This window comes from Kitasatospora sp. NPDC057904, assembly GCF_042887925.1.
Taxonomy (GTDB): domain Bacteria; phylum Actinomycetota; class Actinomycetes; order Streptomycetales; family Streptomycetaceae; genus Kitasatospora.
Map to the genome: position 1 here is coordinate 1 of NZ_JBHVOL010000032.1, position 57143 is coordinate 57143.

Below are 57143 nucleotides of genomic sequence, written 5' to 3' on the forward strand. Positions count from 1 at the left end.
CAATGAAGACCGCCCCTGATCGAGCAGCAGCCCGCTACACTCCACCGCGCAGCCCTCTGAACAGGCAAAACGTCGAAGTCCTGCTGGAGTACTAGTGGGCCGGGTTGGCGCCGCCGGTAGGACACGGTGTGCCGGGTTCGCGTGCCGCACCCGGCCGTGAGCGTCATCGACGGGAGGCCCTGGGTGGGCGGGCGCACCGGCGGTAGCCCGCCCACCCTGGTGGCTACTCGGCCGTGACGATCTCGTTCACGATCCACGCGCCGAGTTCTTCGGTCATGGTGGTGTGCCCTTCGTTGCGGCCGGCGCACGCGAAGGCGTCGAGGGCGCTGCCGTCCGGGGTGATCGGCTGGTAGAGGGCCTTCGGGTCGCTGATGTCCCCGGCGGCGACGGCGCTGATGGCCGGGATGAAGCAGGACGTGGTGATGACGTCCGGGTCCACGGTGTTGCCGAGAAGACCCATGAGCACGGCGGCCAGGCCGAAGCTGCCGGTGTCGCCCACCGGGGACGGCGCGGTGAACAGGCCCCCGGGGGCACCGTCGATGTCGGACAGCCCGCTGGTGCGGACCCGCACCGGCTCGCCGTCGGTCTTCTGCAGGCGGGCGACTTCCTGGTCACCCTGTGCCTGGGTCTTGAGCCACGTGTCGTGCAGCGTTTCACCGTCGCACTTCACCGCGGTCTCGTCGGCCTTGACGCCGTTGCCGTTGCCGGACTTGACACCGTTGGCGACACCGATCTTGCGGACGTTCCGCGGCCAGCCACCGACCGCGTCGAGCGCCCGGAGGAAGTCCACCCGCTCCTGTGCCTGCTCGGCGGTGCCGTCAGCCGTCCCGATGTGCCACCGCGCCATCTGCTTGGCGGCCGTGCTGTTGAGCAGCCCGGAGAACTGCCGCAGGACGGGTCCCAGAACGGGAGCGTCTCCCCAGTTGTCCGTCGCGAAGTGCGTGAACGCCTGGAGGGCGATGGGGAACCATGCGCCCTGGTGGGGGGTGTCGTAGGAGAGGTAGAGGGCCGTCTCGTGGTCGGGAAGGTCGGGGTCGTGCTCCATCTTCGCCAGCGCGTAGCGGGTGACCAGTCCGCCCATGCTGAATCCGCCCACGGTCAGCTTCGCCCTGCCGACCCGCTCGGCGACGGCCCGGCGGATGCACTCGATGGCGGTGTCGGCGTTGGCCGTGATCGACGCCGTACGGTCGTCGTAGCCGAGGATGATGACGTCGCGGCCGGTCGCGTGGAGCTCGGAGATGAAGCGGAAATCGCCGTTCTCCTCCAGGCCGTTCCAGAGCTGGTCGAGGTTGCTCGCCCCGTTCGAGAAGCCGTCGGAGAGGATGACGGGCCGGACGAGCTGCCTGCGGTTCAGCGGGCTGTAGTAGACCCACGCCGTTCCGCCGGCGAGGGCCCACTCTTCATGCGGTTCCGGAGCGGGAGGAAACGAGGATCGGGCCCCAGGGACATCCTGGCCCCAGACATCAACGACGGGTGCAGACATAGCAGTTGACTCCTTATGTACTTCCCGGGATCGCCGAACGGCCGACCTCAAACGGCACCCTAAGGAGGGAAGCAGCACTACCGAGGACAGTGGACACGTGGTTCGCCCGAAGGTGGCCGCCTTCGCCCCGAAAGGTGTGCGCGCCCGCGAGATGGGCATCGTGCGCCGACCACCCATCGCCCTCAGTCAAGCCAGGGAAGGCGAAGACACCGAGCGAAGCACCGACCGGCGATGCGCTCGACACCGCGCGGAGCGCCGACCGCCGGGCTCACCCCACCGCGAACGTGCGCCGGAGGTGCCCGACCAAACGCCCCGGGTCGCCGACTGGCAAGCACGCAGCCAGGTAGCCGTCCGGGCGGATCACGAAGGCCTCGCCGCCCGTCGCCGCGTACGCCTCCCGGAAGGCACCGCCCGCGTCCCGGAGGCCCAGGAGAAACGGCCCGGCCGACGGCTCGGCCCCGCGCGCGAAGACGACATACGCGTTCAGCAGCCCGTGCGCCGCCACCCCCGCCGCCTCGGCGAAGGCCTGCAGGCTCCGCCCGCTCCCGCCAACCCGCCGACCCGCCGACCCGCCGACCCGCCGACCCGCCAGCCTGCAGAAAGCTCACAGAACACTTGTTAGACATTTAGCCAAGATGCTAAATAGAAGGCATGACAGAAGCTCAGGACGAGGCGGGAGCCTTCCGCGCCCTCGCCGATCCGACGCGGCGCCAGATCCTCGAAGACCTGCGGGGCGGCGAGCTCGCGGCCGGCGAGATCGCCGCCAGGTTCGCGATCAGCGCACCGTCCATCTCACGCCACCTCGGCGTGCTCAAGGGCGCCGGACTCGTCACCGAGCGGCGGGAGGGCAACCGGATCATCTACGCCCTCGCCGAGGAACGCCTGGCCATGTGCGTCGGCCGGTTCCTCAGCGCCGTCTGCCCCGAACAGATCGTGCTCCGCCACACCAAGTGGCGGCCCAAGACGGAGAGCGAGGGATCATGAGGCAGCCGAAGCTGTCCAGCGTCGTCGAACGACGCCTCCTGGTGAACTACCGCGTCGACCCGGACGTCGCCGCACGACTGCTCCCCGGCCCGCTGCGCCCCCACCTGGCGAACGGCCACGCGGTCGCGGGCATCTGCCTGCTGCGCCTCGGCGAGGTCCGGCCCGCGTGGGCGCCCAGGGCGCTCGGGCTGCGGAGCGAGAACGCGGCGCACCGCATCGCCGTCGAGTGGGACGGCCCCGACGGCGTCGAGACCGGCGTCTACATCCCCCGGCGCGACACGGCCTCGCCGCTCAACGCCTGGGCCGGCGGCCGCCTCTTCCCCGGCGAACACGGCCGCGCGGACTTCGAGGTCCACGAGACCCCCGACCGGGTGCGCGTCGCACTGGCCACCCGGGACGGCGGCACGCGCGTGGACGTCACCGTCGACCTGGCGGACGACCTGCGGGACAGCAGACTCTTCGCCGACCTCGCCGAAGCCTCCCGCTTCTTCCGGCTCGGCGCGAAGGGCTTCTCCCCCACGAGGGCCGGCCACCACCTGGACGGTATGGAACTGGGCACCGACGCCTGGCACGTGGACGCCGGCCGGGTCCGCTCCGCCGCATCGTCCTTCTTCGACGACCCGGACCGCTTCCCCCCGGGCAGCGCGACGCTCGACTGCGCCCTCCTCATGCGCGACGTCCCCGTCAGGTGGCAACCGCTCCCGCCCATGGCATGCGAACAGGAGGCCCGGATCGCCGGCTGACGATCGACCGGCGGTGGAGCATCCTGACCGGGCCCGGCCGCCGCCCAGGCCCACTCGTCCGCCGCGGACCTGCTCTTGCTGACGAAATGTCAGCAACTGCCGCCCACCGCCTTGACGGTGCACTGCCACAGGCCTAGAACGTAGGCAGCCGCCCGGATCCCCACCCTCCGGGCGCAGCGAAAGTTCGTCTTCTCGATCCCCCTCACCGAGGAAGAGGCTTTCCCATGCGCCTTCGCCGCCACCTCGCCGCCACCGCCGCCGTCGCCGCGGTCGTCCTGGGCGCGGTTCCCGCGTCCGCAGCCCAGGAACCGGAGCAAATAACCGACGCCGCAGCCGTGTTGACCACCGACAGCGCCGGCACCACCGCCGTCGCCGTGGGCGACGCGCTCGTCGCGCCGCTCGTCGCCAACACCAGTGCCACCTTCTACTCGACCGCCACCAGCACCACCGGCGTCACCTGCGCCACGTCCCAGCTCTCGGCCACCGTCCTGACCAACCCCGCCGCGCCCGGCACGGCGACGGAGTCCTTCACCGGGCTCACCTTCGACTCGTGCACGGCCAACGTCACCGGCGTCACGAACGTCGAGAGCCTGACCGTCGGCAACCTGCCCTTCACCCTGTCCGTCGACGACGGCGCGGGCCTCCCGCTCACCCTCGCCGGCGGCGCGGCCGGGCCGATCCAGGCCAGCGCCGTGCTCGACACCTGGTTCGGCACGATCACCTGCACCTACCAGCTCAGCGGCGCGTTCACCGGCAACGCCGACAACGGCGCACACAGCCTCACCTTCACCAACGAGCACTTCGCCAAGAGCGACGGCTCCTCCCTCTGCCCGGGCGACGGCTACTTCTCCGCCACCTTCGGGCCCGTCACGGACACCACAGCCGCCGGAAGCCCGGCGGTCACCGTCAACTGACGCGAACCCCGCGTCCGCGGACGGTCCCGCCGTCCGCGGACCCGGCACGTCACGCGCCGCGATGGCGCTGGAACAACGCCAGGGCGGCGATGGACGCCGCGTCCTTGAAGGAACCCTCGGCGATGAGTTGCCACACCTCCGCCTCGGAGAACCAGCGGCTGACCAGCCCCGCCTCCGTCTCCTCCAGATTCGCCTCCCCGGCGGTGAGGTCCGTGGCCAGGAGGACGTGGAAGCCCTGGTCGCAGTACCCGTACGCCTCGTACAGGTACCCCAGCGGCGTCATGGTGCCGGCCCTCAAGCCCGTCTCCTCGGCGAGTTCACCACGGGCGAGAGCGAGCGGGTCCGCGTCCCGCTCGCCCTCCCAAGAGCCTTGCGGGAACTCCCAGTAGCGGCCCTTCACCGTGTACCGGTACTGCTCGACGAGGTGGAAACCGCCGTCGGCGTACGGGACGACGAGGGCGAAGTCCGGCTTCTCCACGACGCCGTAGAGGCCCTCGGCGCCATCATGGCGCAGGGTCCTGTCCTCGCGGACGGTCATCCAGCGGTTCCGGTAGACGACGGTACTGCTGGTGGCCACCAACTCGTGCTCGGGCAGCGCCTGGTGCGGGGTCTCCATGTCCATGGGCCGACGCTAACCGATCGCCTTCCGCCGGTCGGACCCCAAACGGTGCCCGAAGGGCCCGACGGCCACGCGTACCGGCCGGGCCGCACCGGGCCCAGCCGGTCGGCCGGTCAGCCGGTCAGCCGGTCGGCTCGCCAAACGCGACCTGGATGGTGAACGGCTCCGAGCTGTTCACGCTCGGGTCGTCGGGGCTCGAGACCGACACCCGCCCACCGGTCAGCGGCTCCGAGGCGTCATCCGGGATCCGCACCGGCACGAGCGCGGTCGCCGTCCGCTCCGACTCCAGGCCTGCCTCGAACGTGCAGGTCACCGTCCAGATCTTGTCGCTCCTGTGCCGCTTGCACGTCCTCGGGAAGAAGGGCCCCTCCGGCACTGCCCCGGGCGGCATCGTGATTTTGACGACGAGCGCCGGCGCGGTCTTCGCCGTCTCGTTGGCGACGATCCCGTGCACCGTCGTCGTGCCCCCCGGTGCCGCCGCGTCGGGGTCCTCCTGGATCACCACAATGGACCCCGGGGCGAACCTCGGCCGCTCCACCGGGCCCGCCGCACCGAGCATCCCGGCCACCGCACCGCACACCACCGCCGCAACTGCCAACCTACGCAGCATCAACCGCACCTCTCGCGCTCCATGGATCCCCCGGTCACCGGTCACGCTAGGGGCCGCCGCCCGCCCCTGAGTCCACGACGCGAGCCGAACGGCACCCGTCACCCTCACGGCTGAACCGGAGGGCAACGACTGGGGCCCCGGACGCCGTCCTCGCGCCCGGGGCCCCCACCGCACCGCCGTCAGTCCTGGGTCACGCCGATCGCCCGGGCCAGGGCCTCCAGGCCGTAGCGGGTGACGTGCTCCGAGTTGGCCAGGTCGATCGTCCGGACGCCCTCGGTGGCGAGGCGCTCGTTGATCTCCTCCAGGTGCTCCTGGACGACCTGCTTCTCGGCGTCGGTCGTGCGGCCCTTGTGCGGGCGGCCGGCGTTCTCCAGACTCGCGTAGTTGACCCGCTCCTTGAGCGCGGGCGACGCCGCGCCCTGGCTCGGGTTCGACCGGGCGGCGACCGGCTTGGCACCGCGCAGCACCTCGGCCATCGGCGCCGCCGAGGCCAGCCGGTCGAACGCCCCGGCCTCCATGACGACCGTCCGGGGCTCGTCCGAGCCCGGGAGGTGGAGCTCGATCGTCACCAGGTCGAGCGCCAGCTCCTCCACCGCCGCGAGCTCACCGGCGAGCGCCTCGATCTCGACCGGCCCGTCCGCCAGGTCCGGGTGCCGGTGGACCACGATGCGCACCAGGTCGTCGTCGTTCTCCACGTGCTCGCCGGTCAGGTCCGAGAACCGGATGATCTTCTGGCCCATGTCTGCCTCTCTTGCCTTGTCGTCCGCGAAGAGCCTACGCCCGGATGATCTTCGTCCGGTCCGGCCCCGGCCCGGCGTCAGGAGCGACGGCTGCCGGGGGCCTTCCACCAGAGGAGCCAGCCGGCAGTGGCGACGATCAGCGCGTTCAGCAGGAGCATGTCCAGGGCCCGGCTGTAGCCGAGCATGCCCCGGAACCCCTGGGATTCGATGTACGTGTTCCCGTAGAACAGCGCCACGTCGAGGACGAGGAAGAGGGCCCACACCAGCCCGGGGTGGAAGCGTGGCCGGGGCAGCGCGTGCACGAGCGAGAACACGGCCGTGGCCACGATCAAGGGCAGGTAGTAGGAGGGCGAGAACTGCCCCACGAAGTTCCAGGGCGCCGCCAGGCCGAGGATCCAGAGCACCGCCATGGTGCCGCCGAACTGCACCAGCCGGGCCACGACCGGATTGCCCCGGGGAGCAGCGAGGACCCCGTCGGCACCTGGCGAATGGGGCGCGGTCTGCTGGTGCGGCGCGAAGCCTCCGTCGGGCGTCGGCGTTTGGTGCGGGAACGTCCCGAGCACCGACCGCAGCGGCTCCCCGGACGGCGGCGGGTAGCCCAGGGCCGGCCCGAAGCCCGGCGACTGCGGCGGCGCGTCGACCTGGGTCGGCGGCGGAGCGACCGGGGCCGTCCCGCCCCGGACCACCGACTCCAGCGCCGCGATGGCTTGTTCGGCCGTCAGTCGCTGCGCCGGGTCCTTCGTGAGCAGCCCGGCGAGCACCGGCGCGAGGGCACCGGCCCGCTGGGTGGGGCGCGGCGGCTGGGTGACGACGGCGATGCAGAGCGCGCTGAACGTGTCGGCGTGGAACGGCGCTTGGCCCTCCACCGCCGCGTACAGCGTCGCGCCGAGCGACCACAGGTCGTTGGCGGGCGTCGGCGGCTTGCCCTCCAGCTGCTCGGGGGCCATGTAGGCGGGAGTGCCGATGACGGCGCCGGTCCGGGTGAGCGCGGTCGTCGCGTCGGCCATGTGCGCGATGCCGAAGTCGGTGAGGATGACGCGCTCGTCCATCAACAGGACGTTGTCCGGCTTGAGGTCGCGGTGGACGATCCCCGCCGCGTGCGCCTGCTGGAGCGCCTTGAGCATCGCGACGCCGATCTCGGCCACCCGCCGCGCCGGCAGCGCGCCGTCCCGGCCGAGCAGCGCGGCGAGCGAGGCGCCGGTCACGTACTCCATGACGATCACGGGCGCGCCCTCGTGCTCGACCACGTCGTGCACGGTGATGATGCCCGGGTGGTTGAGCCGCGCGGCGGCGAGCGCCTCGCGCAGCGTGCGCTGGAGGAGCTGCTCGCGGTGCTCGTCGTCGACGCCGGCCGGCAGGAGCACCTCCTTCACGGCGACGTCCCGCCCGAGGGTCTCGTCCCGCCCCCGCCACACGCGGCCCATGCCGCCCTGCCCGATGAGGTCGTGGAGCCGGTACCGGCCCCCGACGACTGCCCCGTTCGATGCTGTCACGGGCCCATACCTTAGTGGCGCACCCCTGTGCCCGGACACGCCGCGGTACAGACCGTCGGCACGGACCCGTCGGTCCGGGCCCGTCGGCACGGCCCGGTCCGAGGGAAGCCGCTTGGTCATAAATTGGGTATCGCGCACCAGTTCGGGACTGCTAGCGTCCTCGACGTGGCAAAGCTGAACCAGATCATCGCCGTCGAAAAAGGCGTCAAGTCCAAGTCCTTCCAGGAGCTGACCCAGGCCCACCAGGACCTGCAGAAGCCCGCGCTGCTGGCCGGGATCTCCCGCACCTACCAGCCCAAGGACGAGGAGGGCGAGCAGCTGCCGCCGGAGTCGACCCGGGTGCAGCTCAAGGCCGAGGACATCCTGCGGTCCACCTCGACGACCCTCACCCGGTTGTTCGACGTGACGGCCACCAAGGACTGGGCCAACCTCGGCGCCCGCGCCGACGTGGTGGTGGACGGCCAGGTGCTGCTCGCCCAGGTGCCCGTCCCGTACCTGCTCTTCCTGGAGAAGCAGCTCACCGACCTGTTCACCTTCGTGCGCAAGCTCCCGGTGCTGGACGCCTCCGAGTCATGGAACCTCGACCCGTCCACCGACTCCTGGAAGACCGAGCCGGTGCGCACCATCCGGACCAAGAAGGTGCCGCGCAACCACGTCAAGGCCGAGGCCACCGAGAAGCACCCGGCCCAGGTCGAGGTCTACTACGAGGACGTCCCGGTCGGCTACTGGACGACCGTCAAGTTCTCCGGCGCCCTGCCCGCCCGGCGCGTGAACGAGCTCGCCGAACGGGTGGAGAAGCTCCAGCAGGCGGTCAAGTTCGCCCGCGAGGAGGCCAACGCCGTGGAGGTCACCGACCAGCGCGTGGGCGACGCCGTCTTCGGCTACCTGTTCAGGTAGCCTCCTGATCACCCGTCCGGGGAGCCGGGCGGGTGCACCGAACGGCGCCGAGAACTCTCCGGGAGACCGGATGGGGGCGCTCGCGCGGTGCGAAAAAGCTGACACTGATGTTGAAGCTGACCCAGGGGTCACAGTGGAGGTTCGAATCCTCCCCCCGGCACCACCGGCCGGGGTAGCCCAAGCCAGGCAGAGGCGGGCCCCGTCAAACTCAGACTCTCGCTCCAGTCTCAGCATTCGCCGCCGAACACCGGATCGACCGGGTGCGGACGAACATCGACGAATGCAGGTTCAAGTCCTGCCTGTGCCGCTCCGTGGCACGGTAGTTCAACGGCAGAACGCGTCGGTTTCAATCTGATCCGCGGCCCTTAAACGTGCCGGTGTGAGCAATTGGGCGGCACACAGGGGCCCGGGAGCAGGCTACGCTCCCGGGTCCTCTCGCCTTCCCGGCCCCCCGCGTACGCCTCCCTTCGCGCGCGCCCCGACGCGCGCCCGGCGGCTCCCCCGCTGGTCGGGGCGGGGTCAAGCTCAGGTCAAGGGTTATGCCGGAGGGATGGCAAGGCCCTATCCTGTCAAGGATTCGAAAAGACACCTCGTTCGGTGAGGCGTCTTCACGGACACAGGCCACTGATCCCACCCGTCGAGAGACGCTCCGGATCAGGACAGGTCTCCCCGGCCCAAGGGGTGACCCCAAGTGGCTTCCCCGCCCGCACCGGCCGGGGACACGCCGTGGAGTGCCAAAGCTCTGACGAGTTGGGGTGCATCGGGCGGTGACGTCCGTCCGCCCTGCCATGCCGCCGCGGCACTGGATCGCGGCCGAGATCGGGAGGGGGCGTGATGGACGGAAGTCCTGGCCATAGTCGGCCCTTCACCGTTTCGTTCCCGCCGTCCTTCTTCCGCTGCTCCAGGCGGCTCCTCCTTCCCTGACCTGCCGGGTCCGCTCCGCTTCCCCCTCGCGTCCACGTGACGCGGGAGGCCCCTGCGCGCGCCCGGTGAGCCCTGCGGTCAAGGTTGGCAGTGCCATGCCACCGGGCGGCCCGATGTCCCGTCCTGCCGGGGCAAGGGGGGTTTCTCCATGGCCACCACCACGCTGTTCTCGTCCGCCACGGCGCGCCTTCGCGACCGCACGGTCGAAGCCGAGCGCCGCACCACCGTCACCAAGGCCGTCCGCTCGTCGCTCGTCTCGCTCGCCGGGCTGGTCGGCGGCCCGGTCACCAACCAGGCCGGCGAGGAGGTGGGCCGCGTCGTCGACGTCGTCGCCCGCCTCTACGGACCGGAGCCCTACCCGCCCGTCACCGGCCTGATCATCCGCATAGGCCGCCGCCGCGCCTTCATCGCGGCCACCGCCGTCGAGCGGATCCACACCTGCGGGGTGCGGCTGCGCACCTCCCGCGTCGACCTGCGCGAGTTCAACCGCAGGCCCGGCGAGGTGCTGCTCGCCCGCGACGTGATGGACCACCAGCTCGTCGACGTCGACGGCGTCCAGGTCACCCGCGCCGCCGACCTCTACCTCGCCCCGCTGGCCGCCCGCACCGTCCTGGTCGGCGTCGACGTCTCGCTGCCCACCCTCCTGCGCCGCCTCGGCCCGCGCCGCTGGCAGATCCGCCCCACCCCGGACGGCGTCCTGGACTGGCAGTCCGTCGCCCCCTTCGGCGAGCAAGCCACCCACGGCCCCGCCGAGGTACGGCTGCGCGCCTCCCGCTCCGCGCTGCACCGGCTGCGCCCGGCCGACCTCGCCGACATCCTCGAGGACCTCGGCCGCCACGAGCGCCAGCAGCTGCTCGGCTGGCTGGAGCCGGAGCACGCGGCGGACGCGCTCGAAGAGATGGAGCCCGCCGAGCTGGAGAACCTCCTGCGCGAGGCGCCGCCCGAGCACGCCGCCCGGCTGGTCGACGAGATGGAGCCGGACGAGGCCGCCGACGCCCTGCGCGACCTCAACCCGGGCGAGCGCGAGAACCTGCTGGCCCGGATGCCCGAGCCCGAGGCCGCCGAGCTGCGCTCCCTGCTCACCCACCGCGAGGGCACGGCCGGCGGCGCCATGACCACCCTGCTCGTCACCGCCGAGTCCGCCCAGACCGTCGGCGAGGTGCGGGCCGAACTCGCCGCGCAGGCCGAACACCGCACCGACATCGACGCGGTGACCGTCCTCGACGACGACGGAGTCCTGGTCGGCGACATCCCGCTGTTCGACCTCGCCGTCGCCGAGGACACCACCGTGATCGCCGACCTGGTCGCCTGGCGGGCCCAGTTCGGCCCGCCGGTGACCGTCCGCCCCGACACCCGCCTCGCCGAGGCCGCCCACCACCTGGTCGCGGCCCGCGCCACCTCCCTGCTCGTGGTCGACGACACCGACCGCCCCCTCGGCCGGGTCCTGGCCGACGACATCCTCGACTCGCTGCTCCCCGAGCGCGGGCGCCTGCACTTCCGGAGGCTCCTCAATTGAGATCCTCCCCTGCCCGAAGACGGGGGATTCCTGGCTCACGCTGCCGCATCGTCCTGCGGACGCTGAGGTCTTCCGCGATCATCACCAGCCGGGTTGAGACCAGCCCGGACGAGCATCACGCGGGCGGAGTTCTTGTCCCTGGGGGACGAGACTCCGCACGCAGTGCACGTATAGATCCTCTCGGAGAGGGGGAGGCGGTGTTTGGCTCTCGCACCGCAACGCGCACAATCCATCGTGCTGTGCACGGGGTTGACCAGGTGCACGGTGCGTCCGTGCTTTGCGGCCATCGCAACCAAGGCTGCCTTGGCCGCACCGATCGCAGCGTCGGCGGCCTTCTTGGCCATGGTGGTTTTCGCGAGGAACTTCGGCCGAAAGTCCTCCACCGCGACTTCGTCATGGTCCCGGACGACGGTCTTGGCCCACTTGCGAGCCGTGTCCATGCGCCGGTCGGCGATCTTCCGATGCACCTTCGCGGCCTGCCGCCGGGCCTTGTGGTAACCCTTTGTCTGTGCCTTCCCCTTCGGTCGATGGCGTCGGGCCATCTGGCGCTGGTAGTGCGCCAGTCTCGCAGCGGCGCCCTTCCCATGTTCTGGATGGGGCAGGTCATAGGCATCGTCAGTGGTGGTCGCGATCTCCCTCACACCCCAGTCGATGCCGATCACGACGCCGGTCGTCGCGAACGGTTCGGTACTCGCCTGCACAACGAACGAGCAGTTCCAGTAGCCGAGGACATCGCGGTAGACGCGTACCGAGGAGGGATCTGTGGGAAGGTCTCGCGACCACACCACGGTCACAACGATCCCGCCCGCGAGGTGGAGCCGGCCGTCCTTGATCCGGAAGCCGCGGCGGGTGTAGTTCAGCGATGGCCTGGAATCGTGCTTGCGCTTTGGCTTCGGCATCCCGGCGCGTTGATTGACCGGCAGTTTCGCTGTCATGTCCTTCCACGCCTTGCTCCGGGACTTCGCGAAGTCCCGGATGACCTGCTGTTGTGGCACCGAGGCCCCCTCGCGCAGCCACGCCATAGAGCCGCGGGCGCTGGTCAGGAGCTTGTCGAGATCAGCCGGGCCCAGAGTGCGCTTGCCTTCGGGATGGGCCTGGTTGTGCAGGTACACCTTGCGGGACATGTGAACGCACTCGTTCCACAACCACCGACACCGTCCCCACTCGGCTTCGAGCAACGCACACGCGGTCGACGACACGCGAAGCCGGTAGGTGTACCGGGCATATCCAAGCCCCTCGTCCGTCGCTGCCGTCGCCATGCTGCTCAACCTAACGCCGCCCACTGACAACGAAAGAGAGTGCAGGTCAGAACAGATGCGCACCGAACTCCACCGCTTGGCGGCCGCGGGCCAAGGGCCCTCCCCCGCTCAACCGACGGGGGCATCCCCATCTCCCCCAGCTGCGGCCCGACAAACGCTGGGGGACATCTGATGACCCGCGACCTCGACACCCGCCCCGGCGCCGACGCGTCCGCGGCCGCGCCGGCCGAGCCGCGGTCGTCCGCGCCCTCGCCCGGACGCCGAAGAGGCTTCCGCCGGATCGCCGCCGTCGCGATGGTGGCCGGTCCCGGGCTGGTCGCGGCCAATGCCGGCAACGACGCCGCCGGCATCGCCACCTACGCGAGCGCCGGCTCCCAGTTCACCTACGGGACGCTGTTCTTCATGGTGCTCGTCACCATCGCCCTGGTGATGGTGCAGGAGATGGCCGTCCGACTCGGCGCGCACACCGGCAAGGGCCTGGGCGCGCTCATCCGCGAGCAGTTCAGCCTGCGGCTCACCGCGCTCGCCGTGTTCTGCCTGCTGCTGGCCAACACCGGGCTGGTCGTCAGCGAGTTCGCCGGGATCGGCGCGGCCTTCGAACTGCTCGGGGTGCCCAAGTGGGCGGTCATCCCGCCGGCCGCCGTCCTGCTCTGGTCGCTGGTGCTGTTCGGCTCGTACAAGTGGGCCGAGCGCATCTTCCTGGTGATGTCGCTGGCGTTCTTCGCCTACCCCGTCGCCATGGTCATGGGCCACCCGGACTGGGGGCAGGTCGGTGAGCACCTGGTCGTCCCGCACCTGGAGCCCAGCAAGGACTTCATCCTGCTGGCCGTCGCGCTGATCGGTACGACCGTCAGCCCGTACATGCAGTTCTACGCGGCGGCCGGCGTCGTCGACCGCGGTGCCAAACCGGCCGACTACAAGCTGATCCGGGCGGACGCCGTGCTCGGCGCGGTGTTCGCGTGCGTGATCAGCCTGACGATCATCATCGCGACCGCCTCGGCGATCGGCGGCACCGGCCCGCTGGAGTCCGCCTCCGAGGCCGCCGAGGCGCTCAAGCCGGTCGCCGGGCACGGCGCCGAGCTGCTGTTCGCCTTCGGGCTGATGGGCGCCTCCGCCCTGGCCGGCGCCGTGGTGCCGCTCTCCGCCAGCTACGCGATCGGCGAGGCCGCGGGCGTCGAGCGCTCCGTGTCGCGCAGCTTCCGCGACGCGCCGCTGTTCCTCGGGCTGTTCACCGCCCAGATCGCGCTCGGCGCCATCGTGGCGCTGACCCCGGTGGACCTCATCCAGCTGCTGATCGGCACCCAGGTGCTGCAGGGCCTGATCAGCCCGATCGTGCTGGTCTACCTCCTGGTGCTCACCAACCGCCGGTCCGTCCTCGGCGACGCGGCCAACAGCCCCCGCTACCGCGTCGTGGCCACCGTCGCGGTCGTCGGCGTCGCACTCATGTCGACGATCCTGCTGGGCCAGACCGTCCTCGGCTGGTTCGGCATCGGCTGACCCACCGGGAACCGCCACCGGGCCTGTCGTCCACGGACGGCAGGCCCGGTGGCGTTCGGGGGCCGGTTCCAGGAGCCCTCGGCCGCGGTACGGCCCCTTACTGCTGCTTGATCGCCGAGACGTCGAACTGCAGCACGACCTTGTCGCCGACCAGGACGCCGCCGCCCTCCAGCGCCGCGTTCCAGGTGACGCCGAAGTCCTTGCGGCTGATCGTCACCTCGCCCTCCAGGCCCACCCGCAGGTTGCCGTACGGGTCCACGGCGTTGCCGGTGTACTCGAAGTCGATGGTGACCGGGCGGGTGGTGTCCTTGATCGTGAGGTCACCCGTGACCCGGTACTCGGTGGCCGAGCCGACCTCCACCCCCGTGGTGCGGAAGGTGATGTCGGGGAAGTTCGGCGCGTCCAGGAAGTCGTTGGTGCGCAGGTGCTGGTCACGCTGTTCGACGCCGGTGTCGATGCTCTCGGCCTTGATCACCACCTCGGCGGTCGAACGGGACGGGTCCGCGCCGTCCAGGTGGGCCGAGCCCTCGAAGGTGTGGAATGCGCCGCGGACCTTGGTCACCATGGCGTGGCGCGCCACGAAACCGATCCGGGAGTGGGCGGGGTCGAGGACGTAGTCCCCGGTGAGCTCGGCGAGTTCGGCGGTCATGGCCGGTGTGCCTCCGTAGGTCCCGGGCCCGGGACGCCGTCCGCCCCGGGTCGTTCGCGGCTCACGCTAAGGCCTCCCCCGGGCCGCCATCCAGACGGACGCGCCGAGGAGCCCGCCGCTCCGCACGGTCCGCCCGGCCGGGAGCCGCACGACCAGCCGAACGAGTGAATCCGGCAGCGGGTCCGCAGCGCCGTCCGACCTCCCCCGTCAACGTCTCCGCGCCTTGCGGGCCCGGCTTCCCGCCGCTCCACGGGCCTCCCCCCGGGTGCTCGAAAACACCCCGTTCGACCCGGGCTCGCCCGGGAGCAAATCGCTTGAACGGCAGGCTCGAACAGCACCATCATCGGACCTCCGCCGCCCGCCGCGCAGCCTCAACTCCGTTGTCCCCTTGCCCATTTGGGCTCTACTTGGGCTGCCCGGCGACGGCTCCGCGTCCGTTCACGCGCCTGGAGGAGCTGTGGTGAATCCCCCTACCCCGGTGTTCAACGACCCCCGCGAGGTGGGAGCATGAGCGCCCCGACCCAGCGGTCCGCCGACGGCGTCAACGCCCCCGACGACGCCGACGAGGAACTCACGTGGCTGGCCGACCGCCGCCGCATCGAGACCATCGAGGCGATCAGCGTCGGCGCGATGGCCCGCCGCCTGCCCACGCTCGTCGTCCGCGCCTTCCGCCTCGGCTGGCGCATCGACCGGTTCTCCGTCGCCCTGCTCCTCGCCTGCCAGGTCCTCTCCGCCGTGCTCGGCGCGACCGGCCTGCTCGCCACGACCGGCACCATCGCCGCCCTGTTCGGCCCCGGCCGGGTCGGCGACAAGCTCGCGCACGCCGCACCGTCGATCCTGGTGATCGCGGCCGCGGCCGGCGCCCGCTCGCTGCTCGGCATCACGATCCGCACCATCACCATCCACCTCTCCCCGCGCATCTCCCGCGAGGCCGAGGCGGCCGTCCTGCGCGCCACCGTCGCCGCCGAGCTCACCGCCTACGACACCGCCGGCTACAACGACGAACTGGACGCCGCCGACCGCGGCGCCGACGTGTGCGTCGACATCGTCGGCGAGGCGCAGAACCTGATCGCCTCCGTCGCCTCGCTCATCGGCGCCGCCGGCGTCCTGACCGTCCTCCACCCCCTCCTCCTCCCGCTGCTGGTGCTCGCCGCGCTGCCCCAGGGCTTCGCGTCGGTGCGCGCCGCCCGGGTCCAGTTCCTCGCGAACCGAGCCACAATCGGCGACCGCCGGATCATGGCCAACCTGCGCTGGTACATCCACGTCAAACGCAACGCCGACCAGATCCGCTCCGACACCATGGGCGACTTCCTGCTCGAGAAGTACGAGCACGTCGGCCGCCGCCTCGACGTCACCTCCCGCCGGGCCGCACTGCAGAGCGCCCGCGTCTCGGTGCTCGGCGCCGCCGCCACCGGGCTCGGCACCGCCCTCGTGTGGGCGGCGATGCTGTGGCTCGTCAGCACCGGCCGCATGGGCCTCCCCCAGGGCGGCGCGGCCGTGTTCGCGCTCGGCGCGGTCGGCACCAGCCTGCACGGCATCGTCGGCTACGGCGCCGACCTGTTCCGCACCGGCATGTACCTCGACGACTGGTCCACCTTCCTCGACACCGCCGGCGGCCACCGCCCCCGGCGCGGCGACCGGGTGCCCGAGCCCCCGCGCCGCATCGCCGTCGAGGACCTCCGCTACGCCTACCCCTCCTCCGAACGCACGGCGCTCGACGGCGTGAACCTGCACGTCGAACGCGGCGAGATCCTGGCCCTCGTCGGCGAGAACGGCTCCGGCAAGACCACCCTCGCCAAACTCCTCTCCGGCCTCTACCTGCCCACCGCCGGATCCGTGCGGTGGGACGGCCACGACACCCGCGACCTCGACCCGCACGCCCTGTGGCACCAGGTCGCCGTCGTCCCCCAGGACTACGCCCGGTGGCCGCTCACCTGCCGCGACAACATCACCCTCGGCCAGCCCGCCGCCGACGGCGACGCCGCCGTGCTGCGCGCCGCCGAGGCCTCCGGCGCGGCCGAGGTCGTCGCCAAGCTCCGCCGGGGCCTGTCCACCCTCCTGGCCGTCGAGTGGATGGGCGGCGAGGAACTCTCCGGCGGCCAGTGGCAGCGCCTCGCGATCGCCCGCGCCTTCCACCGCGAGGCCGGCCTCCTGGTCCTCGACGAACCCACCGCCGCCCTCGACCCGCGCGCCGAGCACCGCATCTTCCGCAACCTGCGCGCCGTCGCGCAGGAGCGGGCGGTCGTCCTCGTCACGCACCGGCTCACGAACGTGGCCGTCGCCGACCGCATCGTCGTCCTCGAGGACGGCAAGGTCCTCCAGGAGGGCACCTTCACCCAGCTGGTGGCCGAGAAGGGCGGCCGCTTCCGCGAGCTGTGGGACCTCCAGAACGAACGCAGCGGCCTGCCCGCCCAACGCCCGGGATCCACGATTCGCTAGCTTCCGGCTGCCGTCGGACTCCTGCGGTCTTCCCCGCCCGGACGGTACGGGTGTTCCGTACCGTCCGGGCACCGCGGTACGGTCGGTGGTCACCGACCGGGAGGCATCCGACGGCCGTCCCCGATTCAGTGGATCGGCAGCGCCCGTCGCACTAGGGTTGTCGGCGATGACTACCGGGACGGCCTTGCGCCACACACGGATTGCTGCCCCGGCGCTCCGCTGAGCGCCGGACGGGCCGGTACGGGCCCACAGTTCGATCGAAGGCCCGGCTCTTGCGCGCGGGCCCCTCCTCTGTCGTGTTCGACCTCGGGTTCGAAGCACCGACCACGACAGGAGACTCCATGCCCACCCGTACCGCGACACTGCTGATCCCCACCCCCGACGGCCGGGCCGACGCCTTCGCCGCCTTCCCCGACCAGGACGGGCCGCACCCCGGGGTACTCATGTACCCGGACGCCTTCGGCATCCGCCCGGTGATCCAGGAGATGGCCCGCGAGCTGGCCGGGCACGGCTACTACGTGCTCGTGCCCAACTTCTTCTACCGGCAGGGCCCGTCGCCCGTCGTCGAGCTCCCCGAGTACATCGGCGACGACGCCCGGGACGGAATCGTCGGGCAGTTGATGCCCCTGGTCCGGGCGCACACGACGGAACTGACGCTCCATGACGCCGACGCCTTCGTCCGCTTCCTCACCGCCCGGCCCGAGGTCGCCGCCGGACCGGTCGCCGTGACCGGCTACTGCTTCGGCGGCCTCCTCGCGCTGCGCACCGCCTCGGCCCACCCCGGGCAGGTCGCCGCCGTCGCCGGATTCCACGGCCCGGTGGTCGCCGAGGGGCCGGACGGCCTGCACCGCCTCCTGTCGGCCATCACCGCCGAGGTCCACCTCGGCCACGCCGCGAGCGACCTGACCCCCGAGGCCCTCGCCGAGCTCGACCGGGCCCTGGACGCGGCCGGCCTCACGTACACCTCCGAGATCTACCCCGGCACCGTCCACGGCTTCACGATGTCCGACACCTCGGCCTTCGATCCGGACGGTCTGAAGCGCCACTGGGAGCAGCTGCTCGCCCTCCTGGACCGCGCGTTGACGTAGGTCACTCCCCACCGTGCAGGTGGGCGTCGATCAGGGCGAAGGTCGCCTCCGGCTGTTCGATCTGCGGGAGGTGGCCCGCCCCGGCGATGAGCTCGAAGCGCCCGTCGCCGAAGGCGTCCGCGTACGCCGCGCCGTAGGCCGGGGTGACGACGCGGTCGCTCTCGCCCCACAGCACGAGGGCGGGTACCTCGACGCGCGGGAGGCGGTGGAGCAGCTTGGGGTCGTGCATGTAGGGGTCGGCGGCGAGGACGCGCATGGTGGCGATGTTGGCCTGGTGGGCGGCGACCTGGTCGGCGGAGAGGCCGGCCGGGTCGACGAAGAAGCGGTCGGGGTCGTGCCAGGAGTGTTCGGCGGCGGCGCGGGCGTCGAGGGCGAAGAAGTCGGTGATCGGCTCGCCCTCGATCCGCACGCCGACGGCGTTGATCAGGACGACGCCGGTGACGATCCCGGTGGTGTCGAGCGCGGCCATCTCGGCCGCCGTCCAGCCGCCCAGCGAGGAGCCGACGACCAGGACGTCCTCCAGCCCCCGCTCGTGCAGCATGCGGAGGTAGAAGAGGGCGAGGTCGTCGACGCCGGCCAGCCAGTCGGGGCGGGGTGTGCCGTTCCAGCCGGGGTGCGTCGGCGCGATGGTGTGCGCGCTGCGGGAGAGGTGCTCGGCGAGGCCCGCCACCGTGTGCGGGCCTCCGCCGCCGTGCAGCAGCAGGACCGGCCTGCCGCGGCCGGCCTCGGAGAGGGTGAGGGGAAGGTCGCCGTACATGACGGTGGTGCGGAAGAGGGTCATGGCCCCAGGGTAACTAAATATCTTTATATAAGCTAGCTTGGTTATCGGGCGCGCCCGGCCTAGACTCGCCCCATGCATGGTGAGCTGCAGGTTCTCGGACGAGCGGTCAAGCAGGCGCAGTACCGGCAGCACCGGGCGCTCGACACCGCCCTGGCCGCCGTCGGCACGACGCTGGCCCAGTGGGACGCCCTGCGGGCGATCGGCCGCTCGCCCGGGGCGTCCGCCCGCGCGCTCGCCGCGGCGACCTTCCAGAGCGAGCAGGCCTTCGGCACGCTCGCCGGCCGCCTGACGGCCCAGGGCCTGGTGGAGCGCCGGCCGGGGCACGGGCGGCGCATCGAGCACCACCTCACCCCGGACGGCGAGCAGGTCCTCGCCGCCGGGCACCGGGTCGCCGACGAGGTGCTCGCCGAGTGCTTCGCCCCCCTGCCGCCCGGGGACCGCGCCACCCTGCTCGACCTGCTCCAGCGCCTCGGCGGGGAAGCGGACGGTTAATCAGCCTGGCGGTCGCGGTACGCCGCCGCGGCGCGCTGGTACTCCTGGTGCTCGGCGGCGTGGTCCGGGATATAGGAGCCCGAGGCGAAGAACCGCTCCAGCGCCTCGTTGGCGCCGACGGCGAGCGGGCCGGAGCGGGCGAACATGGCCGTCTCGTACCGGATGACGGCGGCGTCGAGCGTGGGCTCCTCGGCTATCGCGCGGGCCAGTTCGGCCGCGTCGAGCATGGCGAGGTTCGCGCCGTGGCCGCCGAAGGGCGACATGAGGTGGGCCGCGTCGCCGACGAGGGTCACGCCGGGGACGTGCTCCCAGGCGAGCGGGGCGGGCAGGGCGTGGAGCGGCCGGTTGACGCAGCCGCCGTCGCCGTCCGTCACGAGGAGCAGCAGTTCCTCGGCCCAGTCGCTGAATTCCGCCCGCAGGAAGCCCCGGACGGCCTCGGCATCGGCCGGGTCGACACCGGCGGCGACGTGCCAGTCGAGGGCGGCACGGATGCCGACGTAGCCGCGGACGCGGTCGCCGCCGTTGCGCTGGACGATGATCGCCTGACCATTGCCGTTGTTCGCGAACACGTGCCCGTCACCGACGAGTTCGGCGACCCGGGGGTGGCGGCGCTCGACGTCGTCGAAGCGGACTTCGAGGAACGTCACCCCGCTGTACCGGGGCACCGCGGCACTGACGAGCGGCCGCACCCGGGACCACGCGCCGTCGGCCCCGATCACCAGGTCCGCCTCGGCCGAGGCGCCGTCCGCGAACTCCAGCCGGTGCCGCCCCTCCCCCAGCGGCACCGCCGTGACGAGCTTGTGGCCCCAGCGCACGGTGCCGGGCTCGACGTGGGCGGCGAGCATCGCGCGCAGCTCGCCGCGGTCGATCTCGGGCGCCGCGACGTCCCCCTCGTCGGGGACGAACGAGGCGAGCACGGCGCCGCGGTGGTCGAGCCGGAGCTTGGCCTGCCCCTCGGGCCTGGCGAGTTCGGCGAACGCCTCCATCAGCCCGGCGTCCTCCAGTGCGATCTGCCCGGAGTCGGCGTGCAGGTCGAGGGTGCCGCCGGGGTCGCGGGCGTCGACGGACGCGTCGGCGTCGTACACGGTGACGTCGATGCCGCGCAGTTGCAGCACCCGGGCGCAGGTCAGTCCGGCGGGCCCCGCGCCGATGACGGCGATGCGGGGCCTGCTCGTCGGGGCCTTCGTGGTCTCCATGGGGATCTCCTTCGCTCATGGCGGACGGCCACCCGTTCAGCCATTTACTGAACGGGCGCTCGGTAAGTGACGGTAGCCGAGCGGGCGCTCGGTAAGCAAGAGCCGAGCGGGCGCTCGGTAAGTGGATAGGATGGGACCGCTGCGACGAAGGAGAGGAAGACCATGGCCCCCACCAGCGGAACCGAGCGGCGCTCCGGCGCCGAGACGCGCGCCGAGATCCTGCGCGTCGCCCTGCGGCTGTTCACCGAGAAGGGCTACGAGGCCACCACCACCCGGGACCTCACCGAGGCCCTCGGGCTCACGCGGTCGTCGCTGTACTACCACTTCCGCAGCAAGGAGGACATCGTCGCGAGCCTGATGTCCGAGCGCCGCCGCGACCTGGACGAACTCGTCGAGTGGATCACCGCCCAGCCGCGCACGCCCGACCTCCCGCGGCGGGCCGCGCTGCGCTGGCTGGACGGCACCACCCCGCAGCACCTCCAGGCGATGCTCCTCGCGCACGCCAACCAGCCCCTGATGCGGCGCCTGGCGCAGAAGGGCGAGGACGTCCGCGCGGCGTTCGACCGCGTCATCGACCTCCTCGCCCCCGAGGACGCCGGCCCCCAGGACCGACTCCTGCTGGTGATGGCCTTCGACACCGCCGGCGCGGCCCTGCTCGCCGCCAAGCCCACCGCCACGGACCCGAGCGACGTCCTCGCCGCCGCCCGCCGGGCCACGCGCGCGCTCACGGAGCCCGCCGCAGGCGCCTGAGGCGCGGGATCACCACCCTCGCGTCAACTCCCGTTCGGCGACGGCCCGGAAGCCGGTCGGCGGGCGACCGGTCAGGCACCGCACGGTGTCGGTCGTGCGGTCCTCCGCTCCCCCGGCGATCGCGCCGTCCATGCCGGCGAGCAGCTCGGCGAACTCGCGGGGCATCCCGGCGGCCAGGTGGTCCCGGAACTCGTCGTGCGTCAGGTGCCGATGAACCACCGGACGTCCGGTGACCTCGGCGACGATCGCGGCGACATCGTCGTAGCTCAGCGCCGCCGGGCCGGTCAGGACGAGGTCGCCATCGGGCACGCGGTCGTCGGTCAGGGCGTGAACCGCCACGGCGGCGATGTCGTCCGCGTCGACGAATCCGACCCGCCCGTCCCCGGCCGCCGTGCGGATGACACCGTCCTCGCGGATGCTGCGGGCGTGGAGGTGCTCGCCCGTGAAGTTCTGCATGAACCACGAGGGCCGCAGCACCGCCCACTCCTCGAACAGGCCGGGCAGCGCCCGGTGCACCTCGCCCACCGCCGGACCGCCTTCCGGGACGGCCGACGAGCCGAGCAGCACGGCCCGCCGCACACCCGCGGCGCGGGCCCGGCGGAGGAACGGCAGCATGACGGCCGCCGGGTCGGGCTCGCCGACGGGCGGCACGAGGTACACGCGGTCCGCCTCGGTGAGGGCGTCCTCGAACGTGGCGGGCTCGTACCAGTCGAAGCGCACCGGCTCCGCGCCGGGCAGCGGAGTCGCGCGGCGGGACGCGGCCCTGACGCGGTGTCCGGCGGCGAGCAGTCGCGCGACCGTCCGGCTGCCGGTGGTGCCGGTCGCGCCGGTGACGAGGGTGGTGGCGGTCATCGGGCGACGCTCCCGGCGAAGTCCAGGCCCGGCTGCCGCAGGGCGAGCGGGTTCCAGTAGTCGCGGTAGACGGCCAACCGTCCGTCCCGGACGGTCACGACGGCGATGTACGTCATCTCGAAGGGGCCGCCGCCCTGCACGACGCGGCCCACCGCCCGCATCTCCACGACAATGGTCTCCGGGTCGGCGGTCTCGTGGATCCGCAGGTCGGGGAAGCCGTGCAGGTCGATGTGGTCCGGGTAGCCGCGCATGTAGTCCGCGACGGCCTCCTTCCCCTCCAGTCGTCGCGGCCAGCCGGGTGGCGCGAAGGGGAACTCCATCACGCCGTCCTCGGCCCACAGGCCGACCCAGGCGTCGATGTCCTTGTCCAGCAGCAGGCGCAGGCCGTGGCGGTACAGCTCCGCCGGCCGGGTGTTCGCAGGCATGGGTCTCGTCCCTCCGTCGCGTACGATACGGACCAGCGGTCCGCTTAACCGAAAGATACGGACCGTCGGTCCGCTTCGCAACCGACCCCTGCCACCCACCGGAGGACGACCGTGCCCGAGCGCAAGCCCCGCAAGGACGCGACCCGCAACCGGGCCGCCGCCCTCGCCGCCGCCGACACCCTCTTCGCCGACTGCCGGAGCCCCGAGGACGTCACCATGGCCGACATCGCGGACGCGGCCGGCGTCGGCAAGGGCACGCTCTTCCGCGCCTTCGGCGACCGCACCGGCCTCATCCGGGCCCTCTACGGCGCGCGCCTCGAACCCCTCGCGGCCGCCGTCGAATCCGGCCCGCCGCCACTGGGCCCCGCCACCCCGCCCGCCGAGCGCGTCCCCGCCCTCCTCGACGCACTGCTGTGCTTCAAGCTCGACAACCGGCACCTCGCGCTGGCCCTGGAGGGCACCGGCGCCGACAGCCCGTACCGGACGGACCACTACGAGCAGTGGCACACCCTCCTCCGCGACCTGCTGCACCGGCTCCCGGACCTGGCCGATCCCGGCTTCACCGCCCACGCCCTGCTCGCGGCCACCCGCGCGGACCTCGTCGAACACCTGGCGGGCGAGCGGCAGACCCCCCGGAAAGACCTGCGGGCACAGCTGGCGGCCTTCACCGCCCGTGTCCTCGGCACACCCGGCGCGACGACTCCCTGATCGGGCTGAACACGCGTGTGCAGTAAGTCCGTTGCCCGATCGGCACCGGGCGGTGGAGACTGACCTCGTTCATGATCGACCGCGGAAACGAGGACCGCCCGTGCGAACCCCCTCCCCCGGCCCCCGCATCGATGACCGGGACGTCCTGCCACACCTGGACGGCACGGAACGCGGCCTGGTCGTGATGATGTGCGGCCTCCCGGGCTCCGGCAAGACCACGTACGCGCGAGCCCTCGAACGCCGCGGGTTCACCCGCCTGTCGATCGACGAGGTGGTGTGGACCCGCACCGGAGGCCGCGACGCCGCCGACCTCGACCCGGCGGGGTACGACCGGCTCAAGTCCGCCGCCGAGAAGGGACTTTGGGACGAGCTGATCCGTCTCATGGAGGCGAGGCGCCCCGTCGTCATCGACTACAGCTTCTGGAACCGCGCCACGCGCGAGCGCTACAAGGCCGCGATCGAGAGCCACGGCTGCCGGTGGGAGCTCGTCCGTCTCCGGGCCGACCTCGAAACCCTCCGCCGCCGCCTCTCGCACCGCAACCGGCGCAGCGACGCCAACAGCGTCACCGTCTCCGATGAGCTCCTCGAACGCTACTACGCCACCTTCGAAGAACCCGTCGGCGAAGGCGAGTTCGTCATCGTCCAGACGTAGGCGCGCGCCGGAACGGCGACGCCCGCCCCCGGCGCAGCGGCCGGGGGCGGGCGTGTCGGGGTGATCGGCGGAGCCGGGGAAATCAGGAGGTACGGCGGACGTACGGCTCCCAGGCCACCTTGATCGAGCGCCGCTCGGCAGATCCGGAGCGGAGCCGTGCCTCGGCGCCGAACGGCGGGGCGCCGGAGCGCAGCCTGGCGGGCTGGGCGCTGATCAGCGTCCAGCCCGGGTTGCCGGTCACGCAGTCGACGGGGGTGCTACCGGTCGCGAATCTGCAGAAGGTCCGGTACACCGTGCCGTCGGTGGTGATGGCCTCCACCTGGAGGGTGTTGCCGTGGTCCGCGATGGCCACACCGCAGGCGGGGCCGTGGCCCGTGGGGAGTGCCGGCGGGGTCGACCAGGTGGTCACGTCGGCGTTCGGGCCGTTGAGCGGCTGGCTGCCGACCTGGACGGTGCCGTTCTTGACCACCCCGGTGTAGATGATCATTCCTGACCCCGTCGTCGCCGAGTCGATGGACTCGCACGGGCCGGCGGGACCCGTGTTGCCGGCAGGGCCGGTGTTACCCGCAGGACCGGTCGGGCCCCCAGGACCGGTCGGGCCCGCCGCGCCGGTATTGCCATTGCTGCCCGCAGGACCGGTGTTGCCCGCAGGGCCCGTCGGACCCGTAACACCGGTGCTCGGACCCGCAGGACCAGTCGGGCCCGCCGCGCCGGTGTTGCCGTTGCTGCCCGCAGGACCGGTGTTGCCCGCAGGGCCCGTGTTTCCGGCCGGCCCGGTGTTGCCGTTGTTGCCCGCGGGGCCCGTCGGACCCGTAACGCCGGTGCTCGGACCGGCGGGACCCGTCGGACCGGCCGCACCCGTGTTGCCGGTGGCGCCGGTGTTGCCGGCAGGACCGGCCGGGCCGGTGTTGCCGTTGTTGCCGGCGGGGCCAGTCGGGCCCGTGACCCCGGTGCCCTCACCGGGAGGACCGGTCGGGCCGGTCGGGCCCGTGACGCCCTCGCCGGCGGGGCCGGTCGGGCCCGTGGGACCCGTCGGGCCGACGCACTCGATCACATGGCCGTGGTCGCCGTGGTGACCGTCGTGGGCGTGCTCGCCGTGGTCGCCGTGCTCTCCGTGGTCTTCGCCGCCGTCACGGAACGACCGGCCCGGGGCGCCCGACTGGAGCATCGACCCGGCGAGCTGGTGCACCATGTCGTGGACACCGTCGGCCGACGGCAGACCGCCGTCCGGCCCCTGCTCACTGCCACCCGGCCCCTGCTCGCCGCCGTCAGGGGACTGCTCGCCGCCCCACGAGCCGTGCTCGTCCGGCGGACAGCCCTCCTCGCCGTGGTTCCCGTACATCTGGTGGCTCGGGTGCGGGAAGTGGAAGTGCATCCCGCCGGCGAAGGCCGTGCCGCTGGTCGACACGACGGCCGCGATGAGAAGCGCCGCACCTGCGGCGCGCTGTTTGCGGCGGTTCGGCACCGCGGCCTTCCGGATCTGCGTTTGGTGTGAGGACACCCAGTACTCCTCGTCCATCGGAGATCGGCAGGATGAAGTGACCCCGCCTGGTGACCGCCATTGACCTCGGGGAACGGCACTTCCTGGCGGCGACGGACCGGAGTGTCACCGGCCCGGCCCACAGCGACCACACGAATGGCCCGGCCCCGTTGGCCTGACACCGTGTTGGACCGCGGAACCGGAGCGGGCCCGAAATAGCATCGCCAGCGCGATGCGCGGGCCGGGCCGGCACGACCGGCCGCACCCGGTCCGCGCTCGGCTCCGCAGCCCGCCGCCCCCCATCCCGAGAGGCCGTTGTGGCACGACCTGACAGCTCCCCGCCCAGTGCACCCGTCCCCGGTCCGTCCCGCTCCGGCGGCCGGAAGCCCACCATCTGTCTGTGCATGATCGTCAAGGACGAGGCGGCGGTCATCGAACGCTGCCTCGCGTCGGTGCGCGGCCTCGTCGACACCTGGGTGATCTCCGACACCGGATCCACCGACGGGACCCAGGAGCTGATCCGCCGTGCGCTGGCCGGGATCCCCGGCCAGCTTCACGAGGAGGCCTGGACGGACTTCGGCCACAACCGGACGCTCAACATCCGCCACGCCCGCGGCAAGGCCGACTACCTGCTGCTGATCGACGCCGACATGGTCGTGCGGCAGGACGGCCCGCTGCCCGAGCTCACGGCCGACTCCTACATGCTGCGCCACCCCGCCGATCTGGAGTACCGGATCAAGCGGCTGGTGAGCGGCACCGTCGAGTGGCGCTACGAGGGCTCGACCCACGAGTACCTGACGACGGACCAGCACGACCGCACCGCCGACCTCGACGCGCTGGTCATCGAGCACTTCGCCGACGGCGGCTCGCGCGCCGACAAGTTCGAACGGGACGCCCGCCTGCTCCGGCAGGACCTGGAGCGCGATCCCGGCAACGCCCGCGCGGTCTTCTACCTCGCCCAGACGATGCGCGACCTCGGGCGCACCGCCGAGGCGATCGAGCTGTACCGGCGGCGCGCGCGGATGGGCGGCTGGGCGGAGGAGGTCTACTACGCGCTGCTCCAGGTCGGCGTGCTGACCGCGGACGCCGGCGACTGGCCCTCGGCCATGGACGCCCTGCTGCAGGCGTGGGAGAGCCGGCCGCAACGGCTGGAGGCCTGCTACCAGCTCTCGTCCCGGCTGCGCCTGATGGGGCGGTACCAGGCCGCGCACGCATTCGCCCGGGCCGGCCTGGACCGCGGAGTGCCGAACGACTGGCTGTTCACGGAGCCCTGGGTCTACCACTGGGGGCTGCTCTTCGAGTACTCGATCACGGCGTACTGGGTCGGGGACGCGCGCGCGTCCCTGGACGCCTGCGACCGCCTGCTCGCCACCGCCGACCTGCCCCGGCCCTACCGCGAACAGACCCTGGCCAACCGGAAGTTCGCCGAACAGGCCGCACCGGCCACCGTCTGAACCCACACCGGCCGCCACACCGGCCACAGCACCGGCCCCGAGGCTCCCCGACCGCCCGGAGTCCTCGGGGCCGGCGGTCGCCCGCCGCTCAGCCGGTCCGGGTCAGCAGCACGTAGCCGTCCTCGTGGGCGACGTCGCGGTACCCGTGCGCGCGGTGCCAGTTCAGGCGGTTCTGCTCGATCTCGACCGTCAGCGGCCAGCGTTTGTTCCACGGCATCCAGGTGTCCACCAGGATCCATTGGGAGTCGGGCCGGCTGGGTTCCCAGCCGAAGAGGCCGACGGTGGTGCGGTTGGTGAGCTGCGGCACGAGGAGCGTGGAGGCCTGGACGGTGGCGCCGTCCGGGATCCGGTCCATCAGCCGGTGGGCGACGGCGAGCCGCGGGTCGGTCCGCCAGGTGACCGGCTGGACCAACTGCCAGAACGGGAACTGCGGCAGCAGCAACAGACAGACCGCCGCCGCTCCCAGGAGGTGGCGCCGCACGCTGCCCTCCCGTGCGCGCCGGGCGGCCAGGGCCTCCACGAAGGCGGCGAAGACGATCGGCATCAGCACCAGCGAGTAGTGGTAGCCGGTGCCCCAGTGGAAGGCGTTGGCCGAGAAGAACCGCCACACCACCGTCGGGAGCGCGACCCACACGAGCGAGGAGCGCAGCGCCAGGAACAGCGTGATGGCCAGCAGGAGCACCAGCGTCGTCGCCTTGGCCTCGGGGGTGATCAGGCCGATCGTCGCCTTGTACAGCAGGCCCGCCACGACGGTGTCCGTGTCGGGTCCGCCGCCCAGGCCGCCGTGCGGTCCCTCGCCCGAGCCGTCGACGTACGACCAGTAGGCGAAGTCGCCGCTCGGGTTGAAGGCCGGCAGGACCACCAGGACGGCGAACAGCGACCCGGCCACCCCGGCCGCGGCCGTGACGAACCCCAGCCTCCGGCTCCCCCGCCGGGCGATCAGCAGGCCGATCACCGCCACCGTGAGCCCGAGGTCCTCCTTCACCAGCAGCAGCGGCAGCGCCCAACACGCCGCCGCACGCGGCCTGTTGTCGCCGAGCGCGGCCAGCGAGAAGGCCAGCAGGGGGACGGCGAAGGCCACCTCGTGGAAGTCGAAGCCGATCGCGCTGGCGACCCCCCAGGACAGGCCGTAGCAGACGCCGATCACCGCGGCTGGCCCCGATCCGAGCGCGCGTCGGGCCCAGAAGGCCAGCGGCACCATGCCGACCGCGACGAGTGCGGCCTGCACCACGAGCAGTGTCTCCGGGGTGCGCCAGACCCAGTAGAACGGGGCCACCAGCGCCAGGACCGGGGAGAAGTGGTCGCCCAGGATGGGGAAGCCGGGCGCCTTCAGCTCGGAGACGGGCAGGTGCCCGTCCGCGTAGGAGCGGACCACCTGCTCGAAGATGCCCAGGTCGTAGCTGTTGGAGAGCATCCGCTCGTGGATCCGCACGGACAGCGTCGTGTAGACGGCGAAGAGCGCCCCCGCCAGGCCCCAGATCCACCACGCACTCCCCACGACGGGCGGCAGCAGGTACGGCTGCGTGACCCGTCTCCCGGGGCCGGACTGCTGCGGTGGACGCGCGATGGTGCTGTCGGTGGGGGGTGCCTGCATGGTCACACCTTCCGGGAGCCGCTGTGGAGGCCGTCGTCGAGGCCGATACAGCACGGCGTCGCACCGGGATCGACGCCCAACAAGATGTCAGGAACGCCTCGGCTCACCGGGGGAAGGAATAACGCGGGCGGCACAGGTTCAACCGATTGGCCGCACCAGCCGGCCGCCACGGCAGGCTGTCAGGCACTTCACCCACGCCGGCACCTTTGGCTACTTCAGCTCGAACAGCAGCGAGCGGACCTCGGTGGTTCCGCTGTTGTGCGTGGAGTGGTTCACCGCCGGGGACCACATCGTCCCGCCGGCCGTGAGCGAGGCCGCCGTGGTGCCGCCGGACTCGTCGGTGAAGACGACCTCCCCGTCCGCGAGGTTGTAGACGAGGTTGGCACGGTGGTGGTGCATGCCCGTGGTGACACCGGGCCCGAGCCGGGCCTCCAGCAACCGGACCCGGTCGTTCTCGAAGAGGACCTTGTACACCTCGGGTGCCACCTGCACGGCGTCGGCTGTCACGGGAACCTCCTGGGCGCGGGACGGGAGCGTCGTTGACCTGCTCTTGACCGTAACGCCCGGTACACGGCCGCGCACGGCGGGTGCGCCAGGGGCGGACTCGACCGGGGATCCACGAAACGGCGATCTACGATGAGAGGCGAGGTTCCATCTCCGGGTCCGCGTCGCAGCGGCGGGGAGGCCGACATGGCGTTCGACACCAATGGCTTCGAGCAGGCGGGCAGCCACCGCTACATACCGATCTCCGAACACGGCCTGATCGGCGATCTCCGCACGGCCGCCCTGGTCGGCACGAACGGCACCATCGACTGGTACTGCTGCCCGCGCTTCGACGCGCCCAGTGTGTTCGGGGCCATCCTCGACGCCGACCGCGGCGGGTCGTTCCAGCTGGCCGCCGACGTGCCCACGCGCACCCGGCAGTTCTACTTCCCCGACACGAACGTGCTGATCACGCGCTTCTTCGCCACCGACGGCGTCGCGGAGATCCAGGACTTCATGCCCGTCGTCGACGAGTCGCCCGAGACGGCCCGGCACCGGCTGATCCGGCGGGTGATCTGTGTCCGGGGAGTCCTGCCCTTCACCGCGCGCATCGCCCCGCGCTTCGGCTACGGCGCCGAGAAGCACACCGTGCACCTCGACGGCCACGAGGCGGTGTTCCGCTCCCCGTCGCTGACGCTCGCGCTGACCGCCACCGCGCCGCTGGAGAGCGACGGCCTCGACGTGTGGTCGCACTTCAAGCTCCTCGAGGGCGAGTCCGTCGTGTTCGCCCTCGACCGGATCGGCGACGAGGTCCCGACCCGGTCGTGCGCGTGCGCCGAGGCGCAGGAGCAGTTCGAGGCGACCGTCCGGTTCTGGCGCCGCTGGCTGGCCGGGTCGCGCTACCACGGGCGGTGGCGGGAGATGGTGCACCGCTCCGCCCTGGTACTGAAGCTGCTCACCTACGCGCCGACCGGCGCGATCGTCGCCGCACCGACCACCAGCCTGCCCGAGCGGATCGGCGGCGAACGCAACTGGGACTACCGGTACGTGTGGGTCCGCGACGCCGCCTTCTGCGTCTACGCCATGCTGCGCCTCGGGTTCACCACGGAGGCCGAGGCGTTCATGGGCTTCCTCTGCGACCGCATGTCCGGCACCGCCGGCGCAGGCGGCCCGCTGCAGATCATGTACGGCGTCGACGGGCGCGGCGAACTGCCCGAGTACGAGCTGGCGCACCTGGAGGGCCACCTCGGCTCGGCGCCCGTCCGGGTCGGCAACGCCGCGACCGGCCAGCTCCAGCTCGACATCTACGGCGCCATGATCGACTCCGTCTACCTGTCCGACAAGTGGGGGCAGCCGATCAGCAGCGCCGGGTGGGAGGACGTCGGCGCGGTGGCGGACTGGCTCTGCGAGCACTGGGACCAGCCGGACGAGGGCATCTGGGAGACCCGCGCGGGCCGCCGGGACTTCGTGTACTCGCGGCTGATGTGCTGGGTGGCGCTGGAGCGGGCGATCCGGATGGCGAACCGCCGCGGCCTGCCGGCCGACCTGCCCCGCTGGCGGCAGTCCCGGGACGCGATCTACCGGCAGATCATGCGGCGCGGCTGGTCGGCCGAACGGGGGGCGTTCGTCCAGTCCCTCGACGGCGGCGAGCTGGACGCCTCGCTGCTGATGATGCCGATGGCCAAGTTCGTCTCGCCCACCGACCCCAAGTGGCTCTCCACCCTGGACGCGCTCACGGCGGACCTGGTCTCCGACTCCCTGGTGTACCGCTACAACCCGGACACCAGCCCGGACGGCCTGAGCGGCTCCGAGGGCACGTTCTCGATCTGCTCCTTCTGGTACGTGGAGGCGCTGGCCCGCGCCGGCCGGCTGGAGGAGGCCAGGCTCGCCTTCGAGAAGATGCTCACCTACGCCAACCACCTCGGCCTGTTCGCCGAGGAGATCGGCCCGACCGGCGAGCAACTGGGCAACTTCCCGCAGGCGTTCACCCACCTGTCGCTGATCAGCGCCGCCTTCAACCTCGACCGGGCCCTTGGCTGAGGCGACGCCGAGGGTGCGGGATCCCGGGGAAGGAACCGGCCGGCCCCGGGCGCTCGCCGAAGGCCCGGCCGACGCAGGGGCGGCGAAAAGGTTGGTGTGCAGGGCCGACGGAACCGGGTAATGTCTTTCTCATGTTCTTCCAGACGCCGATTTACGAGTGAGCGCGTGACGGGCCCCTGCTGACGTCCTTCGACGTCACCGCCCGTCCCCCACCGATGAATCCGTAGACCACTTCACTTCACCACCGGGAGAACCCACAACCGTGAGCAAGAACATCAACAACCCCGTGGGCATGGGCGGCGGCCAGCGCAAGAGGCAGTCCCGCGCAGAACGGCAGAACAACGGTCCGCACCGCAACCTCGACCGCCAGAGTGCAGCCGACCAGAAGGCAGAGCTGGTGCGCAAGATGCGCGAGAAGGCAGAAAAGGCCGAGGGCGCCGGGCAGGCGGACGGCGACACCGTACAGGGCTGACGCACCGCCGCCGCAGCGCGGCACCGCACGGGGCATGGCTCGGACCGCGACGCGCGGTCCGAGCCATGCTGCCGTTCCTGCGGGTGCTGTTCCTCAGCGACGGCCCCGACATGGAACGACGGCTGTGCACGGCGACCCGGGCCATGTGAGCGGTCCACGCCGGCTCGAACGGCGGCGGTACGGCGAGGGGTCCCGCCGACCGGTGGGACCCCTGCGCGTGGGTGGTCAGCCCGCCGCCCCCGCCGTCGGCCGGACGGCGACCGCGTCGATCTCGAAGAGCATCCCCGGCAGGGCGAGCGAGGCCACCCCGCTGAGCGTCTGCGCGGGCAGCCGGTCGCCCCAGGCCCCGGCCAGGGCCTTGCCGAGGACGGCCAGCTTCTCCGGGTCGTGGTCGACGATGTACGAGCCGAGCCGGACCACGTGCTCGAAGCCGAGGCCGACCCCGGCGAGCGCGGTGCGCAGGTTGGCGAGGGCGAGCTCCGCCTGGGCGGCGAAGTCGCCGGGCACGACCTGACCGCCGGCGTCGGAGGCGTACTGACCGGCGATGAACACCGGTTCGCCGGGCGCGGAGGCGGCGTGGCTGTAGCCGAACGGCGTCGGGTCGTGCAGGCCGGGCGGGTTGGTGATGGTGCGGGTGTCGGTCACGGGTTTCCTCCCCTGGTGTCGGGCCGGGCTCGGTGCCGGGCGGTCTACGGCTCGGACCGGGCGGCTTCCTCCCGGGCGTCGCGCCAACTCGGCGACTCCAGGAAGTGGTTGTCGAAGAGGTCCTGCTTGGCGAGCAGTTCCTCGACCGTCGCCTCGCCCGCGCGGATCCGCTCCAGCAGGCGGAAGTAGTCGAAGCGCTCCACCCCGGGGGTGATCACGATCAGCAGGTCCGCCCCGGAGTCCGGCGCCGCCGCGAAGGCATGCGGCAGATGGGGCGGCACCACCACGAGGTCGCCGCTCCGGGCGGTGACCACCTCGTTCCCGACCAGCACCTGGGCCGAGCCGTCGACCACGAAGAACAGCTCCGAGGAGCCCCCGTGGTAGTGCGGAGTGGCGCCGTCCATGCCGCGCCCCAGCGTGACGCGCAGGGTGCTCAGGGCGCCGCCGGTGGCGCTGGAGTCCGCCAGCAGCAGCCCCTTGCCGCCGAGCATTCCGACGGTCTCGGCTTCGTCGCCCCGAACCACCACGGCTTCCGGTCCGATCAACGTCATTGGTCTCTCCCCACAGTGAGCGCTCAGATAGTTCCATGACTGATAGTACTACGTCTAACTATCTCCCATCGAATAACATGCCCCCATGGATCCCGTGGACGTCATGCTCGACCAGTGGAGCCGGGAGCGCCCGGACCTCGACCTGGCGGCGGTCGGCACCGTCGGCCGCCTCGGCCGCCTCGCGCTGCTCGCGGGCCGGGTCGTCGAAGAGGTGTTCAAGCAACACGGCCTCCAGCGCGGCGAGTTCGACGTTCTCGCCACCCTGCGCCGCTCCGGCACACCGTACGAACTGATGCCCTCGGAACTCGCCGCGCTGCTGCTGATGTCGCGGGCCGGCATGACCAGCCGGATCGACCGGCTGGAATCGGCGGGCCTGGTGGAACGCCACACCGACCCGGCGGACCGGCGCAGCGTCCGCATCGCCCTCACCGCGGCCGGACGCGCCCTCGTGGACGCCGCCTTCACCGACCACGCGGCCAACGAGACCGCGCTGCTCTCCGCCCTCTCGGGCGAGGAACGGGCCACCCTGGACGGGCTCCTGCGCAAACTACTCGCCGACGTCGAGGGCGCGCAGAGCCCGGCGCCCTGACGGCCCGCCCGACGCCCCCGCCAGAACGACTCCGGCGGACAGACCGATGCGGAACCTACCGAGGGCCCGTCGTGGTCCCGGTGAGGCGAAGCCGCAATTGCGGTTGTGTGACGGCGCGTTGCCGCGAATGGCCGCAGGTGGCCGCCCGTGACGATCGGGGCCCGAGCCTTGTCCGGGGCGTCGGGCCGGGGCTAACTTGCGGGTCGCAACTTACTCCCGCCCCGCACGATCGGAGCGCCCCGGGGCGCACCGGACCGGGCAGCTGATACGCCGGAGTCCCCCACGGACAACCGGTTCGCCGTCACCACACGGCGAACCGAGCAGGCCGAGCCGCGAGTCGGCCGGTGTGTCAGCCGGACGCGGAAGTAGTTCGCATGCCATCGTTGGCACGAACTGACCATCGGTGCGGCAGCTTTCGCGTCATTGGCGAATTCTGGCCCATGCCCCATCGACGGGGTGTTGGCAGTTCACGCCGTGTCGTGATCCCATCACGGGGTGTACTGGCCGACGCCACCGGCATGCCGCTTCGGCATGCCCATGCAGTTGCCTCCAGCACATGCCTCCCGCCGCTGCGCACGAGAGGACCCTCCGTTCCCATGGCCCTGGAAGTCGCCGACCTGCTCAACTCCTTCCCGGCTCCGGGCGAGGACTTCACCCTGCCCCTCGATTCGATCGAACTACCGGAGCTGTATCAACTGTTCGGCGCGGGCAAGGACTTCGTACTCCGGGTGACGGAGGCGCTACGCGAGAGCCTGACCGTGCTCGGCACGGCCGCGCTGCTGGAGGGGCGGGAGGCGCTGCTGCGGCTGGAGTTCCTGGCGGACGAGGCGGACAGGTACGTCGTCGGGCTGCGCGTGGAGATCGACGTGGCCATGGGGGCGGCGATGGGGTCGGCAGACCTCGCCGCGGCCTGGGGGCTGGACCTCACCGAACTCCCGCAGGCGTTCCACGCCGACGTGAGCGCCCTGGTAGCACGTTACGACCTGGCGGCCGGCCGGGTGGTCTTCGGAGTGGAGACCGAGCACCTGCGCCTCGTGTTCGCCGCGCCGTCGATCGGCGGCCCCCTGGTGGCGCTGGCCGGCGTGCGGGAGAGCCAGGCACTGCTCTCCGAACTCCCCCACGTGGGTGGCGAGATCCCCGACGGCGAGCTGATCGGGGTGCGCGGTGTCGAGGCGTTCGTCGTCGGCGACCGGCTCACCGGGGCGCAGAGCTCGGCGGTGAACACCGCGGTGACCGCGGCCTTCGCCGACCGGGGCTGGTGGCCGCTGCTGCCGGAGCGGGAGCTGGCGGCGGGAGTCTGGGCGGGCGCGGCCTACCAACTCCCCGGCCAGGAACCGCAAGTCTGGGCGGTGCGGTTGGAGGTGCCGGAGATCGGCTGGGTACCGGAGTTCCCGTCGCTCTCCCTCGGCCGCTTCACGCTCTCCGGTCTGGGCCTGCGCTGGCCGCTGAGGAACTCCGGCGGCGGGAGCGGAGGCGACGGCCTGGGCGTGTACTTCCGGCTGTCCGTCAAGCTCGGCTGGCTCGACCTGCAACTCCCCGACGCGGGCTTCGACTTCTCGCTCCCGGACCGCCCGGGCGCGGGCGACTTCACCCTCCTCCCCCGTCTGCCGTCGATCGGCCTCCCGCTGGGCGGCCTGGATCTGACCTTCGCCGTACCCGAGGGCCCGGACCTGCCGCAACTCCCGGGCTTCCCCGGGCTGCCGGGCCCCGGAGTGCTGACCGGCTGGTGGAACGGCGAGGGCGACGGCAGCGGACTGGGGCTGCTGGACCTGCTCGGGCTCTTCGACGTCTCGCCGCCCGCGCTGCCGGACTTCTTCAATCCCCGGCTCCCCGCCCTCGGGCTGCGCTTCGACCTGGGCGTGGGCGACTTCGAACTGACCGGCGAGTCGCAGTGGCTGCGCTTCGTGCTGGCCGGCCTCCCGTCCCTGTCGGGGCCCGGGGACTGGGGCAAGGTCGCCCTGCTCGGCATCAAGGGACTCGACACCTGGCTCGCCGACCTGCCGTTCATCGGGGACCTGCTCCCGGACCTGCCCGACTTCCTGCTCAACGGGATCAGCCTGGCGGCCCTCGGATCCGGCCTCAGCCGACCGCAGTCGGACCTGCTGAACGGCTGGATCGGCTCGTTCCCGGGTGGTGCGCGCGCCTGGTGGCCCACCCTGACCTGGGAGTCCTCCGGCGGAGGCGAGGGCCGTCCGGGCTGGTCGCTGGACGTCGACTGGCGCCTGCCCGGCCGTCCCTCCGCCTCGCTCGGCATCCCTTGGCCACCGCCGCTGACACCCCCCGACCCGACCTGGCTGGAGTTCCCGGACCTTGAGCTCGGCCCACTCGGCCTGTCCGGCATCGGCCTGACCTGGCCGGCCCAGGGCGAGCCCGACTGGGACTTCGGCACCGACTGGGTCCTGCGGATCGCGTTCGACGCCAGGCTCCTGCTCGGCGGCGGGACCTCGCTGGGCCTGCCCGGCCTCGGGTTCGACATCGACCTGAAGAGCTTCCGCGTGCACCCCCGCTTCCCGCACCTGTCGCTGACGCTCCCCGGCGGGGCGGAGCTGAGGTTCGCCGTCCCGATGCCGACCGGCCCGACGCCGCCGGTCGCGCTCACCGCCCGCTGGCACGACGACGAGGGCGTGCCGGCCGACGAGCTGATGGTCGGCCTCGGCGCGGAGCTGGCGGACGCGCTGGTCCCCGACCAGCTGATGCCGCGCCTGTACTCGGTGGGCCTGCGCCTCGACTTCCGGAAGTTCGAGCTCGTACTGGCCGCGACCTCCTCGTTCTTCGGCTGGATGCTGGCCGTCCAGCCCGCCAACGAACCCCAGCGCCGGCGCCTGCTGGCGGCCGTGCGCGGCACCGTCCGGGTCAAGGCCTCCGACCTGCCGATCGTCGACGAGACCGACCCGGACCGCGAGGTCACCGTCACCGACCTCCAGTTCGCCTGGGCCGGCATGAGCAAGGGCGCGCCCCGGCGCGCGTGGACGGCCGCAGAGGTGGCCGACCTCAACGCGCTGCTGGCCGAGTTCGCCACCGACCCCGCGGTCGCCGCCGACACCGGTATCGACACCAACGGCCCCACCGCCGCCGCCCTGTTGCCCGTCCTGCTCCCCGGCGATTTCGAGCCCGACACCACCGTCATGTGGGCGAAGCTCGGCTTCGAGGGCGGCAAGATCGACCTCGTCTACCCCGCCGACCGCGAGTTCGCGGCGCTCGGCCCGGGCGGCGGCGTCGTGCTCGGCCGCGAACGGGCCGACGAGGAGCAGCGCGCCTTCGACGGGTACGCGCTCGGCCCGGTGCGCCTCAGCCGTCCCGGCCTCGGCTACGCCCACGGCCGGCTGTTCATCGCCTTCGACGCCACCATGGCGGTCGGCCCGTTGACGATCGAGTTGCTGGGCCTCGGCCTCGGGGTGGACAAGGACTGGAAGGTCCTGCCGGTGCTGCGCGGCGCCAGCCTGGCGCTGGAGCGCCCCGGCCCGCCCAAGGTGGTGATCGCCGGCGCCTTCACCCGGCTCGACCTCGGCCCCGAGTACGAGCTCGCGTTCGCCGCCGCCGGCCGGATCGAGCTGCTCGACCTCCTCGCCCTCCAGCTGAACGGCAGCTGGGCCAAGCACAAGGACGGCTGGGACTCGATCTTCGCGTACGCCGAGCTGGTGGCCGGGAAGAACCGCATCAACGGCCTGTTCAGCATCGGCCCGGTGACGTTCACCGGCGTCGTGCTCGGCTTCGGCGTCAACAGCACCGTGCGGATCCCCACTACCGGTGAGCTCGGCACGTTCCCCCTGACCAAACGCCTCGGGGCGACGGCCGGCGAGCCGCCGAAGACCCCGGCCCAGGCCCTGGACGAACTGGTCGGCGCGGGCGGCTGGGTGACGCCGGCCCGCGGGCAGTACTGGGTGGCCGGCGGCATGGAGTTCACCGTCTACCGCTTCATCCAGGCCCGGGCCCTGGCCCTGGTCGAGTGGGGCGAGGCGGGCTGGAAGGTGATGCTCGCGGGCAGCACCACGCTGATGCTGCCGCCCAAGCTGCCGACCGAGAGCGATGCCTACGCGGTGGCGCCGTCGGCCGTCAACGCGCTGTGCCTCGGCAAGGTGGTCGTGGACTTCGTCTACGTCTACGACTCCGCGCTCGGCCGCTTCTCGATGGACACCGTGATCGCCAAGGGCTCCTACCTGCTGGACCCCAACGCCCAGCTCACCGGCGGGATCTCGCTCTACGTGTGGGGCAAGGACCTGCCCGGCGGCGTGAAGAAGGGCTTCGTGCTCTCCGCCGGCGGCTACCACCCCCAGTTCGATCCCCCCAAGCACTACCCGAAGCCGCCCCGGATCGGCTGGCTGTGGGAGCGCGGCCCGGTGACCATCAAGGGCCAGGCGTACGCGGCGCTCACCGACGGCGCGTTCATGATCGGCGGGGCGCTGGCCGCGGTCTACGACAACGGCCACGGCATCAACCTGCGGGCCTGGTTCACCGCCCACGTCGACGCGCTCGTGCAGTGGAAGCCGTTCTACGCCGACCTCGCCTTCGGCCTGAGCATCGGGGTCGCCGCCACCGTCAAGGTGCTCTTCGTGCGGGTGCGGGTGTCGCTGGAGGTCGGCGTCGGCCTCCAGCTGTGGCTGCCGCCGATCGGCGGGCGGGCCAAGATCAAGGTCTGGTTCATCTCCTTCACCATCGGCTTCGGCGCCGACCGCGCGGGCGCGCCGCCCGTGCCGTGGGAGGACTTCCAGCTCCAGCTGCCCGCGCCCTCGCGCACCGCGCTCAAGCAGGGCGTGGAGCTGCCGGACGTCACCGAGGACGAGTCCGAGGCCCGCCTCGCGGCCGAACTGCCGCAACTGGTGCGGATCGACGGCTTCACCGTGTCCGTCGAGTCCGCGCTGCCCGCCTCGAAGATCACCCTCAACGGCGTGCTCTTCGCCGGCGGCGAGGACGCCCGCATCGACATCCGCCCGATGCGGCTGAGCGGCGTCGTCTGCGAGCACGTCGTGGAGATCCGCGACCAGCGCGGAGCGTGCTACCCCTGGGAGGCGGAGGGCTGGACCGTGACCCCCACCGTCGAGGGCATGCCGCAGGCCCTGTGGGGCGCACCGCTCGCCGACCCGAACGCGGCCCTCAAGCAGCCCGGCCTGGTGCCGGACTGCCTGACCGGACTGACCGTCGTGGTGCCCGGACCGACGCGGCAGCTCGGCGTCGGCGACGTCCCGTCCAAGGCCCTGGACGTCGAGGGCCTGCCGCCCGGCCGGATGCCGCTGCGCGACGGCGCCGTCGCCGGCGACTCCCCGGTCGCCGACCCGGGCAGCGTCGGCGTGATCACCGAGACGCTGGTGGACACCGCCGACAAGCGCACCCTGCTGCACCGGGCACTGGCCGGACTCGGCGTCGCGCCGGACAGCGACGGCCCGCTGACCCGGACCGCCGAGAAGGCCGGCCGGACCCTGACCGACCCCCCGCTCCTGACCGCCGCCGCGAGGTGACCGCGATGCCCGCCCGACCCGACCTCACCGTCTCGTTCTACGACCACCTCGACCCCAAGGCCACCGCCGGCATCTACACCATCACCGTCGAACACCGGCTGACCAAGGACGGCGTCCGGATCGACACCGAGACCGACCCGCTGCCCAAGGCCTCGGACCGCTACGAGATCCGCGCGGCGCAGTTCGTGCTCGACCCCTCGTCCGTGCACGCCGTCTTCCCGCCGCCGGGCGCCGTCGGGCGCTACAGGCACGTGCTGCCGCACGTCACCCTGAGCCGCGCCATCCTGCCCTGGGAGCGGCAACTGCTCGGCCTGGCGGCGGCCAAACCGCCGTGGCTGGCCCTGCTGGTCTTCGGCCCGGGGGAGATCGACGACGACCCAGACGCCCAGGGCGAGTTCACCACCCGCCCGATCAGCGAGCTGCGCGACCCGGGCCGTGACACCACGGGCCCCGAGCTGTCCGGCGACATCGACGGCGACAATCCCTGCCGCACCATCGACCTGCCGGTCGACCTCTTCCACGGGATCGTGGCGCGCGAGGACGAGCTCCACCACCTCACCCACATGCGCGACGTGCGCACCGCCCCGCAGCGCCGCGACAACGGGGAGATCCTCACCGAAGGCGAATACGCGGTGGTGGCCGCGAACCGGTTCCCCCGCACGCCGGGCAGCTACGCCGTGCACCTCGTCTCCCTGGAGGGCTGGCTCGGCCGCCTCGCGCCCGGCTCCCTGCCCGGCAAGGCGAAGGTCCGGCTGTGCACCCTGTGGTCCTGGTCCTTCACCAACGACCCCGACGGCACGCTCGACCCGGCGGGCCTGCTGCGCAACCTCGTCGCGCCGGGCCACACCGACCCGGAGAGCCTCGCGCTGCGCCTGGCGCCGCCCGGTGACCCCTCGGACGACCCGGAGGCCGCACACGCGCGGACCCGGCTGCACCACGGCTACACCGCTGTCGCCTACCGGACCCTCGCGGGCGAGGACACCTACGCCTGGTACCGCGGCCCGCTCACCCCGCTGACCGCACCCGCACTGCCCGTCGAAGCCGTCGAGGGCCCGCACACCACCGCCGACCACGCGCTGATCTACGACCGCGAGTACGGCCTCTTCGACGTCAGCTACGCCGCCGCCTGGACGCTCGGCCGCACCCTCGCACTCGCCGACCCCGACTACAGCGGCGAGGTCGTCCAGGCCCGCCGGGAACTGGGCAACCGCGCCGCCGCCCTGCTCGCCCGGTCCACCGACCCGGCCCGAGCTGCGGCCGACCCGGCCGAACCGGCCGGTACGGCGGCGCTGCGCGAGCTCGCCGCACCCGGTTTCGGCCGCCGCCTGGTCGAGTCCCTGAAGGCCCCACGCGTCCAGGGCCCGCCCCCGGCATCGGCGGTGCGCCGCGCCCGCCCGGAGCCGCGCGTCCTGCTGGCCGAGCCGCGCGCCCACGACTCGCTCCTGACGCTCGCCCGGGACTCGACGCCGACCATGCCCGACTGGCTCGAACGCCTCGCCCTGCTCAACGGCGTGCCGTTCGCCCACCTGGTGCCCGATCCCCGGATGCTGCCGCCCGAGAGCCTGCGCGCCTTCCGGATCGACCCGGACTGGATCCACGCGCTGGTCGCCGGTGCGAGCGACGTCGGCGCCCACACCTCGCTCGACCGCGACCTGCACGGCGTGCTGACCGAACGAATCAACAAAACCGGCCCGGCACGGCCGGCCGCGGGACTGCTGATGAACTCCGAACTCGTCCGCGCCTGGCCCGTCTTCGACATCCTCGCCACCACCGCGGACGGCACGCCGGTGGGCGAACTGCGCCGCGACCACCTCGCCCCGGACGTGCTGCTGGTGCTCTGGGACGCCGTCCCGGACCACATCGCCATCCGCGAGCCCGGCCAGGGCATCCACTTCGGCATCAACTCCGAGGAACGGATCAGCCTGCGCCACCTGACCGGCGACCGGGTCGGATTCCCGACCGGCACCGAGTTCCCCGACCCCGGCGACCCGGCCTCCGGCACCGTCTTCGACTACCTGCGCCCCGGCCGCGGAGACACGCTCCCGGACGTGCTGGACCTCGGCGGCGACTTCGGGCTCCTCCAGGCGCTGTCCGCCGCCTGCCTGCCGAACGGGCACCTGCTGTCCCCCGGGCAGTTCGCGCTGGAACTCGTGAACGCGCCGCTGGAGCAACTGCTCCTGCCCCCCACCGTGCGCTGCGACTGCGTCGCCGACACCGTGGCGAAGTACGGCTCGGGCGCGGAGTTCGGAGCCACGAACCCGCTCCTGGTCAAGAACGAGGGGCCGACCAACAGCACCACGCGGATCGCCTACCTGCGCTTCGACACCACGGAGCTGCCGCCGCCCGAACGGATCGGCCGGGCCCTGCTGCGGGTGTACGCGGCCGCCCAGGACCAGGGCGACTTCGAGCTCAAGGCCTACGCCACCGCGGCCGGCTGGGCCGAGTCCACCCTCGCCTGGGCCAACCGGCCGGAGCTGTCCGCCGATCCCGTCGCCCGTGCCCGGGTCGGTGCGGTCGACGCCTGGGCCTGGCTGGAGTTCGACATCACCGCGCACCTGCGCGAACACACCGGCGACGAGCTCTCCCTGGCACTCGCCAACGACCAGGCGGTCAGGAAGCTCATCCGGATCACCTCCCGCGAGTCCTCCGACAACCGGCCGCACCTCAGCATCACCGTCACGCAGCCGACACCGAACACCGGGGATGGACGCCGATGACCGACACCGACCTCATCGTGCCCGTCGAGGTGCACGCCCTGGTGGCCAACCGAGCGGTCCGCTCCGACCAGGACCGTTTCAAGCGGTGGTCGCCGATGTTCACCATGATGCTCGACGAGGAGTTCAAGACCAGCGGCGAACCCGAGCCGTACGAGAACCTCCACGACTACTGGACCGGCACCTCCTTCGAGGGCGTCCACCTCCAGTGGCAGCTCCCCGAGGCCCTGACCACGGGCCACATCGACCCCGACAGCGGCGAGAGCACCTTCCCGCTGGTGCCCAACCGCTGGCTCGTGGTCCGCTACGCCACCGTGCGCGGCGCCACCACCGCCGCCGGCTGGGTGGTGCACAGCGACTACCTCTCCTCGCAGCGCCCGGACTCCAGCCCCATCTGGGACGGCAGCAACTCCTACCTCAACCCGTACGCCGCCGGCCCCACCACCGACCGGATTGGCCGCGCCCACGACCTCGCCACCGGGCCCTGGACGGAGCCGGCGCCGCGCCCGCTCTTCCTGACCGCGATCGGCTCCGGCCTGCCGGCCTTCGCCGCGTTCGCGCCCTACCACCGCAACGTCTTCCTCTTCCACGACACCCTCCAGGACCTGCGCGACCGGGAGCACGGCGACAACTACCCGCCGGACGCGGTGCTCAGCTACGCCGTCGTCGGCTGGTACTCCGACGACGGCGCCGACATCCTGCGCACCACCGCCGGCATCCCCGGTCTGCTGCCGCCCGACGCCGATCCCGCCCGACCGACCGACGTGCTGGACGCCCTGGGCTGGGCCGCGCCCGAGGACGTGCCGGGCTCGATCGAGCGCACCCGCTACGCCGGCACGGCGCTGGGCGTCGACTGGCGGCGCGACGGCGTCGTCCCGGACTCCGACCGGCCCGACGGGACGGCGACGAAGGTCGCCGTCGGCCACAGCACTGCGGAGGCCGCCGCCGCGCTCGTGGCCCAGCAGAACCAGTGCACCCGCGACGGAGACCTGGTCAGTGCCCTCTTCCACGGCGAGCTCGCCGCGCTGGACGACGCCGACGGCCCGATCGACCTCGACGAGGTGATGCGCCGGTCCTGGTTCGGCGGCAGCGACGGCGGACACCTCTGGCGCGTGGTCGACCGGCCCGGTGAGGAGGGAACCGACGCACCGGCTCCCGCACTTCCCCAACCCACGTGGCTGGACGACCTGAACGCCCACCAGGCGGCATATGACCTGGGCGTGGCCGAACTCGCCTCCCTCCAGTGGCGGTTGTGGTCGCTCTGGTGGCTGCGCAAACTGCCCGAGAAGCGGCGGCCCACGCCGTTCGAGTTCGACGAGACGGCCTGGAACCGGGAGATCGACACCGTCGGCGAGCGGATCACCACCCTGCGGGCGGATCTCGACGACCTGCGGGCGGAGATCCCCCACGCCGAGGACCAGGACGCCCTGCAGGCGGCGATCGACGCGTTCGCCACCGCCAAGGAGCTGCCCGAGAGCCAGGAGCTCAAGCGTTCGCCGCAGCCGTCCTTCCACCGGCCCGCCGACCCGGTGGTGGTGATGGCGGGCACCGGCACCACCCAGCCGCTGGGGCGTCCCGACGACCAGCCGCTCCCCTGCCGACTGCCCTCGGCGCTGCTGACCCGGGTGAGGATCGGCAGCGAGGACGTCACCCCGGCTCCCAACCCGCTGACCCCCGACCTCACCGGGCTGCCCGAGCTCTGCCTGCTTCTGGTGGCCGAGCTGGCGGTGCTGGACCGCGCCGCCCGCACCGGCGACGCGCTCAAGGACATCGTCGCCCGGCCCGAGGAGCTCACCGACGGCCCCTTCCCCGAGTACGCCCGCCCCTGGCGCCAGCCCTGGCTGCCGATGTACCTCCAGTGGCGGATCAAGTACTGCGCCACCCCCTTCCGCAGCGGGGGCGCCGACGCGGGCGGCCGGGACAACTGGACCTTCGACGGCCGCGACCACCACTGGAACGGCACCGGCGTCCCCGAGGGCGACGGCGAGGGAGGCGTCCGCTGGACGCACTTCGCCGGACGTTCCTTCCTCACGCCGGCCCTTTCCTACGTGCTGCGCGAGCAGACCGAGCGCAAACTGGCCGGGGCCCCGGACGAGCTGCTCGGCCAACTCCGTCTGCTTCAGGACGACTTCGACCGGCTGGACATCCTCTCCCAGACCCTGGACGGCTTCAACGACTGGCTCGTCCAGCACGACGGCACCGCCCAGGTCCCCACCGATCCCGGCGTCCTGGCCCTCGCCGGCCAGAGCAACCACGTGCCCGACGGCGCCGGGGACCGCCGCCGGCAGCGCTTCCAGCCCGTGCGGGCCGGCCAGTTCTACTTCACCGAACTGCACATCATCGACCGCTTCGGGCAGGCCCTGCGCCTGGTCACCGCCCAGCAGTCGCAGCCCGGCCAGTTCGACCCGGTCCGGGCGATCAGCGTCACCCCCGACCCCGGGAAGCCGCTCTTCCCCGGCACCCGGACGGAGCGCCTCGTCCAGCTGCCACCGCGCCTGCTCCAGGACACCCGGATCCGCTTCGAGCCCGTGCACCACAGCGACGACCGCCCGCTCGCGGCGGTGAGCAGCGCGCCCGACCCGCTCGGCGACACCCCGGTGGCCGGCTGGCTGCTGGTCAACCACCTCGACCGGTCCCTGCTGGTCTACGGCCCCGACGGCAGCCCGCTCGGCGAGCTGCGGGTGATCACCACGGCCACCGGCGGGCGGGAGATCGCCTGGAACGCGCTGCCGCACGCCGAGTACGCCGAACCCGCCGACTTCGTCCGGGTCCATCCGCACGTGGCGGGCTTCGCCGCCGAACTCGTCGGCCGCGACGCCGACACCTTCGACGCGCTGATGACCACGATCGACGACGCGCTCGCCCGGATCACCGACCCCTCGCCCGCGGAGGACCGCACCCCGGCCCGGCTGATCGGGCGGCCGGTCGCCCTGGTCCGGGCCAGGCTCGGTCTCGAACTGCTCGGCCCGGCGCTGACCGACCCGGCCTGGGACGAGGCCCTCGAACCGAGCGCCCAGGAGTTCCCGGACTACCGGTGGCCGGTGCGGCTGGGCGAGTACGACCAGCTCGCCGACGGGCTGATCGGCTACTACACCTCGGAGCCGGGCCAGGAGACCTCGTACCGGCAGCTGTTCCTGCCCGAGCCGGACCCCGAGGCCGCCAGGGATCTGCCCTACTTCGCGCCGATCGGCAACGGCGCCGGACTCGCGATGCCGGCCCGGCCCGCCGACCGGGAGCTCACCCGGTACCTGACCGTCCTCGCCTGTCCGCACACGGCCGTCCACGCGACCACGGGCATCCTCCCCGTCGCCTCGCTCGGCGTGGACGCCGACACGACCCACCGGGCGCTGTCCGCCATCCGCGCCTCCTTCCGCCTCAACCCGCTGCTGGCGCCGCTCCGTTCGGAACCGGAGGGGCACCGCTCCGCCGAGCCGGCCGGCGCCGGTGTCCTCATGCCGCGCCCCAGCGCCCTGTACGGCACGTGGAGCTGGGCCCAGCCCCTGGTCTCCGGCGACGGCCCGCCGCTCTGGACCGACCTGCCGATCATGCCCGCCGACGACCTGTCACACCCCGACGACCCGCTGCCGGCCGCCCGGGCCGGATACCTGCAACTCCACCCCGGCGCCGGTGGTGAAGGAGAGAGCCGATGACCCTGCTGCTGCCCTACCGGGTGGACATCACATCCGGACCGAACGCCGGACCGGACGCCACCGACAACGCGCCGCCGCGCTACCACCAGCTCCGGCTGACCGTCGGTGAGGAGGGGCGGAACGAGGCCGCGCAGCCCGTGCGGTGCACCCGGATCTCGGTGCGCGTGCCGGCCCCGGCCAGTGACCCACGCCTCGCCCGTCAGCCGCTCGCGGTCTCCACCACGGTGCCGTCCGTCCAGGGCAGCGCGCAGGGCCAGGAGTGGTGGATCGTGCCCGACACCACCGACCCGACCGTCACCGTCTTCGCCTGCGTGCCCGACCAGCCCGCCCGGTTCGACGGCACCTGGGCGATCTCCTTCACGATCGGGCTCGACCCCGGCTTCGAGAGCACCGAGGTCGAGATCACCGAGGACACCAGCACGGACAACGGACCGGTGAGCAGCCGCAGCAGCCGCATCGCGGCGCGCGTGCTCCCGGCCGGCGAATCGGAGGGACAGCAGTGACCGAGGTCGATGCCGCCGCCGACACGAACCTGGTGAAACCCGCCCGGGGCACGGTGCCCAGCCCACTGCGGGTGAGCACGATGAACGAGTTGGAGTACGGGACGGTGGTCCTGCGCTTCGGGCGGGACCTGCCGACCGGGACGTCGAAGGTGTACTGCAAGGGGATCACGGTCAAGGTGCCGACCGGGCGGTCGGCGACCGACCTGACCATCGAGCCGACGCTGATCACGACCGCGGTCAGCAAGGTCGACGGGGAGGCCCAGGGCACGGAGTGGTGGATCGACGGCAACACGACGGATCCCAACGTGGCCGTCTTCTCGTTCGTCCCGGACACCACGGCGCTGTTCGACGGCACGTGGGCGGTCAGCTTCACGCTGTCGGGCATCGAGGTGAACCCGTCCATCGGGACGGTGGACCTGGACATCGAGGAGACGACCTCCACGACCGGAGCGGACGGCAGCTTCCAGAAGCGCACCGGAAAGGTGAAGGTCCAGAAGGGCAACGACGAGTTCTTCTTCCGGAGCCTGCGCCCCCGGACGGTCGTCATCAACCGCGGCAACACCGTGGAGTTGCTGTGGCAGGCGCCGGCCGACAACCGGATCACCTACACGATGTACTACCGGAAGGCGGACGGCACCGAGACGAGCGACAGCAACCAGGCCAACTTCGCCAACCGGGTATGGAAGTCTCCGAGCCTGGACGACAACGCGAACTTCACGCTCAAGGCGACGCTCGACGGGCAGGACTACTTCCTGACCACCTCGCTGACCGTCAACGAGCCCAACGTGGTGGTCAACACCCTGAAGACCAAGGCCGCGCTCACCGCGGAGACCACGATCACGGCGACCGGGCTGGTGACGGCGAGCGGCGGGGTGTCGGCGACGACCGTCGGGGCGTCCGGCCTGGTCTCCGCCAACGGCGGGTTGAACGCCACGACCGTCACGGCGACCGGACTGCTCTCAGCCACCGCCGGCCTCACGGCCACGACCGTGACGGCATCCGGCCTCGTGAAGGCGGACGGCGGATTGAACGCCACGACCATCACGGCGACCGGCCTCGTGAGGGCGGACGGCGGGTTGAACGCCACGGCCATCACGGCATCCGGCCTCGTGAAGGCGGACGCCGGCCTGACGATCCCGTCGAACCAAAAGCTGTCCTGCGGCGAGGTGACCGTCGCGAACGGCCAGTTCCTCATCGTCAGCAAGATCAAGTCCCCCGTCAACAGCGGGATCGAGTTCCAGAACAGCATCAGCCAGACCGCCGGCAACATCGCCACCACGGGCACCATCAAGGGCGATGGCAAGCTGGTGGTCCGCGCCGGTGACACCATCTCCCTCGAATCGACCTACTTCTCGGGCAAGTTCCTCAACGGCTCGGGCAAGCAGAGCCACACCGACAACTCCAACGTCAGCGGGCCCGCGGCCTTCTACCGGAGCTACGACGGCGCTTCCAAGTTCAAGGTCGCGCACCGCTAGCCCCGACCGGCCGGCGCCGGGCACCGTACCCGGCGCCGGCCGACTCACCCGGACGGCTCCGCCCGGACCGCATTAAGGGCCACCCGGCGCCAGGATGAGCGGGGAACAGCGGAGCACCGTCCGAGAGGGAGCACGGGATCATGGCGATGGATCCGAGTATCCGGGCCCTCCTCCAGAAGTTCGGCCTCGACGGCCCGCCGCCGGCCGCCGCGCCCACTGTGGAGCAGATGCGGGCCGGGAACCGGGAGCTGTCGCTCGCCGTGGCCCCCAGCCCGCCCCTGGCCGTCGGCTCGGTCGCCGAGGACACCCTCGCCGGCGTGCCCGTCCGGGTCTACCGCCCGGACAGCACCGGTCCGGCGCCGACCGTCCTCTTCATCCACGGCGGCGGCTGGATCCTCGGCGACCTGGACACGCACGACGGCGTCTGCCGCCGGCTCTGCCGCGATCTCGACGCGGTGGTCGTCGGCGTCGACTACCGCCTCGCGCCGGAGCACCCGTTCCCGGCTGCGTACGACGACTGCGTGGGCGTGGCCCGCGAAGTCGCCGCGGGCATCGACCGGTCCGGCGGAGGTGTGCTCGCGCTGGCCGGGGACAGCGCCGGCGCCAACCTGGCCGCCGCGGTGGCGTTGGCGCTGCGTGACGACGGCACTCCGGTCGCGGCCCAGTTGCTGGCCTACCCGGCGACGGATCTCAGCGGCCGGACCGATTTCCCGTCGATGACCGAGAACGCCACCGGCTATCTCCTGACGGCCGACGAGTGCCGGCACGACATCCAGCTCTACACCGGCGGCGACCCCTCCACCACGGCCGATCCCCGGGTGTCACCCCTCCTCGCCGCCGATCACCGGGGCCTCGCGCCGGCGGTGATCGGCGTCGGCGAGCACGACCCGCTGCGCGATCACGCACTGGCCTACGCGGACGCCCTGGCCGCCGCCGGAGTTCCGGTGCGCCGGCACGTCTACCCGGGGCTCATCCACGGCTTCCTCAACTACGACAGCGTCTCGCCCGCCGTGGACGCCGCCGTCACCCAGCTGTACGCCGAGTTCGGGGACTTCGTCCGCTCCGCACGACCGGCCTGACGGACGCCCGCACCGACTGGACGCGCACTCCCGAAACGACGAAGGGGCCCGTACCGCGCATTGCGCGGTACGGGCCCCTCACTACCGGACGAACGCCCGGCCGGAATTACAGCGGGCGGATGTTCTCCGCCTGCGGGCCCTTCTGGCCCTGCGTGACGTCGAACTCGACCTTCTGGCCCTCGAGCAGCTCGCGGAAGCCGTTGGCGTTGATGTTCGAGTAGTGGGCGAAGACGTCAGCGCCGCCGCCGTCCTGCTCGATGAAGCCGAAGCCCTTTTCCGAGTTGAACCACTTCACGGTACCGGTGGCCATGAGAAATCCCCTTCAAGAGACCGTCCGAAGTCCGCACATTACGGACTTTCGAGTCGCCGCGATGAGAACCCTCCGAAAAGCCGGAAAACGAAAAATGCGCCTGCGACAATCAGCAGGCGCACACAAAGTTCATGGGAACCACTACTGCAACTACTTCGACTGTAGCAGGCCCCGACCCTCCCCGGCGAACACTCCGCGCGAATTTTTCGGCCGCCCCGCTCGGGCCCGCCTTCCCCGCTCCGACCCGGCCGGCAACCGGCATGCCTGGCAGTACAGTTGGAAGCGTCCGCGCCACCGTCCGGCCCGGTCCTGATTTCGGGCCCGGCAGGGGGCGTGTCGGCCACGGCGCACACCGCACCGATTCGGACTCTCCGGGAAGACCCGTCCCACCGATTTTCGGAGCATACTGACCACGATGAGAAAACCACCGGCAGTCCGACGCCCCTTGCCCACCAGCCCCTTCAAAGCCCGGCCCGCCGCACCGCCCAAGCGGTTCGCCATGGGCGACCGCGTCACCCACGACAAGTTCGGCCTCGGCCGCGTCATAGACGTGGAGGACGGGCCCGAGGCCGCGGTCCTGGTCGACTTCGGCTCGCGACAGGAGCGGATCATCCCGCCCTACTCCTCCATGTACGCACTCTGACGGCCGCCGGACCGCTTCGCGCCCGCTTCCGGTCCCGGCCACGCCCGGGACCCCTGGCGCCGGAGCGGCCACCGGCGCCCCCGTCCGCGCGGGCGGCTACCGACGCGGGCGCGGCAGCCTCACGGGCCGTGCTCGCCGCCGGACGGCCCGCTGGCGGGTGAGGCGGATGACGAGGGTGGAGTCCAGGGCGGTCTCGCCAGTCGCGGTGCCGCAGCCTGCGCCGGCGCTGGTGCCGACCGCCTTGAGCGTGTCGCGGGCGAACCGTCCGCTCTCACGGGTGACGCTGCCAGTGGCAGGCGGGTGAACTCGTCCCCGCCCAGCCGACCGTCGCCGTGCGCGTCCAGCACGGAGAAGACGCGACGCTCCGATTCCGGCGCTGTGTGCTGCCTTCCGACCTCGTTCGGCGATCTTCCGGCGCCGCAACTTCGCGCCGCCGTCCAATGGAATAGTTGAACGATGAACTATGTTGGGCGTGACGAAGGCACCACCGGGCACCCGAAGGCCGCCGCCGGGCGACCAGGCGAAAGGACCACGAGATGAGCACCGCCGCGAACCTCCCCCGCATCGACGTCCGCCGCTCCGACGAGCGCCTCTCCACCAAGATCGACTGGCTGGACTCCAAGCACTCCTTCTCGTTCGGTGGCCGCTTCGACCCCGCCAACACCCACCACGGGGTGCTGCTCGTCAACAACGACGACACCGTCCGGCCGGGCAGCGGCTTCGAGACCCACCCGCACCGCGACATGGAGATCGTCACCTGGGTGATGCAGGGCTCCCTGGTCCACCAGGACTCCACCGGCCACTCCGGCGTGATCTACCCCGGGCTCGCCCAGCGCATGAGCGCCGGCAGCGGCATCCTGCACTCCGAGAAGAACGACTCCTGGCGCCTGGGCGGCACCGACGTCCACACCGACCCCGTCCACTTCATCCAGATGTGGGTGGTCCCCGACGAGAGCGGCATCACGCCGGGCTACGAGCAGCTCGAAATCGACGACGAGCTGCTGTCCGGCGACCTGCTCCCGGTCGCCTCCGGGATGGCCAAGCACGACGGCGCGTCCGCCATCCGCATCAAGAACCGCTACGCCGCCCTGCACGTCGCCCGGCTGCGCCCCGGGCAGGACGTCGAACTGCCCGACGCCCCCTTCCTGCACCTGTTCGTCGCCCGCGGCGACGTCGTCCTCGAAGGCGCCGGCCCGCTCACCGCGGGCGACGCCGTGCGCTTCACCGGGACCGGCGGCCAGAAGGTCACCGCGACCGAACCCGCCGAGATCCTGGTGTGGGAGATGCACGCCACCATCGCCCCCTGAGGCCCCTGAGGCCCCTGAGGCCCCTGAAGCGGCCGCTGCCCGCCCGCCGACGACCCCTCATCCGCTCACCGGCCGCCCCGGGAAGACCACCTGGAGCCGCTGGACCCGCCGGTCGCGGCGGAACATGAGCCACGCCAGCGTCGGCGGGCAGGGGTCGGCGGCCCCGGCGGGGTTGACGACGTCCATCTCCCAGATCGTGATGTCCCGGCTCGCCACCACGTGCCGCACGTGCTGGCGCACGCCCTTCTCGCGTACCTGCCGCATGACCGGGAACGGGTGCACGCGCTCCCCCGGCCGGCCGAAGCGGCCGGCCATCTCGGCCTGGTCCGGCCACAACTCCAGGATCTCCCGGGGCAGCTGGCCGCGCGCCGACGCCTCCAGGGTCGCCACCGCCTCGTGCCGACTCTCCTCGGCGAGGGCGGAGGCGTCGTCGTGCGCCCGCGCGGCCGTCGTTTCGAGCGCCTTCGCCATCTTCGCGCGCGCCTGGCTGAGCCGACTGCGGACCCTGCCGACCGGCACCTCGCACACGGCGGCGATCTCCTGGTAGGAGGTGATGCCGCTGAAGTGCCGCAGCATCAGCACCAGCCGCAGCTGCGGCGGCAGTTCCTCCACCGCGCCCCAGATCCAGTCCCGCATCGCGTGCTGCTCGATGAACCGCTCGGGCGGTGACTGCTCGTGCCCGCGCAACCGGACGAGGTCGCGCTCGTCCAGGCCGGGTGTCTCGCGCGCGTCGCGCAGTCGCATGCGGCAGGCGTTGCGGACGACGGCCCTCAGCCACGCCCCGACGGCCGCCGGGTCCCGGACGTCGCCGATGCGGCGCAGGGCCGTCAGCGCGGCGTCCTGCACCACGTCCTCCGCGTCCGGTCCGCAGCCGAGCAGACGCAACGCGACGGCGCGCATCGCCGCCTGGTGGCGGGTCAGGAGCAGCCCGAGGGCCGCCGTGTCGCCGGCCTGGGCGCGGCGCGTGAGCGCCGCGTCGTCGGCGGAGGCGGAAGCGGTGGTGGACGTGGTGGAGGTGGTGGTGGTGAGCGGTGCCATCGTCCGTACGCCTCCGGGAAGACCTTGAGCGCCAGGCCGGTTGAGGCCTTCCGGAGGACGATACGCCGGTCGCCGCGCCCCGGCGGCTACTGCTCCTGCGGGACGGGCGCCGCCCGCGCGAGCAGCCGCGCCCGTGCGCGGGCGGGATGCACCCTCGTGAAGACCGCCGGGCCGGCCAGGCCGGCGACGTGGGCGGCGATCCCGGTCCAGGCCGGGGCGTGGACCGCGCCGCCGACGGCCAGGCTCACGCAGATGAACGTGAACCCGGCACCCCACGCGGCGGTGATGCGGTTGTTGACCGCGATGAACTCCGGCCGGTCCCAGTACTCGCGGGGCGTGCGCCGCCGCGCGATGCCGAGCGTGAACGGGCGGCGCAGCGCCAGGGAGCCCCAGGCGGTGACGGCCAGCCAGGCGAACGAGAGGATGCCGGCCGGCTTCGACAGCGCCGCGTGCGGCGCGGCGAGGGCCACCGCGCCCACGGCCGCGAAGTAGACGACGGCGCTGACCTCCAGGACCAGCGCGTCGAGGCCGACCCCGCGCCGCCGGTCCTGGAGCAGGAGCAGCAGTCCCGACGCGAGCCCGCCGAGCGCGCCCCAGCGCCAGTCGAAGGACGAGACGGCCCCGGAGACGATCCAGGGGACGAATCCGCGCAGATAACCCATGGGAAGGAACCTCGCTGAGATGGTGAGGGTGGATGGCTGACACGGACTGGATGCACGGCGGGCGCGGAAGTTCGATCCCCGGCGCGTGATGCCGGTCACACGGGGCCGCCTCGGCGGGCGGGTCTCGCCCGTCCCGGGCAATTTCCGCCGTGTCCGGCGGCCGGTCGCGTGCGGGCGGGCCGGGATGTGGCAGGTAGGAGGGCGGCGGGCGGCCCGTCCCCCTCCGATGATCCCCCTTCACCGAATGGAGCCCCCATGCGCAGACGTCGCGGTGCCCTGATCGCCGCCGCCCTCCTCGCCCAGCTCGCCGCCGGGCCGTCCCACGCGGTCGCGGCGGGATGGGAGCCCACCGAGCAGTGCGGGGTGGTGCGCGGCGGTGACGGGCCGCTGGGCGGGGCCTGGGTGACGCTGTACCAGGCCGGGGACGGCGAGGGCGGCCGGCCGCGGGTGCTGGGCAGGGCGCGGAGTGCGGCGGACGGGCGGTTCACGCTCGACTACCGCCGCCCGGAGGACCCGCGCGCCGTGCTGTACGTGGTCGCCGACTTCGGGCGGGAGCGGCGCGGCACCGGGCACTCCGCGGTGGCACTCGCCGCCGTGTTCAGCGGGGCCGCCGCGCCGCCCGAGCTCGTCGTCAACGAGCGGACCACCGTCGCCACCGCCTACGCGCTCGCGCGCTTCACCGGCCCGGGCGGCGTCACCGGCACCTACCCCGGCCTGCAGAACGCGGCCGCCATCGCGCACAACCTGGCCGACACGGGCACCGGCGAGATCGCCGCGCCGCTCGCCGCCCCGCCGAACGGCTCCCAGACCTCGACCATGGCGGAGTTCAACACCCTGGCCGACCTGCTCGCCTCCTGCGTCACCGGCGACGCCTGCGACCGGCTGCTCGACCTGGCCCGCCGCCCAGGCCACGAGCGGCCGCGCAACACCCTGCAGGCCGCCGTCGACATCGCGCACGACCCCGGGAACAACGCCGCCGCCCTCTTCGACCTCGCGGCGACCACCCCGCGCTACGGGCCCGCGCTCCCCGTCGCCCCCGACGCCTGGACCGTGGCCCTGCGCTACGACGGCAACGGCCACGAGGTCGACGGCCCCGGCAACCTCGCCTTCGACGCCGACGGCAACGCGTGGATCACCAACAACTACGTCTACAAGGCCGACCGGCTCGTCCCGACCTGCGGCGGCCGCAACGTCCTCAAGTTCACCCCCACCGGCCAGGACGCCCCCGGCGCGCCCTACCAGGGCGGCGGCCTGTACGGCGCCGGGTTCGGCGTCACCGTCGACGCGAAGGGCAGCGCCTGGGTCGGCAACTTCGGCTTCCAGGGCCGCGGCTGTCCGATCGACCCGACCCGGCTCGAACGCAGCGTCTCCCAGTTCGCCCCCGACGGCACCCCGCTCTCCCCGCCAGACGGCTGGCGCGGCGCCGGGATCGCCCAGCCGCAGGGCATGTCCGCCGACCGTGCCGGCACGGTCTGGGTGGCCAACTGCGGCAGCGACAGCGTGGCCCGGATCCCGGACGGCGACGCGACCCGCGCCCGGGAGATCGCCACGCCCGGCGTCCAGAAGCCGTTCGGCACCTCCGTCGACCCGGCCGGGCGGCTCTGGGTCGGCGGGAACGGCAGCGACACCGTCCAGGTCGTCGGCCCGGACGGCACCCCGGGGCCGACGGTCTCCGGCGGCGGCCTGAGCAAGCCGCTGGGCGTCGCCACCGACAGCCGGGGCAACGCGTGGGTGAGCAACAGCGGCATCCTGCCGGTGCCCTGCGGGAACAGCTCCGTGGACGACCTCGCGAACGCGGTGGCGACCGAGGCGGGCCCGCGCCCGGGCACCTCGGTGACGTTCATCGGGTCCGACGGCACCCCGGCGCCCCAACCGTTCACCAACGGCGGCCTGTTCCTGCCCTGGGGTGTCGCCGTCGACGGTGACGACACCGTGTGGGTCGCCAACTTCGGCGGCCACCGCGTCGCCCGGCTGTGCGGCGTCAACCTCGCCGCCTGCCCGCCCGGGTACCGCACCGGCCAGCCCATCTCCCCGGCCGGCACCGGCTACACGAGCGACGGGCTGGAGCGCAACACGGGCGTCCAGATCGACCCCTCCGGCAACGTCTGGCTGGCCAACAACTGGCGGACCGTCCCGATCCAGACCAACCCCGGCGGCCACGAGCTGGTCGTCCTGATCGGTGCCGCGGCGCCCGTCCCGGCCCCGAAGCTCGGCGGTCCCGCGCGGCCCTGACGCCCGCGGGGCGAATGGAAGGGACCGCGAGCGCGCCACCCGGGTGGGCCGGGTGCCGGAGCAGCCGAATCCGTCGGGGCGACTACCCGCCGGTACCGGTGCCCGGCCCGGCCCTCCCGGGAACACTGCGCCGGTTCGGCCGCACCACCGCGCAGAAGACCCGGGAGACGCCCATGCCGCCGTCCGCACGCCGCGCCCCCTCGGCCGCCGCAACACCGGCCAGGCGCGCGGGCCTGCGCCGCCTCGGTGAGTGGTGCGCGCGCCACTCGGTGCTCGTCATCGTGCTGTGGATCGTCGCCCTGGCCGGCGTCCAGGCCGCCAACAAGACGGTCGGCGGGACCTACTCGGACGACTTCTCGCTCCCCGGCACGCAGGCGCAGCAGGGCCGGGACCTCCTCACGGCCCACGTGCCGGCCGCCGCGGGCACGAGTTCCCAGGTGGTGCTGCACGACCCCGCCCAGCTGGCCGGGTTCCAGCCGCAGATCTCCCAGACCGTCGCCTCGCTCCAGCAGCTGCCGCACGTGCTCTCGGTGCAGAGCCCGCTGCCGCCGCCCGGGCAGCCCGCCCCGCCCGGCGGGCCGCTGGCCGCCGACGGGCTGACGGGGTACATCACCGTCCGCTTCGACACCGCGCCGGCCCTGCTCGGCACCGAGTACCTGACCGGCGTGGACGCGGCCGTCCAGCCGCTGCGGCAGGCCGGGGTCCAGGTGGAGTACGGCGGGCCGCTGGGCGAGCTGGCCCGGCCGGCGCCGGACGACCGGGCGAGCGAGGTGATCGGCTTCGCGGTCGCGATCGTCGTGCTGCTGGTCGGGTTCGGCAGCGCCATCGCGGCCGGGCTGCCGCTGCTCACGGCCCTGTTCGCGGCGGTGGTCGGCCTCGGGGTGCTGGGGCTGGTCGCGGCGCTGTCCACCTTCGCGACCGTCGCTCCGACGCTGGCCACGATGATCGGGATCGGCGTCGGCATCGACTACGCGCTGTTCCTGCTCACCCGTCACCGGCAGAACCTGATGGACGGGGTGGACCCGGTCGCCTCCGCCGGGCAGGCGGTGGCGACCAGCGGCCGGGCGGTGCTGGTCTCCGGCTGCACCGTGATCATCGCGCTGTCCGGGCTCTCGGTGTCGGGCATCTCGTTCATCGCCAAACTCGGGGCCGCCGCAGCCGTCACCGTCGTGTCGGCGGTGCTCGGCGCGCTCACCCTGCTGCCCGCCCTGATGGGGGTGATCGGCCGCCGGATGGACCGCTTCACCGTCCGCCGCCCGATCGCCGAGGCCGGCGGCGACGGGGGCGGCGACGGGGGCGGCGATGACGAGGGCGGGGCCTGGCACCGCTACGCCCGGCGGGTCGAGGCGCGCCCGTGGCAGTACCTGATCGCCGGGGTGGTGGCGCTGGCGGTGCTGTCGATCCCGTTGCTCTCCATCCAGCTCGGACACATCGGCGACGGCGCCGACTCCCCCGACTTCACCGACCGGCGCGCCTACGACCTCATGTCCCAGGCCTTCGGCCCGGGCTCGAACGGTCCGCTCACCGCCGTCGTCGACCAGAGCGCCGTACCCGCCGAGACCCGGCCGACCGTCCAGAGCGCCGTGCAGCAGGCCCTCACCGGCCTGCCCGGCGCCGCCAGCACCACACCGCTGCAGACCAGCCCGGACGGCGCCGTGCTGTTCGCCACCGTCATCCCAGCCACCGCTCCCCAGGACCGCGCCACCACCGACCTCGTCAACCACCTCTCCGACACCGCCCTGCCGGACGCGGTGGCCGGCACCGGCGCGAAGACCTACGTCACCGGCAACACCGCGGCCCAGGTCGACTTCCTGGACATCGTGTCGAGCCGGCTGATCCTGATCATCGCCGTGGTCGTCGGCCTCGCCTTCCTGATCATCCTCGCCGTCTTCCGCGGCCTGCTCGTCGCCGTCAAGGCCGCCGTGCTCAACCTGCTCTCGATCGCGGCCTCCTACGGGGTGGTGGTCGCGGTCTTCCAGTGGGGCTGGGGCGGGCCCGCGCTCGGCGTCTCGGGCAAGGTCCCGATCGAGAGCTACGTGCCGATGATGATGTTCGCGATCGTCTTCGGCCTGAGCATGGACTACGAGATCTTCCTGCTCTCGCGCGTCCACGAGGCCTGGCTGCGCACGGGCCGCAGCCAGGACGCCGTCGCCCACGCGCTGGAGATCACCGCCCGGGTGATCACCTGCGCGGCGCTGATCATGGTGAGCGTCTTCGCGGCGTTCATCGTCAGCGACAACATCGTGATCAAGATGATGGGCCTCGGACTGGCCGTCAGCGTCCTCGTGGACGCCACGATCGTCCGGCTGCTGCTCGTCCCCGCCGTCATGACGCTGCTCGGTCCGGCGGCCTGGTGGACCCCGCGCTTCCTGGACCGGATCCTGCCGCACATCGACGCCGAGGGCGAGGGCGAAAGGCCCTAAGCCGTACTGGAGTTCACCCCGGAGGCAGCCGCTTCAGCGACGCCATCCCGTGCAGGACCCGGCCCTCGGTGCGCGCCTGTTCCAGGCGCCGGGTGAACACCTCCAGCCGGACCTCGGGATCCAGTTCCATCAGCCCCGGCGGCCACGTGCCGGGCGGCACCAGGACCACGACGGCCCCACCCCGGCCCACGGCCGCCGCCAGCCAGGTGGGCGAGGCCGCGACCACCTCGTCCGGCTGCCACACCTCGCGCCCGCCCACCAGCGCCAGCCGCTCCAGCCGCCCGCCGCCGACCTCGACGGCCCCGCTCGTGGCCGGCGGCTCACCGGCGGCCAGCACGAACCCGCTCTCGACGGCGTTGGCCAGCAGATCCGCGTGCAGCCCGGGCCCGACCTCCACCACGACCTCCGCGAGCGGCGGCCCGTCCTCCACCTCCCGCACCGCCAGCGCCCACACCACCGGCGTCCGCCCCCGCCCGTACCGCGTCTCGTCAGCCACACCCCACCAACGAGCCACCGCCCCGGGCGGCACCCGCCTCACACGATCGGGCGCGGGCGGCCGGGCGCGGTGGACCGTCCGGACGGGCTGCGCGGCGTGAGGGGCGCCCGGTCCGGAAATCCACTAGTCCGGTAGATTC

48 protein-coding genes and 1 riboswitch are annotated in these 57143 nt (G+C 72.5%); of the genes, 27 read left to right on the forward strand and 21 right to left on the reverse strand.

Annotated features, from left to right (window positions below; translation table 11 throughout):
* Positions 1-223 precede the first annotated feature (223 nt).
* Positions 224-1483: an esterase/lipase family protein gene (locus tag ACFVSN_RS40745; RefSeq protein ID WP_387958475.1), complete on the reverse strand. Its 1260-nt coding sequence runs from the start codon at positions 1481-1483 to the stop codon at positions 224-226.
* Between the two features lie 268 nt (positions 1484-1751).
* On the reverse strand, positions 1752-1988 hold the full coding sequence (locus ACFVSN_RS40750; RefSeq protein WP_387958477.1) for a hypothetical protein: 237 nt from the start codon (positions 1986-1988) through the stop codon (positions 1752-1754).
* A 146-nt stretch (positions 1989-2134) separates the two neighbouring features.
* On the opposite strand from ACFVSN_RS40750, the gene ACFVSN_RS40755 reads away from it, so the two are divergent.
* The 3 genes from ACFVSN_RS40755 (at position 2135) to ACFVSN_RS40765 (ending at position 4124) form a co-directional block, all read left to right on the forward strand.
* Complete coding sequence (locus ACFVSN_RS40755; RefSeq protein WP_387958478.1) at positions 2135-2467, forward strand: metalloregulator ArsR/SmtB family transcription factor; 333 nt, start codon at positions 2135-2137, stop codon at positions 2465-2467.
* On the forward strand, positions 2464-3210 hold the full coding sequence (locus ACFVSN_RS40760; RefSeq protein WP_387958479.1) for a DUF2071 domain-containing protein: 747 nt from the start codon (positions 2464-2466) through the stop codon (positions 3208-3210). Before ACFVSN_RS40755 ends, ACFVSN_RS40760 begins: the two co-directional genes overlap by 4 nt.
* 224 nt (positions 3211-3434) lie before the next feature.
* Positions 3435-4124 (forward strand): Tat pathway signal sequence domain protein, encoded by a 690-nt coding sequence (locus ACFVSN_RS40765; RefSeq protein ID WP_387958481.1) that lies wholly within the window; start codon positions 3435-3437, stop codon positions 4122-4124.
* A gap of 49 nt (positions 4125-4173) precedes the next feature.
* Here the strand turns inward: ACFVSN_RS40765 and ACFVSN_RS40770 are convergent, their stop codons facing one another.
* The 4 genes from ACFVSN_RS40770 to ACFVSN_RS40785 form a co-directional block, all read right to left on the reverse strand.
* Positions 4174-4746 (reverse strand): NUDIX domain-containing protein, encoded by a 573-nt coding sequence (locus ACFVSN_RS40770; RefSeq protein WP_387958483.1) that lies wholly within the window; start codon positions 4744-4746, stop codon positions 4174-4176.
* Between the two features lie 118 nt (positions 4747-4864).
* Positions 4865-5362 (reverse strand): hypothetical protein, encoded by a 498-nt coding sequence (locus ACFVSN_RS40775; RefSeq protein WP_387958485.1) that lies wholly within the window; start codon positions 5360-5362, stop codon positions 4865-4867.
* Positions 5363-5532: 170 nt separating this feature from the next.
* Positions 5533-6093 (reverse strand): hypothetical protein, encoded by a 561-nt coding sequence (locus tag ACFVSN_RS40780; protein WP_387958486.1) that lies wholly within the window; start codon positions 6091-6093, stop codon positions 5533-5535.
* Between the two features lie 77 nt (positions 6094-6170).
* Entirely contained in the window at positions 6171-7586 is a 1416-nt protein-coding gene (locus tag ACFVSN_RS40785) for a protein kinase (RefSeq protein ID WP_387958489.1), read from the reverse strand.
* Positions 7587-7751: 165 nt separating this feature from the next.
* Here ACFVSN_RS40785 and ACFVSN_RS40790 point away from each other — a divergent pair, with 165 nt between their 5' ends.
* Complete coding sequence (locus ACFVSN_RS40790; protein WP_380448125.1) at positions 7752-8483, forward strand: hypothetical protein; 732 nt, start codon at positions 7752-7754, stop codon at positions 8481-8483.
* A gap of 582 nt (positions 8484-9065) precedes the next feature.
* A riboswitch (M-box (ykoK) riboswitch) is annotated at positions 9066-9245 on the forward strand.
* Between the two features lie 310 nt (positions 9246-9555).
* Positions 9556-10923, forward strand: coding sequence for a magnesium transporter MgtE N-terminal domain-containing protein (locus ACFVSN_RS40795; RefSeq protein WP_387958491.1), 1368 nt, complete (start codon positions 9556-9558; stop codon positions 10921-10923).
* 35 nt (positions 10924-10958) lie between these two features.
* Here the strand turns inward: ACFVSN_RS40795 and ACFVSN_RS40800 are convergent, their stop codons facing one another.
* Positions 10959-12182: an RNA-guided endonuclease InsQ/TnpB family protein gene (locus ACFVSN_RS40800; protein WP_387958493.1), complete on the reverse strand. Its 1224-nt coding sequence runs from the start codon at positions 12180-12182 to the stop codon at positions 10959-10961.
* 171 nt (positions 12183-12353) lie between these two features.
* On the opposite strand from ACFVSN_RS40800, the gene ACFVSN_RS40805 reads away from it, so the two are divergent.
* Positions 12354-13679 carry an NRAMP family divalent metal transporter gene (locus ACFVSN_RS40805; protein ID WP_380501385.1) on the forward strand — a complete coding sequence of 442 codons (1326 nt, stop codon included), beginning with the start codon at positions 12354-12356 and terminating at the stop codon, positions 13677-13679.
* 97 nt (positions 13680-13776) lie between these two features.
* On the opposite strand, the gene ACFVSN_RS40810 is transcribed toward ACFVSN_RS40805, so the two are convergent.
* Positions 13777-14328 carry a YceI family protein gene (locus tag ACFVSN_RS40810; protein ID WP_387958495.1) on the reverse strand — a complete coding sequence of 184 codons (552 nt, stop codon included), beginning with the start codon at positions 14326-14328 and terminating at the stop codon, positions 13777-13779.
* Positions 14329-14835: 507 nt separating this feature from the next.
* Here ACFVSN_RS40810 and ACFVSN_RS40815 point away from each other — a divergent pair.
* Both ACFVSN_RS40815 and ACFVSN_RS40820 read left to right on the forward strand, forming a co-directional pair.
* Positions 14836-16767, forward strand: a complete 1932-nt coding sequence (locus tag ACFVSN_RS40815; protein ID WP_387958497.1) for an ABC transporter ATP-binding protein — start codon at positions 14836-14838, stop codon at positions 16765-16767.
* 341 nt (positions 16768-17108) lie between these two features.
* Positions 17109-17855, forward strand: a complete 747-nt coding sequence (locus ACFVSN_RS40820; RefSeq protein WP_387958499.1) for a dienelactone hydrolase family protein — start codon at positions 17109-17111, stop codon at positions 17853-17855.
* Between the two features lies 1 nt (position 17856).
* Here the strand turns inward: ACFVSN_RS40820 and ACFVSN_RS40825 are convergent, their stop codons facing one another.
* On the reverse strand, positions 17857-18636 hold the full coding sequence (locus ACFVSN_RS40825) for an alpha/beta fold hydrolase (RefSeq protein ID WP_387958500.1): 780 nt from the start codon (positions 18634-18636) through the stop codon (positions 17857-17859).
* A gap of 72 nt (positions 18637-18708) precedes the next feature.
* Between ACFVSN_RS40825 and ACFVSN_RS40830 the strand changes: the two genes are divergently transcribed.
* Entirely contained in the window at positions 18709-19128 is a 420-nt protein-coding gene (locus ACFVSN_RS40830; RefSeq protein ID WP_387958502.1) for a MarR family winged helix-turn-helix transcriptional regulator, read from the forward strand.
* On the opposite strand, the gene ACFVSN_RS40835 is transcribed toward ACFVSN_RS40830, so the two are convergent.
* Positions 19125-20324, reverse strand: coding sequence for an FAD-dependent oxidoreductase (locus ACFVSN_RS40835; protein WP_387958504.1), 1200 nt, complete (start codon positions 20322-20324; stop codon positions 19125-19127). The two genes, ACFVSN_RS40830 and ACFVSN_RS40835, sit on opposite strands and share 4 nt — an antisense overlap.
* Before the next feature lie 162 nt (positions 20325-20486).
* Here ACFVSN_RS40835 and ACFVSN_RS40840 point away from each other — a divergent pair, with 162 nt between their 5' ends.
* Positions 20487-21074, forward strand: coding sequence for a TetR/AcrR family transcriptional regulator (locus tag ACFVSN_RS40840; protein ID WP_380447507.1), 588 nt, complete (start codon positions 20487-20489; stop codon positions 21072-21074).
* Positions 21075-21083: 9 nt separating this feature from the next.
* Here ACFVSN_RS40840 and ACFVSN_RS40845 read toward each other — a convergent pair whose 3' ends face one another.
* Together ACFVSN_RS40845 and ACFVSN_RS40850 are read right to left on the reverse strand one after the other, a co-directional pair.
* On the reverse strand, positions 21084-21926 hold the full coding sequence (locus ACFVSN_RS40845; protein WP_387958506.1) for an NAD(P)H-binding protein: 843 nt from the start codon (positions 21924-21926) through the stop codon (positions 21084-21086).
* Complete coding sequence (locus ACFVSN_RS40850) at positions 21923-22351, reverse strand: nuclear transport factor 2 family protein (protein WP_387958508.1); 429 nt, start codon at positions 22349-22351, stop codon at positions 21923-21925. Before ACFVSN_RS40850 ends, ACFVSN_RS40845 begins: the two co-directional genes overlap by 4 nt.
* 111 nt (positions 22352-22462) lie before the next feature.
* On the opposite strand from ACFVSN_RS40850, the gene ACFVSN_RS40855 reads away from it, so the two are divergent.
* Both ACFVSN_RS40855 and ACFVSN_RS40860 read left to right on the forward strand, forming a co-directional pair.
* On the forward strand, positions 22463-23059 hold the full coding sequence (locus ACFVSN_RS40855; protein ID WP_387958509.1) for a TetR/AcrR family transcriptional regulator: 597 nt from the start codon (positions 22463-22465) through the stop codon (positions 23057-23059).
* 100 nt (positions 23060-23159) lie between these two features.
* Complete coding sequence (locus ACFVSN_RS40860) at positions 23160-23711, forward strand: AAA family ATPase (protein WP_387958511.1); 552 nt, start codon at positions 23160-23162, stop codon at positions 23709-23711.
* Between the two features lie 82 nt (positions 23712-23793).
* Here ACFVSN_RS40860 and ACFVSN_RS40865 read toward each other — a convergent pair whose 3' ends face one another.
* Positions 23794-24198 carry a hypothetical protein gene (locus ACFVSN_RS40865; RefSeq protein ID WP_387958513.1) on the reverse strand — a complete coding sequence of 135 codons (405 nt, stop codon included), beginning with the start codon at positions 24196-24198 and terminating at the stop codon, positions 23794-23796.
* 567 nt (positions 24199-24765) lie between these two features.
* Here ACFVSN_RS40865 and ACFVSN_RS40870 point away from each other — a divergent pair.
* Both ACFVSN_RS40870 and ACFVSN_RS40875 read left to right on the forward strand, forming a co-directional pair.
* The gene (locus tag ACFVSN_RS40870; protein ID WP_387958515.1) at positions 24766-25206 is read left to right on the forward strand and encodes a hypothetical protein; all 441 of its coding nucleotides are present in this window, start codon (positions 24766-24768) and stop codon (positions 25204-25206) included.
* 389 nt (positions 25207-25595) lie between these two features.
* A complete protein-coding gene (locus ACFVSN_RS40875) occupies positions 25596-26645 on the forward strand; it encodes a glycosyltransferase (protein ID WP_387958517.1) in 1050 nt (349 codons plus the stop codon).
* An 88-nt stretch (positions 26646-26733) separates the two neighbouring features.
* On the opposite strand, the gene ACFVSN_RS40880 is transcribed toward ACFVSN_RS40875, so the two are convergent.
* On the reverse strand, positions 26734-28239 hold the full coding sequence (locus ACFVSN_RS40880) for a DUF2079 domain-containing protein (protein WP_387958519.1): 1506 nt from the start codon (positions 28237-28239) through the stop codon (positions 26734-26736).
* A 210-nt stretch (positions 28240-28449) separates the two neighbouring features.
* On the reverse strand, positions 28450-28746 hold the full coding sequence (locus ACFVSN_RS40885; RefSeq protein WP_380447522.1) for a hypothetical protein: 297 nt from the start codon (positions 28744-28746) through the stop codon (positions 28450-28452).
* Between the two features lie 183 nt (positions 28747-28929).
* On the opposite strand from ACFVSN_RS40885, the gene ACFVSN_RS40890 reads away from it, so the two are divergent.
* A complete protein-coding gene (locus tag ACFVSN_RS40890; protein WP_380447523.1) occupies positions 28930-30762 on the forward strand; it encodes a glycoside hydrolase family 15 protein in 1833 nt (610 codons plus the stop codon).
* A gap of 262 nt (positions 30763-31024) precedes the next feature.
* Complete coding sequence (locus ACFVSN_RS40895; protein WP_380447524.1) at positions 31025-31234, forward strand: DUF6243 family protein; 210 nt, start codon at positions 31025-31027, stop codon at positions 31232-31234.
* A gap of 225 nt (positions 31235-31459) precedes the next feature.
* Here ACFVSN_RS40895 and ACFVSN_RS40900 read toward each other — a convergent pair whose 3' ends face one another.
* Positions 31460-31879, reverse strand: a complete 420-nt coding sequence (locus tag ACFVSN_RS40900) for a RidA family protein (protein ID WP_380495227.1) — start codon at positions 31877-31879, stop codon at positions 31460-31462.
* Between the two features lie 44 nt (positions 31880-31923).
* Positions 31924-32430 (reverse strand): cupin domain-containing protein, encoded by a 507-nt coding sequence (locus tag ACFVSN_RS40905; protein WP_387958522.1) that lies wholly within the window; start codon positions 32428-32430, stop codon positions 31924-31926.
* Between the two features lie 85 nt (positions 32431-32515).
* Here ACFVSN_RS40905 and ACFVSN_RS40910 point away from each other — a divergent pair, with 85 nt between their 5' ends.
* From ACFVSN_RS40910 to ACFVSN_RS40940, 7 genes are all read left to right on the forward strand, one after another.
* Complete coding sequence (locus tag ACFVSN_RS40910) at positions 32516-33019, forward strand: MarR family winged helix-turn-helix transcriptional regulator (RefSeq protein WP_387958524.1); 504 nt, start codon at positions 32516-32518, stop codon at positions 33017-33019.
* 596 nt (positions 33020-33615) lie between these two features.
* A complete protein-coding gene (locus ACFVSN_RS40915; protein ID WP_387958526.1) occupies positions 33616-38472 on the forward strand; it encodes a DUF6603 domain-containing protein in 4857 nt (1618 codons plus the stop codon).
* Positions 38473-38477: 5 nt separating this feature from the next.
* A complete protein-coding gene (locus ACFVSN_RS40920; protein WP_387958528.1) occupies positions 38478-41189 on the forward strand; it encodes a DNRLRE domain-containing protein in 2712 nt (903 codons plus the stop codon).
* Entirely contained in the window at positions 41186-44836 is a 3651-nt protein-coding gene (locus tag ACFVSN_RS40925) for a hypothetical protein (protein ID WP_387958530.1), read from the forward strand. The genes ACFVSN_RS40920 and ACFVSN_RS40925 overlap by 4 nt, the downstream gene beginning before the upstream one ends.
* Complete coding sequence (locus ACFVSN_RS40930; protein WP_387958532.1) at positions 44833-45339, forward strand: hypothetical protein; 507 nt, start codon at positions 44833-44835, stop codon at positions 45337-45339. The genes ACFVSN_RS40925 and ACFVSN_RS40930 overlap by 4 nt, the downstream gene beginning before the upstream one ends.
* On the forward strand, positions 45336-46814 hold the full coding sequence (locus ACFVSN_RS40935) for a hypothetical protein (RefSeq protein ID WP_387958534.1): 1479 nt from the start codon (positions 45336-45338) through the stop codon (positions 46812-46814). Before ACFVSN_RS40930 ends, ACFVSN_RS40935 begins: the two co-directional genes overlap by 4 nt.
* A 146-nt stretch (positions 46815-46960) precedes the next feature.
* The gene (locus ACFVSN_RS40940; protein WP_387958536.1) at positions 46961-47893 is read left to right on the forward strand and encodes an alpha/beta hydrolase; all 933 of its coding nucleotides are present in this window, start codon (positions 46961-46963) and stop codon (positions 47891-47893) included.
* Between the two features lie 106 nt (positions 47894-47999).
* Here the strand turns inward: ACFVSN_RS40940 and ACFVSN_RS40945 are convergent, their stop codons facing one another.
* Positions 48000-48203, reverse strand: coding sequence for a cold-shock protein (locus ACFVSN_RS40945; RefSeq protein WP_359971493.1), 204 nt, complete (start codon positions 48201-48203; stop codon positions 48000-48002).
* 415 nt (positions 48204-48618) lie between these two features.
* Here ACFVSN_RS40945 and ACFVSN_RS40950 point away from each other — a divergent pair, with 415 nt between their 5' ends.
* Positions 48619-48846, forward strand: coding sequence for a hypothetical protein (locus tag ACFVSN_RS40950; protein WP_387958538.1), 228 nt, complete (start codon positions 48619-48621; stop codon positions 48844-48846).
* A 536-nt stretch (positions 48847-49382) separates the two neighbouring features.
* Positions 49383-50153: a pirin family protein gene (locus ACFVSN_RS40955; protein ID WP_387958540.1), complete on the forward strand. Its 771-nt coding sequence runs from the start codon at positions 49383-49385 to the stop codon at positions 50151-50153.
* A gap of 57 nt (positions 50154-50210) precedes the next feature.
* Here the strand turns inward: ACFVSN_RS40955 and ACFVSN_RS40960 are convergent, their stop codons facing one another.
* Positions 50211-51191 carry an RNA polymerase sigma factor gene (locus ACFVSN_RS40960; protein WP_387958542.1) on the reverse strand — a complete coding sequence of 327 codons (981 nt, stop codon included), beginning with the start codon at positions 51189-51191 and terminating at the stop codon, positions 50211-50213.
* Positions 51192-51277: 86 nt separating this feature from the next.
* Positions 51278-51853, reverse strand: coding sequence for a hypothetical protein (locus ACFVSN_RS40965; RefSeq protein WP_387958544.1), 576 nt, complete (start codon positions 51851-51853; stop codon positions 51278-51280).
* A gap of 255 nt (positions 51854-52108) precedes the next feature.
* On the opposite strand from ACFVSN_RS40965, the gene ACFVSN_RS40970 reads away from it, so the two are divergent.
* Both ACFVSN_RS40970 and ACFVSN_RS40975 read left to right on the forward strand, forming a co-directional pair.
* Complete coding sequence (locus tag ACFVSN_RS40970) at positions 52109-54085, forward strand: hypothetical protein (protein ID WP_387958546.1); 1977 nt, start codon at positions 52109-52111, stop codon at positions 54083-54085.
* A gap of 173 nt (positions 54086-54258) precedes the next feature.
* The gene (locus ACFVSN_RS40975) at positions 54259-56508 is read left to right on the forward strand and encodes an MMPL family transporter (protein ID WP_387958548.1); all 2250 of its coding nucleotides are present in this window, start codon (positions 54259-54261) and stop codon (positions 56506-56508) included.
* 13 nt (positions 56509-56521) lie between these two features.
* Here the strand turns inward: ACFVSN_RS40975 and ACFVSN_RS40980 are convergent, their stop codons facing one another.
* Positions 56522-57004 (reverse strand): hypothetical protein, encoded by a 483-nt coding sequence (locus ACFVSN_RS40980; RefSeq protein WP_387958549.1) that lies wholly within the window; start codon positions 57002-57004, stop codon positions 56522-56524.
* Positions 57005-57143: the final 139 nt, after the last annotated feature.

What these genes read in the sequence shown, in the direction of transcription:
- ACFVSN_RS40945 (WP_359971493.1), bottom strand. Translation starts at nt 48,203, where the DNA reads ATGGCCACCGGTACCGTGAAGTGGTTCAACTCGGAAAAGGGCTTCGGC.
- ACFVSN_RS40835 (WP_387958504.1), bottom strand. Translation starts at nt 20,324, where the DNA reads ATGGAGACCACGAAGGCCCCGACGAGCAGGCCCCGCATCGCCGTCATC.
- ACFVSN_RS40880 (WP_387958519.1), bottom strand. Translation starts at nt 28,239, where the DNA reads ATGCAGGCACCCCCCACCGACAGCACCATCGCGCGTCCACCGCAGCAG.
- ACFVSN_RS40780 (WP_387958486.1), bottom strand. Translation starts at nt 6,093, where the DNA reads ATGGGCCAGAAGATCATCCGGTTCTCGGACCTGACCGGCGAGCACGTG.
- ACFVSN_RS40815 (WP_387958497.1), top strand. Translation starts at nt 14,836, where the DNA reads ATGAGCGCCCCGACCCAGCGGTCCGCCGACGGCGTCAACGCCCCCGAC.
- ACFVSN_RS40845 (WP_387958506.1), bottom strand. Translation starts at nt 21,926, where the DNA reads ATGACCGCCACCACCCTCGTCACCGGCGCGACCGGCACCACCGGCAGC.
- ACFVSN_RS40890 (WP_380447523.1), top strand. Translation starts at nt 28,930, where the DNA reads ATGGCGTTCGACACCAATGGCTTCGAGCAGGCGGGCAGCCACCGCTAC.
- ACFVSN_RS40910 (WP_387958524.1), top strand. Translation starts at nt 32,516, where the DNA reads ATGGATCCCGTGGACGTCATGCTCGACCAGTGGAGCCGGGAGCGCCCG.
- ACFVSN_RS40915 (WP_387958526.1), top strand. Translation starts at nt 33,616, where the DNA reads ATGGCCCTGGAAGTCGCCGACCTGCTCAACTCCTTCCCGGCTCCGGGC.
- ACFVSN_RS40875 (WP_387958517.1), top strand. Translation starts at nt 25,596, where the DNA reads ATGATCGTCAAGGACGAGGCGGCGGTCATCGAACGCTGCCTCGCGTCG.
- ACFVSN_RS40850 (WP_387958508.1), bottom strand. Translation starts at nt 22,351, where the DNA reads ATGCCTGCGAACACCCGGCCGGCGGAGCTGTACCGCCACGGCCTGCGC.
- ACFVSN_RS40930 (WP_387958532.1), top strand. Translation starts at nt 44,833, where the DNA reads ATGACCCTGCTGCTGCCCTACCGGGTGGACATCACATCCGGACCGAAC.
- ACFVSN_RS40745 (WP_387958475.1), bottom strand. Translation starts at nt 1,483, where the DNA reads ATGTCTGCACCCGTCGTTGATGTCTGGGGCCAGGATGTCCCTGGGGCC.
- ACFVSN_RS40820 (WP_387958499.1), top strand. Translation starts at nt 17,109, where the DNA reads ATGCCCACCCGTACCGCGACACTGCTGATCCCCACCCCCGACGGCCGG.
- ACFVSN_RS40975 (WP_387958548.1), top strand. Translation starts at nt 54,259, where the DNA reads ATGCCGCCGTCCGCACGCCGCGCCCCCTCGGCCGCCGCAACACCGGCC.
- ACFVSN_RS40810 (WP_387958495.1), bottom strand. Translation starts at nt 14,328, where the DNA reads ATGACCGCCGAACTCGCCGAGCTCACCGGGGACTACGTCCTCGACCCC.
- ACFVSN_RS40950 (WP_387958538.1), top strand. Translation starts at nt 48,619, where the DNA reads ATGAGAAAACCACCGGCAGTCCGACGCCCCTTGCCCACCAGCCCCTTC.
- ACFVSN_RS40755 (WP_387958478.1), top strand. Translation starts at nt 2,135, where the DNA reads ATGACAGAAGCTCAGGACGAGGCGGGAGCCTTCCGCGCCCTCGCCGAT.
- ACFVSN_RS40955 (WP_387958540.1), top strand. Translation starts at nt 49,383, where the DNA reads ATGAGCACCGCCGCGAACCTCCCCCGCATCGACGTCCGCCGCTCCGAC.
- ACFVSN_RS40800 (WP_387958493.1), bottom strand. Translation starts at nt 12,182, where the DNA reads ATGGCGACGGCAGCGACGGACGAGGGGCTTGGATATGCCCGGTACACC.
- ACFVSN_RS40830 (WP_387958502.1), top strand. Translation starts at nt 18,709, where the DNA reads ATGCATGGTGAGCTGCAGGTTCTCGGACGAGCGGTCAAGCAGGCGCAG.
- ACFVSN_RS40940 (WP_387958536.1), top strand. Translation starts at nt 46,961, where the DNA reads ATGGATCCGAGTATCCGGGCCCTCCTCCAGAAGTTCGGCCTCGACGGC.
- ACFVSN_RS40865 (WP_387958513.1), bottom strand. Translation starts at nt 24,198, where the DNA reads ATGATCATCTACACCGGGGTGGTCAAGAACGGCACCGTCCAGGTCGGC.
- ACFVSN_RS40840 (WP_380447507.1), top strand. Translation starts at nt 20,487, where the DNA reads ATGGCCCCCACCAGCGGAACCGAGCGGCGCTCCGGCGCCGAGACGCGC.
- ACFVSN_RS40970 (WP_387958546.1), top strand. Translation starts at nt 52,109, where the DNA reads ATGCGCAGACGTCGCGGTGCCCTGATCGCCGCCGCCCTCCTCGCCCAG.
- ACFVSN_RS40760 (WP_387958479.1), top strand. Translation starts at nt 2,464, where the DNA reads ATGAGGCAGCCGAAGCTGTCCAGCGTCGTCGAACGACGCCTCCTGGTG.
- ACFVSN_RS40925 (WP_387958530.1), top strand. Translation starts at nt 41,186, where the DNA reads ATGACCGACACCGACCTCATCGTGCCCGTCGAGGTGCACGCCCTGGTG.
- ACFVSN_RS40965 (WP_387958544.1), bottom strand. Translation starts at nt 51,853, where the DNA reads ATGGGTTATCTGCGCGGATTCGTCCCCTGGATCGTCTCCGGGGCCGTC.
- ACFVSN_RS40805 (WP_380501385.1), top strand. Translation starts at nt 12,354, where the DNA reads ATGACCCGCGACCTCGACACCCGCCCCGGCGCCGACGCGTCCGCGGCC.
- ACFVSN_RS40870 (WP_387958515.1), top strand. Translation starts at nt 24,766, where the DNA reads ATGGCCGTGGTCGCCGTGGTGACCGTCGTGGGCGTGCTCGCCGTGGTC.
- ACFVSN_RS40770 (WP_387958483.1), bottom strand. Translation starts at nt 4,746, where the DNA reads ATGGACATGGAGACCCCGCACCAGGCGCTGCCCGAGCACGAGTTGGTG.
- ACFVSN_RS40795 (WP_387958491.1), top strand. Translation starts at nt 9,556, where the DNA reads ATGGCCACCACCACGCTGTTCTCGTCCGCCACGGCGCGCCTTCGCGAC.
- ACFVSN_RS40905 (WP_387958522.1), bottom strand. Translation starts at nt 32,430, where the DNA reads ATGACGTTGATCGGACCGGAAGCCGTGGTGGTTCGGGGCGACGAAGCC.
- ACFVSN_RS40825 (WP_387958500.1), bottom strand. Translation starts at nt 18,636, where the DNA reads ATGACCCTCTTCCGCACCACCGTCATGTACGGCGACCTTCCCCTCACC.
- ACFVSN_RS40960 (WP_387958542.1), bottom strand. Translation starts at nt 51,191, where the DNA reads ATGGCACCGCTCACCACCACCACCTCCACCACGTCCACCACCGCTTCC.
- ACFVSN_RS40765 (WP_387958481.1), top strand. Translation starts at nt 3,435, where the DNA reads ATGCGCCTTCGCCGCCACCTCGCCGCCACCGCCGCCGTCGCCGCGGTC.
- ACFVSN_RS40920 (WP_387958528.1), top strand. Translation starts at nt 38,478, where the DNA reads ATGCCCGCCCGACCCGACCTCACCGTCTCGTTCTACGACCACCTCGAC.